General features: G+C 44.6%; 30 protein-coding genes. 20 read left to right on the top strand and 10 right to left on the bottom strand.

Annotation, left to right across the window (positions count from 1 at the left end):
• Window positions 1-167: 167 nt before the first annotated feature.
• On the bottom strand, window positions 168-1577 hold the full coding sequence (locus HUJ21_RS08925) for a sulfatase-like hydrolase/transferase (protein ID WP_291368915.1): 1410 nt from the start codon (window positions 1575-1577) through the stop codon (window positions 168-170).
• 624 nt (window positions 1578-2201) lie between these two features.
• On the opposite strand from HUJ21_RS08925, the gene HUJ21_RS08920 reads away from it, so the two are divergent.
• From HUJ21_RS08920 to HUJ21_RS08850, 15 genes are all read left to right on the top strand, one after another.
• Window positions 2202-5513, top strand: coding sequence for a SusC/RagA family TonB-linked outer membrane protein (locus tag HUJ21_RS08920; RefSeq protein WP_366483680.1), 3312 nt, complete (start codon window positions 2202-2204; stop codon window positions 5511-5513).
• Between the two features lie 30 nt (window positions 5514-5543).
• Window positions 5544-7124 (top strand): SusD/RagB family nutrient-binding outer membrane lipoprotein, encoded by a 1581-nt coding sequence (locus HUJ21_RS08915; protein ID WP_291368911.1) that lies wholly within the window; start codon window positions 5544-5546, stop codon window positions 7122-7124.
• 349 nt (window positions 7125-7473) lie between these two features.
• Window positions 7474-9030, top strand: a complete 1557-nt coding sequence (locus HUJ21_RS08910; protein WP_291368909.1) for an arylsulfatase — start codon at window positions 7474-7476, stop codon at window positions 9028-9030.
• Between the two features lie 22 nt (window positions 9031-9052).
• Window positions 9053-10447: a DUF1593 domain-containing protein gene (locus HUJ21_RS08905; protein ID WP_291368907.1), complete on the top strand. Its 1395-nt coding sequence runs from the start codon at window positions 9053-9055 to the stop codon at window positions 10445-10447.
• On the top strand, window positions 10444-11850 hold the full coding sequence (locus tag HUJ21_RS08900; RefSeq protein ID WP_291368905.1) for a hypothetical protein: 1407 nt from the start codon (window positions 10444-10446) through the stop codon (window positions 11848-11850). The genes HUJ21_RS08905 and HUJ21_RS08900 overlap by 4 nt, the downstream gene beginning before the upstream one ends.
• A 65-nt stretch (window positions 11851-11915) precedes the next feature.
• Entirely contained in the window at window positions 11916-13829 is a 1914-nt protein-coding gene (locus HUJ21_RS08895) for a sulfatase-like hydrolase/transferase (RefSeq protein ID WP_291368903.1), read from the top strand.
• 313 nt (window positions 13830-14142) lie between these two features.
• Window positions 14143-15240, top strand: coding sequence for a PAS domain-containing sensor histidine kinase (locus HUJ21_RS08890; RefSeq protein ID WP_291368901.1), 1098 nt, complete (start codon window positions 14143-14145; stop codon window positions 15238-15240).
• A 200-nt stretch (window positions 15241-15440) separates the two neighbouring features.
• Window positions 15441-18332, top strand: coding sequence for a glycosyl hydrolase (locus HUJ21_RS08885; protein WP_291368899.1), 2892 nt, complete (start codon window positions 15441-15443; stop codon window positions 18330-18332).
• A gap of 43 nt (window positions 18333-18375) precedes the next feature.
• The gene (locus HUJ21_RS08880) at window positions 18376-19824 is read left to right on the top strand and encodes a sulfatase-like hydrolase/transferase (RefSeq protein ID WP_291368898.1); all 1449 of its coding nucleotides are present in this window, start codon (window positions 18376-18378) and stop codon (window positions 19822-19824) included.
• Window positions 19825-19901: 77 nt separating this feature from the next.
• Window positions 19902-21506, top strand: coding sequence for a sulfatase (locus HUJ21_RS08875; RefSeq protein ID WP_291368896.1), 1605 nt, complete (start codon window positions 19902-19904; stop codon window positions 21504-21506).
• 10 nt (window positions 21507-21516) lie between these two features.
• Window positions 21517-22944: a sulfatase gene (locus HUJ21_RS08870; protein ID WP_291368894.1), complete on the top strand. Its 1428-nt coding sequence runs from the start codon at window positions 21517-21519 to the stop codon at window positions 22942-22944.
• A gap of 28 nt (window positions 22945-22972) precedes the next feature.
• Window positions 22973-24499 carry an arylsulfatase gene (locus tag HUJ21_RS08865; protein ID WP_291368892.1) on the top strand — a complete coding sequence of 509 codons (1527 nt, stop codon included), beginning with the start codon at window positions 22973-22975 and terminating at the stop codon, window positions 24497-24499.
• A 41-nt stretch (window positions 24500-24540) separates the two neighbouring features.
• A complete protein-coding gene (locus HUJ21_RS08860) occupies window positions 24541-26427 on the top strand; it encodes an arylsulfatase (protein WP_291368890.1) in 1887 nt (628 codons plus the stop codon).
• A gap of 77 nt (window positions 26428-26504) precedes the next feature.
• A complete protein-coding gene (locus HUJ21_RS08855) occupies window positions 26505-28349 on the top strand; it encodes a family 16 glycoside hydrolase (RefSeq protein WP_291368888.1) in 1845 nt (614 codons plus the stop codon).
• Window positions 28350-28497: 148 nt separating this feature from the next.
• Window positions 28498-30504: a plastocyanin/azurin family copper-binding protein gene (locus HUJ21_RS08850; protein ID WP_291368886.1), complete on the top strand. Its 2007-nt coding sequence runs from the start codon at window positions 28498-28500 to the stop codon at window positions 30502-30504.
• Window positions 30505-30662: 158 nt separating this feature from the next.
• Here HUJ21_RS08850 and HUJ21_RS08845 read toward each other — a convergent pair whose 3' ends face one another.
• The 9 genes from HUJ21_RS08845 to HUJ21_RS08805 form a co-directional block, all read right to left on the bottom strand.
• Window positions 30663-32540 carry a proton-conducting transporter membrane subunit gene (locus HUJ21_RS08845; protein WP_291368884.1) on the bottom strand — a complete coding sequence of 626 codons (1878 nt, stop codon included), beginning with the start codon at window positions 32538-32540 and terminating at the stop codon, window positions 30663-30665.
• Between the two features lie 4 nt (window positions 32541-32544).
• Window positions 32545-35034 (bottom strand): DUF2309 domain-containing protein, encoded by a 2490-nt coding sequence (locus tag HUJ21_RS08840; protein WP_291368882.1) that lies wholly within the window; start codon window positions 35032-35034, stop codon window positions 32545-32547.
• Between the two features lie 67 nt (window positions 35035-35101).
• On the bottom strand, window positions 35102-35512 hold the full coding sequence (locus HUJ21_RS08835; protein WP_291368880.1) for a hypothetical protein: 411 nt from the start codon (window positions 35510-35512) through the stop codon (window positions 35102-35104).
• Window positions 35513-35733: 221 nt separating this feature from the next.
• On the bottom strand, window positions 35734-36660 hold the full coding sequence (locus tag HUJ21_RS08830; protein WP_291368878.1) for a DUF5996 family protein: 927 nt from the start codon (window positions 36658-36660) through the stop codon (window positions 35734-35736).
• Between the two features lie 99 nt (window positions 36661-36759).
• Entirely contained in the window at window positions 36760-36972 is a 213-nt protein-coding gene (locus HUJ21_RS08825) for a (4Fe-4S)-binding protein (protein ID WP_291368876.1), read from the bottom strand.
• 67 nt (window positions 36973-37039) lie between these two features.
• Entirely contained in the window at window positions 37040-37585 is a 546-nt protein-coding gene (locus tag HUJ21_RS08820; protein ID WP_291368874.1) for a Crp/Fnr family transcriptional regulator, read from the bottom strand.
• A gap of 497 nt (window positions 37586-38082) precedes the next feature.
• Window positions 38083-38310: a hypothetical protein gene (locus tag HUJ21_RS08815; protein WP_166148324.1), complete on the bottom strand. Its 228-nt coding sequence runs from the start codon at window positions 38308-38310 to the stop codon at window positions 38083-38085.
• A gap of 378 nt (window positions 38311-38688) precedes the next feature.
• On the bottom strand, window positions 38689-39108 hold the full coding sequence (locus HUJ21_RS08810; protein ID WP_291368872.1) for a hypothetical protein: 420 nt from the start codon (window positions 39106-39108) through the stop codon (window positions 38689-38691).
• A gap of 173 nt (window positions 39109-39281) precedes the next feature.
• On the bottom strand, window positions 39282-39812 hold the full coding sequence (locus HUJ21_RS08805) for a hypothetical protein (RefSeq protein ID WP_291368870.1): 531 nt from the start codon (window positions 39810-39812) through the stop codon (window positions 39282-39284).
• Window positions 39813-40551: 739 nt separating this feature from the next.
• On the opposite strand from HUJ21_RS08805, the gene HUJ21_RS08800 reads away from it, so the two are divergent.
• The 5 genes from HUJ21_RS08800 (at window position 40552) to HUJ21_RS08780 (ending at window position 51586) form a co-directional block, all read left to right on the top strand.
• The gene (locus HUJ21_RS08800; protein WP_291368868.1) at window positions 40552-43740 is read left to right on the top strand and encodes a SusC/RagA family TonB-linked outer membrane protein; all 3189 of its coding nucleotides are present in this window, start codon (window positions 40552-40554) and stop codon (window positions 43738-43740) included.
• 50 nt (window positions 43741-43790) lie between these two features.
• Entirely contained in the window at window positions 43791-45269 is a 1479-nt protein-coding gene (locus tag HUJ21_RS08795; protein ID WP_291368866.1) for a SusD/RagB family nutrient-binding outer membrane lipoprotein, read from the top strand.
• Window positions 45270-45295: 26 nt separating this feature from the next.
• The gene (locus tag HUJ21_RS08790) at window positions 45296-47056 is read left to right on the top strand and encodes a hypothetical protein (protein WP_291368864.1); all 1761 of its coding nucleotides are present in this window, start codon (window positions 45296-45298) and stop codon (window positions 47054-47056) included.
• 183 nt (window positions 47057-47239) lie between these two features.
• Complete coding sequence (locus tag HUJ21_RS08785) at window positions 47240-48781, top strand: sulfatase-like hydrolase/transferase (RefSeq protein WP_291368862.1); 1542 nt, start codon at window positions 47240-47242, stop codon at window positions 48779-48781.
• A 69-nt stretch (window positions 48782-48850) separates the two neighbouring features.
• A complete protein-coding gene (locus HUJ21_RS08780; protein WP_291368860.1) occupies window positions 48851-51586 on the top strand; it encodes a DUF6797 domain-containing protein in 2736 nt (911 codons plus the stop codon).
• Window positions 51587-51686 lie beyond the last annotated feature (100 nt).

The raw sequence follows: 51686 nt of genomic DNA, 5'->3' as shown, positions 1-51686 counted from the left end.
GATTCATGTTTTAAAGATAAAATATCCCCACAAATTAGGAAAGCAACATAGAAGGTTTCAATCGTATACGTTCCTGTAGAGACCTTCGGGGTTGGGAAAACCCCAAAGGTCAGCAACCTTTGATACCTTGAAGATTAGCGATCTCCTCCGGAAAAATCATTTACCTGTCATTTATCCATTTCCTGCTCCCAGCGATCCCGGAAGAATTTTAGCTCTTGTACGATTTCAGGAAAATCGGCTTTCCGGTCCCGGCTTTCGGACAGGTCTTGTTCAAGGTTAAAAAGCGCAATAGAACCTTTTACCCGGTCCTCCAGCAATTTCCATGGACCTTTTCGGACCGCAATGGCTTCCGGGGTTCTCCAAAAAAGGGTCCTGTCGGGCATTTTTCCTTTGGCGGTTAGGACCGGCAGCAAGCTTTGCCCATCCAGTCGATCCTCTCCCAGAGGATCAGGCAAGGACTGCCCGGTCAACGCCAGAAAGGTAGGTAAAAGGTCAAAGGAGGTAAGCGTTTCGGAAGACCTGCTTCCAGCTTCTATCTTCCCGGGCCACCAGGCAATGGCCGGTACCCGGTGTCCTCCCTCAAAGAGATCGGACTTTTCTCCTCTCAGCATGCCATTGGAACCTACATTTGGCCAGGTGTCGCCCTGGTAATTCAGGTATTGCCCGTTATCCGAAGTAAAAAACAACAGGGTGTTTTTATCCAGGCCTTCTGCTTTGAGATAAGCGATCAATTTCCCTACGTTCCGGTCAAGAGATTCGATCATTGCTATGAGCGTGCCAGGTACCTCTTCTGGTGCATGTGGCCCCAGCTTGCTGGCAGGGCCGGGTAGGCTGGAGGTATAGTCGGTGCCTTCTTCCCGGATTTCCAAATGCCCGTCCCCAGGGGATTGCCAGGGAAAATGGACGCCCAGGTGCGCCAGGTAAAGGAAAAAAGGTTGTTCTTTGTTTTCTGCTATAAATTGAATGCCATTGTCGGTAATCACATCCGTGGTATAGCCTTCCTGAAAGGAAAGCCTTTCATTGTGCCACCAATCCGGAAAGCCATGGCGATCTAGTTTTGAAAAATAGTCGCCATCACCTGAGGTCAGACCCCGAAACGCATCAAATCCAAAATTCCTGGGATTGGCATCCGGATGATTGCCCAGGTGCCACTTACCAAAAAAAGCAGTGGCATAACCGGCCTTTTTCAGGTAATCGGCCATGCTGGGGGTTCTGGTATAACTTTCTCTGGCAATGCCCCTGATCGCTCCTAATCCCTTTTTCTGCCAATCTCCTGGCAATGGGTCTTCAATACCGAGCCTTTGTTGGTACCTTCCGGTCAACAATGCCGTCCGGGTAGGAGAACACATGGCCCCGTTACTGTGAAAGTCAGTAAAAAGCATGCCCTCGTTCGCCAACCGATTCAGGTGCGGGGTATTGGCCTTCCCTCCATAAAAACCTCCCAAGTCCCCGTAACCCAGATCATCTGCCAGGATGACGATAATATTGGGTGGTATGGAATCAATGGTATTTGTCTCAAAAAGAATGAAAACCAGGTTCCACAGGATAAAAAGCGAGATCATTAAACTGTGCATCATCCTATTTGTTAAGTTAACTTTAATACTTTAATGCCTTTCAATCGGACCATTATAAATGGGTAGTTTATTTTAATTGTTAAACCAGCATTAAAGCAATGATTTTTCAAAATTCCCTGTGTGGGTGATTAATAGGAATCAATCATTCGATTTTTTAAAAGTAGATACCCTGAAAATGCCTAAAATTGAAAGTTAATCATATATTAATCTTTTAATAGTGAGCCTATCCATAGCCGTATATTGCATGGACTGTATAATTGATTAAAACTTTCGATTATTAACCGTTTACAAACTTTCATTTTGAAATTTAAATTATTACCTTAATAAAATAAAATTTTTTGTTAACTTCTGGTTTTTAATAAAAAAAATTATAAAATTAGCAGTTATTTAATGCTTATCTAATGCATACAAATTAAAATAACAAATCCTGCCTATGTAAAAATTCAAGTTAGAAACAGCTATAAAAGCTGAATTAATCAAAAAATTATTCAAGTTTTATTCTAAATGTTTACTAAGGGTAAATCCCTTGCTAAACCTGACTCAATCAACAAAATGAAGAATGAAAAAAATCTACTAGTAAAAAATCCAGGAATAAAAAGGACGCTATTCTTTTTATTCCATGGTATTGTGCTAACATGTTTGTTAGCAAGCCATGCCCTGGCAAATAATAGTCCGGGCGCTGATTTTGCAGCCGAATCAAATGCCCTGGAGGCTCAGGTGACGGGAACTGTCACCGATGAAAACGGTGAGCCCATACCAGGGGTAACCATCACGGTTCAGGGGGAATCAATAGGAACTGTAACCGATATCAATGGCGAGTTCACCTTGGACGCTCCAGAAAATGCGATCCTTGTTTTCTCCTTTATTGGATTTGAGACCCAGAGCATTCCGGTTGGAAATAAAAGTAGCATAAATGTCACCATGCGCGAAGATGTGGCAGGTCTGGACGAAGTGGTGGTGACTGCTTTCGGTCAGGAAAGAGATCGAAGAGCCCTGGGTTATGCCACCTCTAACATTAAATCAGACGAATTGATCAAAGTGGGCACGCCGAATTTGGCTACGGCACTTTATGGAAAAGCACCGGGCGTGCGCATTCAGGCCGGAGCCGGAGGAGCAACTTCAGCAGTAAACATTACCATACGCGGTATCAATTCCATCACCGGAAGAAACCAACCCCTGATCATTTTGGATGGTATTCCTATCCGGAACGAAGAGGTAAACAATAACAATTTCTGGGGAGACCAGCGCCTGAGGGGCAATGGTCTGTTGGACATTAACCCGGAAGACATTGCCGATATTTCCATATTGAAAGGAGCCTCAGCTGCAGCTTTGTATGGTTCCGAGGCGGTAAATGGAGTCGTTTTGATTACGACTAAAAAAGGAACTACCAAGGGATTCAAGGTAGATTTCAATGCCAATTATGCCATGGATAGGATTGCATACCTACCTCGCTATCAAAATGTAAGAGGACCTGGCGCTCCTAGTCATGTTTTTGACTTCGGTCAGAATGAAGAGGGTTTTATTACCTATCCGGACGGTTCCACCGGACTGCCGGCTACCAATCTTAATTTCGGAGCCCCATTTGACGGCAGGCCTGTCATGGCCTGGGATGATCAGGTAAGACCATATGTGGCCCAGGAAGACAATTATTCTGCCTTATTCAATGACCCTATCAGTTCACAGGTAAACGTGGCCATTTCAAACTCCACCGATGTGGCTGATTTTCGTGTTTCTCTTACAAGGCAAGACAATGAGGCCCTGAGTTTGAATTCCAAAAACAGTAAAAACATTGCGAATCTGAATGCCACTTTCCGGATTTCAGAAAAGATAAAAACCGATGTGTTTATCAATTACATCAACCAGTACACGGCTAACCGACCTTATTCAGTGGATCGAATGATCAATAATTTCGGAGGTATGATGACCCGTTTTGATAATGGTGCCTGGTACCTGGACAAATACAAAACCAGCAGGGGATACCGTTATGTCACCGGTAATGGACAAAGCCTGACACCTGAAGAAAACATTACCCGAAATGGCTTTCAGGATGCCATTGGCGGTTATGTATGGAGTGTAAACGAACAAAGGGCTTCCGAACTAAGTAACCGGGTGATTGGTAGCATTACTAATACTTTTGCTTTTACGGATGAATTGAGCCTGAGAACCAGGATTTCTACTGATTTCACGTATAGGGAAAATGAAACTGAGAGTTCTACTACCCGACCTTTGGCTTTTGGTCCTTCGGGAGGCTTTAGCATGTCCAATGAGATCTTCAGTATCTTGTATGGTGATGTGTTTTTGTACTACGACAAAAAACTTACTGAAGATGTAACCTTGAGTGCTACTGCAGGCTATACAGCTGACAAGGAAAGCAACTCCTCTATATCCAGGGGAACAAACGGAGGTTTAAGTACAGAGAATTTATTTGACGTAGTCGCTTCGGTCAACCTGCCTAATAACGGTTCCAGCAGGAGCTCAAGGATCATCGATGCTGCTCTTGGTACCCTGAACCTGAATTACAAAGGCTTCTTGTATGTAGAAGGAACCATACGCAGGGACCGTACCTCTACCATGAATCCAGACAATAATACCTTTATCTATCCTTCAGCCAATACCAGTTTTATTTTATCAGATGCTGTTAATTTGCCTTCCTGGATCAGTTCTTCCAAGATTCGAGGGTCCTGGGGTATAGTGGGTAATTATCCGGATGTGTACCGGGCCAATATTGCTTACAACCAGAATACCCTTGGCGTTCAGCAGCCTGGTGGAGCACCTGTGCTGTTCACCAATATTTCCAGCAGTTTCGGAAATGATGGTATCCGGCCAGAGCAGAAGCACGAATTTGAATTTGGAACAGACAGTCAGTTCTTTAACGGCAGGTTTTCGCTTGAATTTTCTTACTACAATGCCCAGATCCGGGACCAGATTCTACCGCTTACATTGCCGGCTACCTCGGGCGCCACTTCCGTTCTGGCCAATATCGGTACCCTTAGAAATAAAGGGATTGAAATCGCTTTGAGCGGTACTGTTTATCAGGGAAATGATTTTAATTGGTTGTTAGGAGTTAATTTTGCCCGTAACATGAACGTGGTAGAGAAGTTGGCCAATAATGCTACAGAATTGCTTCATGCCGATTACGATGGCAATGCTGCACAACTTCGCTCGGTAGTAGGCCGCCCTATGGGTGATTTCTTTGCCCGGCCGGTAGAGACCAACGCCAATGGAGAGAAAATTGTCCAGCCCAACGGCTTGTACAAAATCAACCCCAATGAGTGGATCCTGGCAGGTAATGCCATGCCGGATGCAGTAGGGGGTATTTTCAATAACCTGAACTACAAGAATTTCTCGCTTCAAGTATTGGCGGATTTCCAGATAGGTGGTAGTGTGATGCCTACAGGTGTCAACTGGATGATCAGTAGGGGATTGACTGAAGAAAGTTTGAACTACATGGACGCTGAAAGTGGGGGATTGTCCTACTACGTTAATGCTGACGGACAGGGAGTACAAACCAGTAGTGCACAAGGACCTAATGGCGAACCGGTGTATAACGACGGTATGCTGATGGATGGAGTAACTTCTGATGGAAATCCCAATACGAATGTGATTTCACAGGCTTTGTACTACCAGCGAACTTATAACTGGGGCGGCCCACAATACAGCCAGGCCAGATACGAGTTGTACATAAAGGAAAATACCTACCTGAAGTTACGGGAATTGTCCCTGGGTTACCAGATACCACCAACCTTCGCAAGAAGATTGGGAGCAAACAGTATCAATGTTTCTGCTTTTGGAAGGAACCTGTTCTTTTTCTACAGAAATATCAAGGACCTGGATCCGGAAGTAATGACAGGTGGTTCCCGATGGGCGCAGACCCTTACCAATGCAGGTACCAATCCGGCTACCCGAACCGTAGGTTTAATGCTTAGGGCAAGTTTCTAAGCGGTGTTTCAAAAATTAAAATCAAACATCATGAAAAATAAATTAGTATTACTGACCCTGGTAATTCTTACCAGTCTGGCAGGCTGTCAGTATTCCGAATTTGAGGAGAATTATACCGATCCTTCCAAGGTTTCGGAAACCTCCGTTGAAAAGCAATTTACCGGCTTTATGATAGCCAACAGGGAATATGTGCTTCCCAGTTACTGGAATTATTTCGTGGTATTGAGGATTACCTTAAATCGCTATACCCAGGCCATTGGCTGGGTCAATGAGGAGAACCAGTATGTCCCGGGATCCGCAGCTATCAACGATCGCTGGAACAATTATTACCAGTTTTTGGCCCAGTACAGGGAATTGGAAAAAGTATATGCTGGCCTGAGTGATCAGAACAAGCAGGATTACCGGGTCTTTATGATTACGGCAGCTACGTATTTGTACGACCATACCCAAAAAGTCGTGGATCTTCACGGGGCCATTCCGTTTTCAGATGCTGGGATGCTCAGTACCAATGGTGGAGACTATTCGGAATCTTATCCTACCTATGACGAGCCTGAGGTCATTTACACCAAAATGCTGGATGATCTGGCTGGCTTTGCGGATGAGTTGAGAACAATGGATATCAATCCGGGTATATTGACAGGGTTTGAATCTCAGGATTTGGTCAACCGCGGTGACATTGACATGTGGTTGAAATACATCAATTCACTGCGCATCAGGATGCTTACCAGGGTGAGTGACGTGCCGGCATTTTCTGACCGTGCCGCCACTGAAATCAATGCGATTTTGTCCAATCCGGCCAATTATCCCATCGTGTCTTCTAATGATGACAATATCACCTTCCGTATCCATGAATTGGGTACGCTTATAGCTGCTAATAGCTTTCAAAGCGGTCTGGAAGACTGGGACGGGAATGTAGCTGGAAAAGCCCTATTGGAGCACATGATGAATAACGGGGACCCCAGGCTAACCTATGTGTTTGAGCCCGGAGAGGAAGCTGAAGGAGAATTTATTCCTCTGGATCCCCTGCTAAGTTCCACAGAACAAACGGAACTGATCGGATCAAACACCATGGCCATTTACAACAGGACCACCCTGAGCCGCAACCAGTATTTTCCCGGTATGTTGATTAACGCCAGTCAGGTTCATTTAATGGCCGCTGAGCATTACCTGGAAGCGGGACAGGATGCCCAGGCCAAGGAGCATTACGAAATGGCTATTAAGGAGTCTATCCATTATTATGAAATGCTTCGAAGCATGAGTAACAACTTAATTTCTCCCGAGCCAATTCCTGTTACTGAATCTGCTATCGAAGCTTATTTGGCCGATGAGGACATCAGTTGGGATGCTGCAGCCGGTGCTGCTGAGAAAATGAGGCTAATTGCCGAACAGAAATGGCTTCATTTCAATGTAGTGCAACCCAATGAAAACTGGGCCGAGTTGAGAAGAATCGAAATGCCGGATCTGGAGTTCTGGGTAGACCAGTCCAACCAGCAAAGCCTACCTCCTAACAGGTGGATTTACCCTGGTTCGGAACAAACCTATAACACGCAAAACTACCAGCAGGTACAGCCTAATGATAACCTTAGCAGAACATTGTTTTGGGACAATTAATTAGCATAGGCTATAACAAGTCAAGAGGGTGCCCATTGGGTACCCTCTTTTTTTGTCTGCACTAGGCTTAAATCCGTAACAGGCATTGGAATTTCTTTTGCGGTCCTAAAATACTTTAAAACTGCTTCTTCCCTTTTCGGATTTACGATAGGATCTAAGTCTCAAGCACCTAAGTAACTGGTTTTCGTGTATTCAAAGCTTTTTTTTTGTTGGGACTTGCTGTCGCGAATCCTGATAATCCGGGTTTAAATGTGTATTATGCTGAAAAGAAGAATAGGATCTGGAAGGATTACATAAAATTTTTATATCTTGTTTTTTCATTTTACTGAATTTCAACAATAACCCATCTATGGCTCGCTTTTACCCTGTATTCACGCTGTATCTTGCTTTCCTCCTATTTACTTCTTTTGGCTGCGGGACAGCAGAAAATAAAGAAACTACGGATATTCAAAAACCCAACATCGTCATTATCTACATGGATGATTTAGGCTATGGAGATGTAAGTGCTTATGATGCGGGCACACTGGAGACTCCCAACATGGATTTTTTGGCGAACGGGGGAATGAAATTCACCAATGGTTATGCTTCTTCCGCTACCTGCTCCCCAAGCCGGTATGCCTTGATGACCGGAACTTATCCCTGGAGAAACAAAGATGCCAAAATCTTGGCGGGAACTGCCCCATTATTGATAGGACCGGATGAACTGACCATTCCTAAAATGCTGAAGCGTCAGGGCTATGCCACTGCAGTGGTTGGTAAATGGCATATGGGATTGGGAGATGGACAGGTAGATTGGAATGAGCGGGTAAGTCCCGGACCAAATGAAGTAGGTTTTGATTATTCCTATATCATGGCAGCCACCCAGGACCGGGTGCCTACGGTCTATCTGGAAAATGGTCTGGTACAGGGCCTCGAGCCAGATGATCCCATAGCAGTTAGTTACCAGGAAAATTTTGAAGGTGAACCCACAGGGAAAGACAATCCGGAATTGCTGACTTTGAAATGGCATCATGGGCACAACAACAGTATTGTCAATGGGATTCCCCGTATCGGATTTATGAAAGGAGGGGAAAAGGCCAAATGGGTGGATGAGGATATGGCGGACCATTTTCTGGAAAAAGCGAAAGCCTTTGTGCGGGAAGAAAGGAATGAGCCATTTTTTCTTTACTATGCCATGCAACAGCCCCATGTACCCCGTACACCCCATCCACGTTTTGAAGGAAAATCCGGTATGGGACCGAGGGGAGATGTGATTCTGGAAGCCGATTGGTGCTTAGGGGAATTTATGAAGACCCTTGAGGAAGAGGGATTGCTGGAAAATACCCTGGTCATATTTTCCAGTGACAATGGACCGGTGCTTAACGATGGCTATTATGATGAGGCGGTAGAAAAACTCGGTGAGCATACGCCCTGGGGACCTCTGAGGGGAGGCAAATACAGTCTTTTCGAAGCAGGAACAAGGGTACCTTTCATCAGCTATTGGAAGGGTACCATTGAGCCTGGTCAATCTGATTCCATGATTAGTCAGATAGATCTTTTGAATTCCCTGGCTTCATTGACAGGTAGTGCGGAGAAAAGTTCAGACGGGCAGGATTTATCTGCTACATTGCTGGGAAAGGCTGATAAGGGCAGGGAATCCCTGGTACTGGAAGCTACTACACGGACAGCTTTTCGGAAGGGAAATTGGGTACTCATTCCTCCTTATAAGGGTCCTGCCGTCAATCAAAATGTGAATATTGAATTGGGAAATGATACGGGCTTTCAACTGTATGACCTGAGCCGGGACCTGGGGCAGCAGCAAAATCTGGCAGAAGAAAATCCGGAGAAATTAAAATCCATGCTGGCAGAATTTATTGCGATCAGGGGTGAAGAATTTGTTGAAACAGAAGCCCTGGAACTCAAATAATACTTCCAAATCTTAAACATTTATGTTTTTTAATCATTATGGGATTTACTTCAGAATAGTAGATTGTTTTCAGACGAAAACCTTGGTTCTTCTCCTTGCTTGCCTTCTGACCAATTGGCAGCTCTTTGGTGTTCCCGCCGCAAAACCCCAGGTAATACTGCTCACAGATATTGGTGGTGACACGGATGACGAGCAAAGCCTGGTGCGTTTCCTGTATTATGCAGATCACTTTGACATCAAGGCATTGTGTGCAACTAGCAGGTTGGGGCATGGACAGGATATAAAACCAGAACTTATCAGCGGGCACTTGTCGGCATACCGTGAAATTTACCCCAATTTGATCATTCATTCGCAGGAATTTCCCCATCCCGATAGGCTTTTGTCTCTGATCAGGAAGGGACTAGGAAATTCAGCTGATATAGGTGAGGGATTCGATTCCGAAGCCTCGGAAGCTATTATTCAGGTAGTGGATGCGACAACCGATATGGTACATATTCCTGTTTGGGGTGGTTTAAGGGAATTGGCACAAGCCCTGTGGAAGATCAGTCAAACAAGATCCACCCGGGATGTGGATGCTTTTTGCCGGAGGATTCAGGTGCATGCCATCGGGGACCAGGATGGGCATCGGGAATACCTACTCAGAGAGTTCAAGCAACTGAATTTTATCGCCAATGGTTTCGCCTGGCAAGGTTTTACCGGTGTAAGGGAATTGTCTGCCTTCAGGGGCATGTACATGACCGGTCAGCAGCACATGCAAAATGGTGACTGGATCAGAGCCAATATTCACGGCAACGGTCCTTTAAGCGACCGGTACCAACTCCACGGCCATGGTACCAATGGCATGAAAGAAGGTGACTCCCCTTCTTTTCTCGGTTTGATCAGGAATGGATTAAACGCTCCCGAACGACCCGATTGGGGTGGATGGGGCGGCAGGTACCGGCTGCTGAAAGGAAAGCTTTGGATAGATGCTCCTGACTACCTGGAGGGCACACTCAATGAGCGACATTCGGTGGCCCGCTGGAGGACAGCCTTCCAGTCGGACTTTATGGCACGGGTAAAGTGGGCTCATCTACCTTATGCGGAAGCAAACCACAACCCTGTGGCTGTAGTAAATGGTCATCAGGGCCCAGATCCCTTGTATATTTCAGCGAAACCGGGAGATCTGATACGTGTTGATGCCGGTGGCAGCACTGATCCCGATGGACAACAAATACATTTTTTTTGGTGGGTTTATGAAGAAATTTACCGACCTGCCAAACACTTGCATTTACATGGGGACGACCAGGGTGCCGCTGTATCTTTTGAAATGCCGGTATTGGCATCAGAGGAATCCATCCACCTGATCGTGGAAGTGAGGGACCAGGGGCTGCCGGCTCTGACGAGTTATAAACGCATTATTTTAAGCCCAAACCCATGAAAACTATTCAGTCCTTGAACTACATGGTATTATTGCTGTTGACAGCTGCCTGCCAGCAGGAGACTAACGACGCAAAGGAGACAAATATGGAGGGCAGTATCCGGCCCTGGTCAGAAAATCCGGCCTATTGGGAATATAAGGGAGAACCCGTTTTATTGTTGGGAGCCACGGATAATGACAACTTGTTTCAGCAACCCAACCTCAAATCTCATTTGGACAGCCTTCATGATATAGGAGGCAATTATATCCGCAATACCATGAGCGACCGGGATCCCGGAGACCTTAAGGCCTTTGCTACAAATGATGAAGAAAAGTTTGACCTGAACCTTTGGAATGAGGCCTACTGGCTAAAGTTTGATAGCTTGTTGCATTGGACCGCTCAAAGAGATATCATCGTTCAGATTGAAATTTGGGACCGTTTTGATCATTCCAGGCAGGAATGGCTTTCTGATCCTTATCATCCAGCCAATAACATCAATTATACCTATGAAGAGGTTCAGCTAGATAGCCTGTATCCCAACCATCCCGGAGCAAACGAACAACCCTTTTTCTATACGGTTCCAGCTCTGGATGACAACTCCCTCTTATTGGACTACCAGCAATCCTTTGTACGCAAACTACTGAGCCATGCCCTTGAATATGATCATGTGCTGTATTGCATCGACAATGAGACCAAGGGGGAAGATGAATGGGCAGTTTACTGGGCTGATTTTATTAAAAAAGAAGCAGGAGATAAAGAAATCATGCTAACTCAAATGTGGGATGACTGGGATATCAAATCCGACATGCACAAGCGAACACTGGATCATCCTGAACGCTATGATTACATAGACATGTCCCAAAACAGCCACAATACCGGGCAGCTCAACTGGGACAATGCCCGTTTTATTTTTGATTATATCCAATCCAATCCCAGGCCTGTTAACAGTACCAAGATTTATGGGAGTAAAACGAGCCCCTGGACCAATCGGGGAATCGATGACAAGCATGCTGTAGAAACGTTTTTTCGCAACATTATCGGTGGTTTTGCTTCCAGCAGGTTTCACCGGCCTCCCGCAGGTTTGGGTTTGAGCAATCCATCCATACATGCTTTGATGGCTGTAAGGAAATTGGAAGAAAAAATTAAGTTCTGGGAAATTGAACCACACATGGATTTGCTGTCCGGAAGGGAGGTAAACGAGGCCTATTGCGCAATAAAAAAAGGTGAAAAATACCTCGTTTACTTTCCTCAAGAAGGAGAAGTTACCTTGGATCTGAGTTCATTGGCGGGTAATGCTTCCCTTCAGTGGCTTTCCATAGTAGATGCAAAATGGCTGGAAACCTCAGAAATTGAAGGCGGAGGAACCATCCAGCTGAGCAGCCCTGTGAGCACAGGCAGTATAGCTGTATTGGTTAGGGAATAAAACCGCTCTGGTGACTGCCAGGGTTTAAGTCAAAACAACATACCCGGGAAATAAAATAATAAGGCATGAAGAAGAATGGTATTTTCGGTATAAGCAGGAACCATTATTTTGTACTGTTGCTGTTATTGATTGTTTTTAATGCCTGTGGAACTGCAGAAGAATCCCGGGACCATCCCAATATTTTATGGATATCCCATGAAGACCTGAGTCCAATATATGGCTGTTATGGAGACAGTCTGGCAAGAACCCCACATATAGACCGGTTGGCGAAGCGCAGTATCAAATTCAATCAGGCCTTTTCCAATGCACCCATTTGTGCACCAGCCAGATCCACCCTGATTACCGGTATGTATGCCATTTCCCTGGGATCACAACACCTGAGGTCTGAAACCCCGGTACCCGAATCCATGAAAATTTTGCCCGAGGTACTGCGGGAAGCAGGTTATTATACCAGCAATAATGTCAAAACGGATTATAATTTTAGTCACGAGGGCAGGTGGGACGAAAGCAGCAATACTGCCCACTGGCGCAACCGGCCAGAGGGAAAACCCTTTTTCAGTGTTTTTAACTTTATGATCACCCATGAAGGTCCTACCAATGCCCTGAGGGATTCAGACACCGAATCCTTGTCCGAATATACCGATCCTGAGCAGGTAAGACTCCCACCTTATTTGCCAGACAGCCCTAAAATGAGAAAGATATGGGCCCATATGTATGACTTACTTGCGGTTTTTGATCAGGAAGTGGCTGATTTGCTGCAACAGTTGGAAGCAGATGGCCTCTTGGAAGAAACCATCGTTTTTGTTTTTTCCGATCACGGGCATGGGCTTCCGGGTCACAAACGCTGGTTGAATAATGCGGGACTCCAGATTCCTTTCATATTACATGTTCCAGAAAAATACAAGCACCTGGTTAACCATATTCAGGGCACCGAAACGGAGATAAAGGTGGGATTTGTAGACTTTGCACCTACGGTTATCCACATAGCTGGAGCAGAAGTACCTGAATTGATGGAGGGAACCAGTTTCCTGGGGAATGATCCGGGAGAAAAAAAATATGTTTTTGGTTACCGGGACAGGGCGGATGATTGTTATGAAGTTTCCCGCTCCGTTTATGATGGCAGGTATTTATATGTGAGACACTTCATGCCGCAGTTGCCTTACTTTCAAAATGCATTGATATTCAATAAGGGAGGGAGTTATGAGGAGATCAACCGGATCAGGGATTTGGGATCGTTGCCTGAACAAACCAGAAAAATGTTTGAAGCAAAGGAAGTAGAACTGCTATACGACCTGAAAAATGATCCGTTGGAACAAACCAACCTGATTAATGAAGCAGAGTTCAGTGGATTGATCCAGCAGCTTTCTAATGCATTGGATGAGTGGATGGTCCGGCACAGGGATACCGGACTGATCACGGAAGGTATTATGATGCAGGAGGCCAAAAATACTAGCATTTATGAAGTCGCCCGCTCCTACAGCAGGGAAAAGTATCAGGGAATATTGGATGTGGCCAAAATGGCAGGCAAAGTGTCGGATTTAGAATCACTTCAGCCTTATTTTGAAGCCAGTGACCCTTCTCAAAGGTTCTGGGCATTAATAGCATTGGATGCCTATGAAGGGGATATAACAGCCCTGATGCCTGAATTGAAAGAATTGATGCTGGACGAAGTACCCGCTGTAGCGATCAAAGCCGCTGAAATCATGGCAAAGCGGGGAGATGATCCCTATGCCTTTACCGTTTTGGAAAACATGTTGAAGTTAACTGATGAAGTTCAGGTCTTGCAAGCGGCCATCAGCGTACGGCAGCTTGGAGAAAAGGCAGCACCATTACTGACAGTGATTCAAGATGAAATATTTCCCAAATATGCAGGTGATATTTGGGGCCGGTACAAAAGCTGGAGTTATCCCATGTTTATTGGAATGGCCCTGGACCAAACACAGATCAACTGTGGAATAGCCATTGATACCCATAAGTAAAGGCCTGGTTTATACCATAAACATTAGTTTTTACAGGCTGGGCAAGAAAAATATCCCAATAAGTTGATAAATAGAAAAAATCATTTTAAACTAAAAAAATTGAATTATACCACAAAAAATGGAGGCGGACTATTTTTTTATTTTAAAAAAGTTGATTTTTTATAATGCCCTTTTATTAAATTTAATTCGTAATTTGACAAATTGCTTAAATTATTTAATATTTTTATTGCCGTAAACAGCATGTATTTGAAACAAAATGCCTTTTAACAGTTATTTCGAAAGATATTTTTACCGGTTCAATTTTTAATCAACTATGGATTGTCAGTCAAAAAATGAGCATGCCTATGAATTGACTTCGTTTAAAATGGAGTTGTTTTTTGAATTGTCACTGGACTTGTTTAGTGTGGCCGGCTTTGATGGTTATTTTAAGCGGGTCAATCCCGCTTTGAAAAAGGTGCTGGGCTATCCGGATGAGATTTTATATGGAAGACCCATTAATTCTTTCATTCACAAGGAGGACCTTGAAGCCACGGTGGAGACACGGAACTATATCATATCAGATGGTATTCCCCTGCTTAATTTTGAAAACAGGTATATCACCCATTCCGGTGATATCATTTGGCTGTCATGGACCTCTGTACCTGCGAAGGAAGAGGGGCTTATCTATGCAGTTGCTAAAAATATTACCCATAAAAAGAAACTGGAGGCAGATAGAAATGCCCTGATCACCAAACTCACTCAATCCAATGAAAAACTAAAGGAGCTTACTTTTACTACCTCCCATGATTTACGCTCACCTGTGAATAATTTACTGTCCATATTCAGTATTTTGGAGGAATCAACCATGGATCCCGTTGAAATACTGGAATTTATTCAATTGATGAAGCATTCTACCGAAGGCCTGAAGCATACTTTGGACACCTATGTGGACAATTTGAGTGAAAAAGATGTTTTGACAGTCCTGGTAGAGCAGATTGATTTGCAGGAGGTTTTGGGTAAGGTGAAAAATTCGATCAAATCCCTGATCGAAACTTCAAATACCAGGATAATGGCGGATTTCTCTGTCTTTGATCAGGTGAAATTCAATAGGTCCTATTTGGAAAGTATTTTTTTAAACATGTTTACAAACTCCATTAAATATGCCAAGCCAGGCAGTAATGCTATAATATCGGTTTCAACCAGAATTAACCAGGGTTCTCCCCAGTTGATTTTTGAAGATAACGGCATGGGTTTCGACATGAAGCGAATAGGGGATAAAGTTTTCGGTTTCAGGGAGACATTCCATAATAATGCAGACAGCAAGGGTATAGGCCTTTATTTGGTACATAATCATGTCACCTCATTAGGAGGGAAAATTGATATTGAAAGCGAGCCAAACAAAGGCACTAAATTTACCATTACTTTAAAGTGATAATTTTTCAGCTGATTGTCGCTTTCAATCCCTGGCCCCGTGCCGGGTTTTGGTCGGCAAAAGGTGTTAATATAGCATGCTTTTTTGCTAAAATGGTGGAAGTATTATCAGATGAAGGGCCTTACATTTAATTTTCTTTAACTGAAATCCAAAAAAGTCCATTGTTTTCCAAAATCTCAAAGTGGCACAAACACGATATTATGCTTCGTAATTATGGAGTAGTTATGCCCATTCTGCTACTGTTTCTTACCTTTTCTTTCAGTTCATGTACCCCCAATCAAGATAAATCGGAATCCCCTATTTCTGAAAAGGCTTTTCTGAATCCACCGACAGAAAGCAGGCCTATGGCCCTGTGGACATGGATGAACGGGCATATCGATACAGTAAAACTGCTTTATGAATTGGAGGAAATGAAAGATAAGGGATTTAGGGGAGCCATTATCTGGGATATTGGTTCTCTGATGGATCCCGAGGATATGATCCCGGATGGTCCGGCCTTTCTTGGACCTGAATCGCTGAATTACTTGTCTTTGGCCCTGGACAAAAGTCATTCATTGGGCCTGGATCTGGGCATTAGCTCGGCCAGTAGCTGGAACTCCGGAGGTGAGTGGGTAGACATTGCTGATGGGAGTAAGGAGTTGTTAAGTATTGCTGAACAGGTAACAGGACCTGCTACGATCAAGCCGGCTACTGAAAACCCGGAATCAGCCAGGGGAAGGGCAGAAAATTGCAAAAAGCTTTTTGTAATGGCTATTCCCCAAAACCCGGATAAAATTTATACACCGGGAGAAGTCATTGTTTTCCCGGTTAATGAACAGGATGGTAAAATAGCGGAAATTCAGCTACCTGCCGGGTCTTGGGAACTGCTGTCCATTTTTAGTTGCAATACCATGCAGCCTTTGGTGGTCCCCAGTCCAAATTCAACAGGCTTGATCATTGACCATTTGAGCCAACAGGCCACTGAAAATCATTTTGAAGCATTGCTTTCCAGAATAGATCAGGCCAGCACCCGTGAAAAACAGTTTAAGTTCATTTTTATTGACAGCTATGAGGTATGGCAAATGATGGACTGGACACCAAATTTTATAGCGGAATTCGAAAACCGATATGCTTATGATCCCAGACCTTATATCCCGCTTATACAAGGGTTTCAGCATTCAGATTCTCTGATACAGGTAAGGTTTGAATCGGATTACAGGCGCCTGGTAAGTGATTTACTGATCGAAAACCATTATGCCCAAACAGTAGAAATTGCTGAGCAGAGGGGCATGCAAATGATCACTGAGGCCGGGCATGGAGGACATCCCAGGGTGGAACCTTTGAAAGCACTGGGGCATTCCCACATTCCCATGGGCGAGTTCTGGAACCGGCAGCGCCACTGGGTAACCAAAGAGGCAGCAAGTGCAGCCCACATATATGGGAAAAAAGTAGTGGCTGCCGAATCGCTAACCGGTTGGAATCACTGGCAACACGGCCCGACGGACTTTAAGCAGTTGATTGACATTGCTTTTTGTGAAGGACTGAACCAGGTGGTGTTCCATACCTTTTCTCACAATCCTGAAATTGCCGGCAAACCCGGCTTTGTTTACCACGCTGGTGAGCATATCAATGTCAATGCTACCTGGTGGGAAATGGCCCGCCCGTTTATGGATTATATTGCCAGAAGCTCCTACATGTTGCGGCAGGGGAATTATGTGGCAGACGTCCTGCTGTATTATGGTAATGATGCCCCTAACCTGGTGCCTCCAAAACGGTTGGATCCGAATTATACACCCGATATGCCTGGACTGTTTCCGGATTATTTTTACGATGAATCCAAGTGTCCCCATTGTGGAAGGCCCAAGCCTGTCAATCCTGGAAAATTGCCTGGCTATGAATACGATTATATCAACGAGGATGTGATCACCAACAGGTTGGAAACAGAAAACGGTGCATTGGTATTGCCAGAGGGTCAGGCCTACAAATTATTGGTGCTTCCGGATCGCTCGGACATATCTCTGGAAGTATTGCAGCGTCTTGAGCAACTGATTTTCAATGGAGCAATAGTCATTGGCAAAAAGCCGGAAAGGGCCTCTTCCCTGAAGGGGTATCCGGAATCTGACAAAGAAGTAAAAAAAATTGCGGATCAAATATGGGGCAAGAGTGATGAAGAAAAGGTGTTTTCAAATCAATATGGCAGGGGTACCATTTATTGGGGAAAATCGGTCAGGGAAGTGTTGGATGAGCTTTCTATTCCACCAGACATAGAGGTAATGGGCATTGATAACCATGACCTGCATATAGATTTTGTTCACCGGCAAACCAAAAGTGAAGACATCTACTTTATATCCAATAGCAGTGAGAGGGAGGAAAAAATCTCCATTAATTTCCGGGTAGATGAAAACAGGATACCGGAAATATGGGATCCGGCTTCGGGTTTGATTCAACGCAAGGTTAGTTTCTCAGAGGGGAAAGATGGTTTAATGCTGGAAATGATCATGGGTCCTCTGGCTTCCAGGTTTGTTGTTTTCAGGGAGAATACAAGTGGTGTAAATGATGCTTCTTTGCACACCGACTTACAATTTGGTTTTCAGGAAGACCCGGAGGCAAATGATTCGGTTGAGACAATGGATATTTCAACCAAATGGAAGATTGCTTTCAACCCGGAATGGGGTGGACCTGAGTCGGTTCAAATGGATTCACTTATCAGCTGGACGGAGTCAGAAAGGGAAGGGGTACAATTTTATTCCGGAACGGCATCCTATTCCAGGGAATTTACCCTTGATAAAGAAATGGTATCCCCCAAAAAAGAAGCTTTTATCACTGTCGAAGACATTCAGGAAATGGCCCGGGTTTTTGTCAATGGTAATGATTGTGGCATCGTCTGGCTTCCACCTTATACCACCAGAATTACCCCTTTTCTGAAAGCGGGAAAGAATACAATCACCATTAAGGTTGTCAATACCTGGAACAATCGGATTGTAGGGGATGTCAGGAACGCGGATAAACTATTCTATACACGTACCAATGCCAAAATAAAATTCAACGAAGGTTCCCCCTTATTGCCTTCCGGCTTGATGGGTAAATCACAGATCAAATTTATCAATAAATGACAGGCCTATGAAATGCTTAATGTACCGGAAAATGTGGTGTAGTATGCTTGTTTGCATTGCTTTTTGCGGTAATGCCCCCGCACAAGATAAAAAGCCCAATATCATATATATTATAGCAGATCAGCTGCGGGCATCGGCCCTGGGCTATGCTGGAGACCCCAATGCAAATACCCCAAACCTGGACCAGCTCGCCCAAAAAAGTTTTAACTTTAAAAATGCCGTTTCAGTGATGCCGGTTTGTACGCCCTACAGAGCTGCGCTAATGACTGGCAAATACCCCACCACTACCGGAATGTTTTTAAATGATCTTCACTTACCATTATCGGAATATGGGCTGGGCGATGTGCTGGCAGATCGTGGTTATACCACGGCGTATATTGGTAAATGGCATCTGGATGGGCATGGCAGGCATTCATTTATTCCTCCCGACAGACGCAGGGGATTTGAGTATTGGAAAGTGGCAGAATGCGATCACAATTACAATCACTCCCATTATTATGCGGGAAACTCCGATAAAAAGCTTTATTGGGAGGGCTATGATACCTATGCCCAAACCAGGGATGCACAACAATACATGGCAGAGCAGGTAGGAAAAGAGAAACCCTTTGCCTTGTTTTTGTCTTTTGGTACACCCCATTTTCCTCATCACACGGCCCCTGAAGAGTTGAAGCAGCATTTCCCCCTGGACGATATTGTCCTGCCTGAAAACGTACCTGAATCCATGGTTGAGGGCTTAAAAATCGAAGCGCAGGGTTATTATGCCCACTGCGAGGCTTTGGATATCAGTATTGGAAATTTACTAGCCAGTCTGGAGGAATTGGGGATCAGTGAAAATACGGTAATTGTATTTACTTCAGATCATGGGGAAATGATGGGGGCCCATGGGGTAAGGGCCAAGGCCAAGCAGGTGGCACTGGCGGAAGCAGCCAGGGTGCCCTTTTTGATACGGTATCCTGAGCTGAATGGGAAAGCAGGAAGGACCATAGAAACTCCTATCACCACCCCCGATATTTTTCCCACCCTGTTTGGCATGCTGGATCTGCCCATACCAGCTACTTATGAAGGGGACGATCTCTCTGAAGTACTTACTGGTAATAAGGAAATTGAAAACCATGCTGTGCTCTACATGAAACTTGCTCCCTGGGGAGTAGGCGGTAGTTATGACAGGGAATACAGGGCTATCAAAACGTCCAGCCATACCTATGTTCGCTCCCTTGACGGGCCATGGTTGTTGTTTGATGACATCAATGATCCCTTACAGATGAACAATCTTGCTGAGAATCCTTCACACCAAAAACTGGTAGGAAAAATGGACAAACAACTCTGGAAATTACTAAACAAGTTTGGGGATGATTTTAAACCTGCCCAATGGTACATCGACAGGTGGAACCTTAAGCCGGCATCACATGGAAGTATTCCCTACAGTAACGAGGACAATATCGAGAACAGGGAGCCCCCACAATCTCCAAGACTGACCAATGGTACTTCCTGAGGTACTTTTTGTATCAAAAAGTAGGCAGGGGAAAAATCCTTTGCTAAATTGATTGAATTGAAAAAAAAGATTAATCCATGAAAAAATTTCTTGTACCTGTACTTGTTTTAGGCTGGCTGTTTGTTTCCTGCCAGGAAGAGGAAGTTGCCCAAAAACCCAATATCCTTTTTATCATGACTGATGACCATACCCAACAGGCCATTCACGCCTATGAAAAGGGTTTGTTGGATAGTGTTTATTTCCCCAATATGGACCGCCTGGCCAAAGAAGGAGCTTTGTTTAAAAACAGTTTTGTTACCAATTCTATTTGCGCGCCAAGCCGGGCCGTCCTGCTTACGGGTAAATACAGCCACCTGAATGGGAAGGTGGATAATGTGGGGCCCTTTAACTGGGACCAGATGATATATCCCAAACTGTTGCAGGAAGGTGGATATGAAACAGCCTTGATCGGAAAAATCCATCTGGGAGGTAAACCCCAGGGTTACGATTATTCCCTCACTTTACCCGGTCAGGGAAGTTACTATAATCCGGAATTTATCAGAAATGGAGAGGAAGAAGTGAAGTTTCAGGGACATTGTGAGGCCTTGATCCCTCAGTTTGTGGTGGATTGGCTGGAAGAAGATTGGGATAAAAGTAAACCCTTTGCCATCAACTACCATACCAAGGCACCGCACCGAAACTGGATGCCGGAAGAAAAGTACCTGGACTACCTGGAAGACAAGGAATTTGAATTTCCTGAAAATTTCTTTGACGATTACGAAGGAAGAGGTACTGCTGCCAGGGAACAGGAAATGGAAATCGTAGATAATATGTATTGGGGCTGGGACATGAAGTTTGAGGAAAATCCCTTTACCGGAGAGCCCAGTCGGCTGGCGGCTCCTTTTGCCCGCATGACAGAGGAGCAGATGGCAGCCTGGAATGAAGTATATGGACCGGCAAATGAAAAATTCCTAAAAGAGTTTGCCCCAGGTGATGAACGCATTACTGAGCTTCCCGATAGTATGGCACTTGCCAAATTTATGTTTCACAGGTACCTCAGGGATTACCTGAAAGTGGTGAAATCTGTGGATGATGGTATAGGTAAGGTACTGGATTACCTGGAGAATCAGGGCCTTTTGGATAATACTGTAGTGGTTTATACCTCAGATCAGGGTTTTTATCTGGGAGAACATGGCTGGTATGACAAGCGCTTCATGTATGAACCATCCCTGAGCACCCCGTTGATGGTGAGGTACCCCAAGGAAATTGAACCCGGTTCAGTAGTTGAAGACTTGGTGATGAACCTGGATCATGCGCCTACTATCCTGGATTATGCAGGTATTGAAAAACCCGGGGACATGCAGGGAGACTCCTGGCGTGCCATTGCAGCAGGAGAGGATTCTCCCTGGAGGGACGCCATTTATTACCACTATTATGAATATCCGGGACCACACAGTGTCAAAAGGCATTATGGGGTACGGACAGACAGGTATAAACTGATACATTTCTACTATGACATTGACGAATGGGAAATGTATGACCTGGAAAATGATCCGGGTGAAATGAACAGTATCTATGGAGATCCCGAATATGCCGAAATACAGGAAATGCTTCATACCCGCCTGGAAGAACTGCGGGAGCAATATGGAGATTCTGATGCATTGAATCAGCAATATATTGACCGGAGTTTATCGAAAAATTAAGCCTTTGCTGATGCAACTTATCAAAAAAGGCAAATCAATAATTTCTGAAAGCAGCACCCTGGCAGCGGTTCTTTTAGGAATCGCATGCCTGAGCTGTCAATCTCCGGATAAAAATGCTGCTGCTGAAAGTGAAAAGCCGAATATCATCTTTATACTTACCGATGATCAGCGATGGGATGCGCTGGGTTTTGCCGGAAATGAGATCATCCATACACCCTACATGGATCAGTTGGCCAGTGAGGGTTTGTATTTTGAAAATGCTTTTGTCACCACGCCTATCTGTGCGGCCAGCCGTGCTTCCCTATTTACAGGATTGTATGAACGAACCCACAATTTTACTTTTGGCAAGCCCCCATTACAGGATGCATACATGGCCAAAAGTTACCCAAAGCTTCTGAAGGATTCCGGTTACCGGACTGGTTTCATTGGGAAGTTTGGGGTAAAGGTGACTGAGGGAATGGAGGATTCCATTTTCAACGAAACAAACAAGACATTTTGGCCTTATTTGAAAGAAGTGGAGGGAAAGGAAATTCACCTGGCGGATACCAATGGGGATTTGGCTATAGATTTTATCAGGAACTCAGCAGATCAGCCTTTTTGCCTCTCCCTTTCCTTTTGGTCCCCTCATGCTGATGATGGAGCAGAAGAGCAGTATTTTTGGGCGGACTATACGGATCATTTGTATCGTGATGTGGAAATACCGGTGCCTGCCACCGCTGATCCTTCTTTTTATGACAGTTTGCCTGATTTCTTGCAGAACACACTGAACCGGGAAAGATGGTATTGGCGCTATGATACACCTGAAAAGCACCAGCAAATGGTGAAAGGATATTACCGGATGATCAGTACTGTAGACAGCGTCCTTTCAAGAATCAGGGTCTCTTTGGTAGAGGAGGGTATTGCAGATAATACGGTCATCATCTTTATGGGGGATAACGGGTATTTTCTGGGAGAAAGGGGCTATGCAGGAAAATGGTTGCTGCACGAACATTCCATCCGGGTACCCCTGATGATTTTCGATCCCCGGCAGCCTGAAAAAAACCGGAAAAAGATCCATTCTCAGCTGGTAACCAACCTGGATGTACCCGCTACCATTTTATCCCTGGCAGGAGTGGAAATTCCCGGAAGTTACCATGGCAGGAGTCTGACTGAATTTTATAATGATGTACCCAAGGATTGGCGGTCAGGTGTGTTTCTGGAGCATCGGCTGGAAAATAATGAAAAGCTGCTAAAAACAGAGGGTTACCGGGATGATGAATTTAAGTTTATCCGGTATGATGACAGTGATTTGATAGAGTTATACCATCACAAAACTGATTTTAATGAAGTCAACAACCTGGCTTCAGAAGAAAAATATGCAAAGAAAGTAGCCTATTATTCAAGCAAGTGTGATTCCATAACCGATAAATTACTTCAACAACGGGTGGAGGGTCATTGATGCCAACTCTTAATCTATTGCAAATACCATGTTTAGACAAATCCTTTCTTTAACCTTTATGGTGCTGCTGCTTTATTCTTGTGTGGAAAAGCCAGTAACAGGTCCCCCAAATGTGGTAATCATCTATGCAGATGACATGGGTTATGGGGATCTTAATATCCAGAATCCGGATTCAAAAATACCTACACCTCAGCTTGATAAGCTGGCATCAGAAGGGATGCGATTTACCGATGCACACAGTTCCTCCGGGATTTGCTCCCCAAGTCGTTATGCTTTATTGACAGGCACCTACCACTGGAGAAGAAAGCATGGCATCGTAGGAGCGTTTGGTAAGCCATTTTTTGATGAGTCAGATATAACCCTTCCTCAGGTGATGCAGGAAAATGGCTATGCAACAGCCTGTATTGGCAAATGGCACTTAGGGTGGAATTGGGAATTTAAAAATCCGCCTTCCGGTGAGGTCATGCAATGGGGCAGGAAAACCAATTTTTATTTACCGGACGAAATCGATTGGACCAAACCTGTTTCCGGAGGTCCTCTTGATCGTGGATTTGATTATTACTACGGGGATGGGACCATCAATTTCCCGCCTTATGCCTGGGTGGAGAATGACCGATTGGTTGAAGCACCTACAGAGATCATGGATATCAATGATATTGGTTTTGAGGTAAAAGAGGGCAATTGGGAGTTTCGACCCGGGCCGAAAGTAAAAGGATGGAACCCCTACGAGGTATTGCCGACGATTACTGAAAAAGCAACCGAATGGATCGGTCAAAGGACCAATGAAAAACCCTTTTTTTTATATTTTTCCTTGCCTTCTCCTCATGCGCCCATAATTCCAAATGATGAATTTGATGGAAAGTCAAAAGCAGGAGCTTATGGAGATTTTGTTAACCAGACAGATTGGGTGATTGGCCAGGTTTTGAAGGCAATAGAGGAGAATGGTTTTGAGGAGAATACCATTGTGATTTTCACATCCGACAATGGTCCGGAGCGGTATGCCTTTGAAAGAGGTGAAAAGTACGGTCATTTCAGTATGGGACAGCTTAGAGGGTTGAAAAGAGATGTATGGGAAGGTGGACACCGGGTTCCTTTTATCATCAAATGGCCAGGTCATATTCCTCCGGGATCCCGATCCGAAAAGCTTGTGTCACAAATTGACATCATGTCTACCCTGGCGGATTTGACAGAGACAGCACTTACCGAGGGTACTGCCCCGGATAGTTACCACTTTTTACCTGAATTGAGTGGTACTCCGGAACGTTTTCCACAGAGAGAGTTTTTGATTCACAATACCATGGAAAACCGGTGGGCAGTACGACAAGGGGATTGGGTATATATCAATGACAGCACAGGCCAACATACAAATATGCCCGATTCCTTTTTTCAACTAAGGGGATATCATGATTTTGATTCGCCCGGATTGTTGTTTAATCTGAACGAAGATTCCGGGCAACGAATAAATCATTATGCATCATACCCTGAAAAAATTGAAAGTATGGAAAGATTGATTTCCGAAAGTAAAGCAAAAGGATATTTAGTTAAAAAGGACTGAATAGGACCAAAACGAAACATTAAATACCTGGCTTATAAACAATGAAAATTAGACATTTATATATACTCTCTACGGTTATCCTGCTTGTAGCTTTATCTTATGCATTATTCTCTAATATACCCAAAAAAAACACCGTTTCCGCGAATCAGCCAAATGTGATTCTGATAATGTTGGATGATTTGGGCTATGGTGATATACAGGCTCACGGTAATCCCTACCTGAAGACCCCTCACCTTGATCGCCTGCATGGAGAAAGTGTCCGGTTTACAAATTTCCATGTGGACCCCAGTTGCTCGCCCAGTCGCGCTGCGATCCTTACCGGGCAGTATTCATCGCGGTCCGGAGTCTGGCACACCATAGGAGGAAGGTCCCTTTTGCAAAAAGATAAAATTACCATGGCGGAAATATTCAGGGATTCGGGATATGAAACCGCGTATTTTGGTAAATGGCATTTGGGTGAAAATTATCCCTATCGTCCTATGGACAGGGGCTTTACGGAAACACTTGTTCATGGGGGAGGGGCATCAGCAGTTCATCCCGATTATTGGGGAAATGATTATTTTGATGACATATACAAGAATAATGGCGTTTTTAAAAAATACGAAGGATATAGCAATTCCGTATGGTTTGATGAAGCTTCAAAATTTATCAGAGAAAATCAGGATAAACCGTTTTTTGCCTACATTTCTTCCAACATTCCCCACGCTCCCTTATTGGTGGAAAAAAAATACGCTGAGCCATACACGGCTGACTTGTCAGAAAGGATCGCCAATTATTATGGCATGGTGGCGAAATTTGATGAGGATCTGGGAAAATTTCTCAAAGAACTTGACAGGGTAAATCTAACGGAAAACACCATTCTGATATTCATGTCAGATAATGGTCCTGGCCCCTGGTTTGGAGGCATTATACTTGATGATGATCTTTTTGTGAAGGAGGGCTATAATGCAGGCATGCGGGGAGGCAAAATAAGAGGATATGAAGGGGCGCACCGGGTACCGTTTTTTATCCGCTGGCCATCAGGTGGTATAGGTGGAGGCAAGGATGTTGATAAGCTTGCCGCACACTTTGACATCCTGCCAACATTAGTAGATCTCGCTGGCCTTGAAGCACCTGAAAATGTTGAATTTGATGGCATGAGCCTGCAACCATTAATTCATAACCCCAAAAGTGATTGGACTGATCGAACCCTCTTTGTCCATAATCAGCGTTTGCAATACCCTGAAAAATACAAGGACTTTCAGGTCCTGACTGAGCAATGGAGATTGGAAGGACGTGAAAAAAAGGAACTTTATGATATAAAAAAGGATCCGGGGCAAAACAATGATGTTGCCAATAAACACAAGGATGTGGTTGATTTGCTGACTAAAGAATATGAGAATTGGTGGCAGGATATTTCTGTTGATTTTAACCTTTACAATAACATTATCATAGGAAATGAAAGGGAAATCCCGTCCCTTATCTATGCCCATGATGCATTGAGGAGTGACGAAGGATTGGTCTGGGCTATAGATGTGGAAAAGGAGGGCTTGTACGAATTTGCCATTTATCGCTGGCCTTTGGAATCAGGAAGGAGGATTGTGGAAAATGAAGGGACTACTTTTCGCCACAACATGCCTCCAACTTCAACCATTGATACCAACAGGTTTCGCATTGATGACGGCGAAAGGAGGGAAGATGCCCAGATAAATAAAGCGCATCTGGCTATTGGGAATTTAGAGAAGGAGGTAGCAGTTACCGATGCGATGACTTCTTCCACATTTACCGTTCAATTGAAACCTGGAGAAACTGCCCTAAAAGCATGGTTTAGTGGAGACAAAGAGTATGGTGCAAACTACGTTAAAATCCATTATATTGGACCGGCAGTTTTTGATAATCCCTCTGCTTATCAGGCAGTACATCCCGACAAATGGTTAAGAGACAAATGAAACGTACTATTAGTCACCTTCTTTACCGGGTTATGGATCTATTACTAAACAATATTAAAACCGAAAAAATACGATCAATGATCAATAGAAAAAACGCTACTTTGTTATTACTTTTCAGCTGGATTTTTGCCCATGCACTGAGTGCCCAGGAAGTTAGCTCATTTGAAGACCTGAAAAAGTTTGGTAAACTTCCGAAAAACTGGAAGCTTGTAGGAGGGGTTGGAGCCGACTGGCAGCACGACACCTTTCTTTCCACATCTGAAGGAACCGGAATCCTGGTAAATGAACCCACAGCGAAAAACAGGGAACACCTGGTATCCGGTTTTGAACATGGAGATATGGAATTGGAACTGGAGTTTATGGTTCCTAAAGGTTCCAATTCCGGCATTTACCTTCAGGGACGTTATGAGATTCAAATTCTGGATAGCTGGGGTAAAAACCATCCCAGCTTTGGAGATGCCGGAGGGATATACCAGCGCTATGACGAAGAAAATCAACAGGGCTTTGAAGGCAAGGCTCCCCGGACCAATGCAAGTAAGGCCCCGGGTTTGTGGCAGCATTTAAAGATCAATTTTGAAGCCCCCGTATTTGATGCTGCGGGCAATAAAGTAAAAAATGCAAAATTCAATCAGGTCTATTTGAATGGGGTTTTGGTCCATGAAAACGTGGAGGTGACAGGCCCCACCCGATCTGCCATCTTTGAAGATGAAAAGCCCAGAGGGCCCATTATGATTCAGGGAGACCACGGTCCTGTGGCGATCAGAAATATCAGCTATAAGCTATTTGATAATCCGGTACCTCCAATCACCGATCTTGAGTATGCCTATTTCAAGGGGAAGTTCCAATCCCCTGAAGAATTCCAGGATAGGAGCCCGGATCAGAAAGGCAGCCTGAACCAAATTACCTGGGATCTGGGCCATGGAATCCTTGATTTTGCGTATGTGTTTTCGGGGAAGCTGGAAATTCCCCAGTCCGGAACCTATACCTTTTCCCTGAATGCATTTGGCAAAACCAGTCTTTATGTCAATGGAGAAAACATCCTGAGCGATGAAGTACAATTCCCCGGAAATGTTCCCAGAAGTAATGCGGTAGCTCTGTCCCAGGGATCTGTCCCATTTAAGTTGATATTTTATAAAAACAATTATCCTGGTAGAAGGCCACAACTCGGTTTTTTTATTGCAGGGCCGGGAATCAAACAAAGCTCCCTACACGATCCTAACTCTTATATTGAACATGTGGTACAAAAACCTTTCTATTTAGAACCCTTCAATGAACCCATAGTGTTTAGAGGATTTTTGGAGCATGGAAACGAAGTTAAAACCCACACCGTCAGTGTAGGGGAGCCAGAGGGTCCAAATTTTGCCTATGATTTGCAGCAAGGTTCTTTGCTGAGTTTTTGGAGGGGGGGATTTCTGGATACTTCCCCCATGTGGAGGCAAAGAGGGCAATCCCAATTGATGGTTCCAAATGGAGCCTTGATTGAACTTCCCGGAGGGCCTGCCATTGCCAGGCTTGACCAAAATAGCAGTCCCTGGCCGGACTCCCTCAGCAGTGAGTTGTTTCAGATACAGGGTTATGCCTTAAATCGGGACAGGCGCCCCACTTTCAGCTATGAATTTGGCCAAATCAAAGTGAGGGATTTCTTTGAACCTGAGATGGATGGAAAAGCTTTGACCCGCACCATCAGCTTTAGTAATCCTCAAAAAACCGCTGATATATGGGCCAGAATGCTTGCTGCCGAAAAAATTGAGCCGTTCGGTGATGGTATATACAGGGTCAATCAGGGTCAATTTTATGTGAAACTACCTGAGACCATTTTTCTAAATACATTGATAAGGGATACTGATGCAGGGCAGGAACTCATAGTCCCATTATCCGAAATGGGAGAGGAAGGTCAAATTAAATACAGCCTTATCTGGTAGTGATAACAATAGCGAGAAGTAATTTAAATAACCAATATTATTGGAAGATTAGCGTATGAAAATTGATAATAATAGCCTATTTACCCGGACTTGTACTTTGGTTTTTAACCGAAAAAAATTTACAAAAGGTAAATTTTTTAGCTTGTCAATGGTTGCCCTTTTACTGCAGCTGTCACTCGACTTACAAGCTCAGGAGCCTGCCCAATCGGATGCTGGTGCACCGAAGGAGCAGGATTATTATTCCATTGTAACTGTTCCCATTCCTGATGGGATAGAACTGGAAGTGGGTGGTTTGGCTGTAACTCCGGATGGAAGTTTGGGTGTGGCTACCCGAAGGGGAGAAGTCTGGCTGGTAGAGAATCCTTATATGACTGGAACGCGTATTCCCCGTTTTACCCGATTTGCTGAAGGGTTGCACGAACCTCTGGGACTGGCCTACCATGAGGGTAGTTTATTTGCCAGTCAAAGGTCTGAACTTACCAAATTGACAGATAGAAACGGAGATGGGAGAGCGGATACATATGAGACCATTGTTTCCTGGCCCCTTTCAGGGAATTACCACGAATACTCCTATGGTCCCTTATTCACCCCTGAAGGAGACATGCTCGTTAACCTGAATTTGGGTTGGATAGGACACGGCGCCAGCCTGGCCAAATGGCGGGGCTGGATGATGAAGGTTTCTCCCGAGGGAGACATGAAACCGGTAGCTACCGGTATGAGATCACCTGCAGGTATGGGATATAATGCAGAAGGAGATGTGTTCTATGCTGAAAACCAAGGGGATTGGGTTGGTTCAGGCAGGATTACCCATGTGGAAACCGGCGACTTCGTGGGGAATCCCGAAGGCCTGGTCTGGACTCATTTGGAAGAATCTCCTGTTAAGTTAAAACCAGAGGACATACCAGATACAGGGGAGCCCATGTCAAAAGTTGCTGCGGATATTCCCGGATTCAAGACCCCTGCGGTTTGGTTGCCACATGGGCTGATGGGTATTTCTACTTCAGATATACTATTGGACAATTCCGGTGGAGCTTTTGGGCCTTTTACGGATCAACTTTTCGTAGGTGATCAGGGACACAGCAAGATTGTACGCGTCTACCTGGAAAAAGTAAACGGTGTCTATCAAGGTGTAGCTTTCCCTTTCAGAGAGGGTTTTTCTTCCGGAATATTGCGGATGGCGTGGGGAAAAGATGCATCGGTCTTTGTGGGCATGACCAGCAGGGGCTGGAGTTCTACAGGCAAGGAGCCCTTTGGCTTGCAAAGATTGGTTTGGACAGGCAAAGTACCCTTCGAAATAAAAACGGCAAAAGCCCGACCAGACGGGTTTGAATTGGAATTTACCAAGCCGGTAGATGCATCCGCAGCCCAAAATATGGATGCTTATCAATTATCCAGTTTCAATTACAAGTACCACCACAATTACGGCAGCCCGGTAATCGAACTGGAAGACCTGCTGCTAAAAGCAGCCCTGGTCTCTGAGGATGGGCTAAAAGTAAGATTGGTAGTAGATGGACTGAAGGAGGGCTATATCCATGAAATTAATGCTGAAGGAATCAGGTCAAAGGAGGGCATGGGTTTATTGCATGCTGTAGGTTATTATACCCTGAATCAAATTCCGACCGGGGAAAAAGTGGATCTTTCTGAAATCAGGCAAACCGCTGCCAAACCCCATGCAGCGCACCAAAACGTAGCCGTTGCGGCCTCCAATGAACCAGCCCCAGATAACGCTAACTCAAATCGAAGTAAACGCATGACGGAAATGCCTGAGTCCTGGACCAATGGACCCGACGAGCGCGTAACAATGGGCACAAGGCCGGGATTGAAATATGATAAAGATTTTTTCGAAGTAAAAGCTGGAAGCAAAGTACAAATCACGTTCAATAACAACGATGACATGCTTCACAACCTGGTGATCGTGATGCCAAACACGGCCATCGAGGTGGGAGAGGAGGCTTTAGAGATGGGCTTGGAAGGTTCTCAGAAAAACTATATACCCAATTCTGAGGATGTGCTTTTTCATACCAATATCCTTTCACCTGAAAGTTCAGAAACCATCTATTTTGAGGCTCCCATGGTTCCCGGTGATTATACCTATGTGTGTACCTTTCCGGGACATGCGTACGTGATGCAGGGGATTATGAAGGTAACCGAATAAGAAATGAGCATGGTCGTTCCTTTGAAATGTGTCTAAAAAAAATGAAACGCAAAATAGCCCCAATTTTTTGGGGCTATTTTGCGTTTCATTTTTTGTCATCTGCAATCCCATGTAGTTAATCTATAGCCTCCGTCAAGCCCGGTTTCATGGTACCTGAATCAAGAAGATTTTAAAGCGGTGGTATGGTAGTTCTTAATGTGAGGACCAAGGAACAACCTTGCGTAGATTCGGATAAGGGCAATTCCCCCGAAAATGAAACTGATGGCATTGAATGCTGCCAGTATGTACTGGTCTTCATGGATATGGCTGAATAGCAAATCCACCCCTATGAAGGTAGGACTGATGGGAAAGCCCATTAGTGCCAATGCTGCCAGCAAAAATACCAGGGCGAGCCTGGGATGCTCATACACATGCCCATAATATTGATTGAGGTCAAAGTAATCTTTTTCTTTATTCCTTAACCGTTCCAGTACCCAATATCCTATGACTCCCGACACCACCACCCCACTGAGGTATATCAGCGTTTGGTTATAATCGAACGTTTCATTAAAGGCCACTGCCAGGGCTATGCAGAAATGGTTGGCCATCACCAACATCAAAGCCAGTCTGGGGTGTTTTCTTTCCGAAAAGGCTTTAAATACCATCATCAAACCCAAAAAACCAAAAAGACCGGGTAAGTAGTTTCGGCTTATTTCAGAAGCAAAATCCTGATTGAAATACAACAATGAACCGATTAGAAAGAGGGGTAAAAAATACCGAAACAGGTTTTTGGGTGTTAGGAAATCAAGTTTTCTTCCCAACTTTTTGATCGGCTTGAAAATCACCAGGTTCAACAACGTATCCAAATGCCATTCTTTCAGAGATAGGATATAAAGACTGTAAGCCAATCTTTTAGAGAAAGAATTCTCCAGGGGAATTGCTTTGGGCATGAAATGGTAAAACTGATCCCTGATCATATAGGCAACTACCGAAGGAGAGACCAATAGCTGGTAAGTTCTGAGGAAGGCATTACCAGCAAAATGAATCAATACCAGCGTTTGCAGACCTAAGGCTATTTCGATAAACATGATCCCGATCTGTGCAATGGATGCGTAGGCAATCTGGGTTTTAATAGTCGTCTGCACCCTTGCAATGGGATAGGCAAGCAATGCTGTCAGCAAGCCTAAGCCCCCTATTAGTATCCTTGCCGTCGGTTGATGCTCCCAAAAGGGGAAGGTTCGAAGCAGGAGAAAAACCCCAAAATGCACGGACAGGGAGCCATAAAATATGGCAGAAGAGGGAGTCGGTCCTTCCATGGCCCGAGGTAACCAGGAGGAAAAGGGGAATTGCGCGGATTTGGCAGCGGCAGCAATCCACAAGCAAATCGCGATAAATAGCCCAATTCCCCCGTGCATGCTCATTTGTTCGGAAACAAGATCTTTATCCATTAATTTGATAAAGCTGATGTTTTCATGCCATAGATGGTGGCTGGCCCACATAGCGAGAATGATACCAATATCTCCAATCCGGTATATGGAGAAAACCTTTACGGCATTCCTTACCGGCAAATAGCGATCCCGGTAAAAAGCGATCAACAAGAAGGAAGCGATTCCCAGCATTTCCCATCCCAAAAATAAGGTTTCGAAATTACCAGCTACCACGGTAACATTGTAGGCCAGATAGAAAAAGAGCAGCGTATTAAAGAACCGCTTGTATCCCTCCTCCAGATGCAGGTAAAACCGGCTGTATCGGGTTATCAGAAAAGTAATAAATGCACCCACCCAGAGAAAAACCGCCGTAAGGGTATCAAAATAGAAATCCAGTAAAAACCGGTAGTCTCCGTTGTTGTAAAGTACCCAGTCTCGGATATTGATGGGATGCATTCCCATACCTGCCCAATAGCAAATGTATCCCGTGATTCCCACTAGTTGCAAGCTCACTGAAACAAAAGCCAACCTGGAAAAGCTATTTTCACGACCTTTTGGAATAAGTAGTGAAATTAAAAATGCTACCAGTGGCAATAAGACGAATAAACTGATCATCAGATGATTTACCATGGCCTTAGGAAATTAAGAATACGGGCAAGTTTTCGGAGGTAGAAGCCAGGAGTTCGTCAAGGTTTTGAACGGTGTCTATTCCCTTTGTAGCTGTTTGGTATTCCATAAATGTGCCTTCTTTGAAAACATAGGCCTGTTTACTTTCCGGATGGATGCAAACCAGCTTCACCCAATCGTTGGCAAACCATTCATAGGTTTGCTTTTGGATTTGGATGATTTTCAAAACGATGTCGGGGAAATGCTCGACCGTAATTAAAATCCGGAGTGGGTCATGAATATTGACCATTTGCAGAGGCAATCCGGTACGTAAATCCCCGTCCATCCCATTGGCCACACCTATCAGGCCCATTACATTGTGGGGTAGCTTACTTCCAGCTCCTAACCGGTCGTTATCTACTTTAGAAAAATAGTATTCTAAATTGATTCCACCGCATACCGGTGCTACCGCCTTGAGTATGCCCAACAGGTAGGTTCCTTCCGGATCAATTCGGTGGTCATATGAGTTTAGGAAGGCACGTTTATCCAAAAATAAGTGGCGGTTATTCTCCCGTTTTCCAATGACACAGAGTGCATTCGTTGCGTGGTTCCATTCCGGTCTGGTTACAAAAAGTGACATGGCTCTTTTTTTTACCTTTTCATGGACCTTCCTGGCCTCCTGACTGGAGTTGACGGTATTAAACCTTCTGGATCTTTCCTTTGCATTGTAATCCAAAGCAGTGTCGAAGGTTTGTTTGTTTCTTTCGTGCAGGAGTCTGTTGGCACTGATCAGAATCTCCTCATCGTAAAATTCCATTTCGTCTCTTGTGGTGTCATGCAGCCCGCCGACAAACTGTGTAGTTTCCGGAATAAGAATGCCTCTTTTGGTCAGAATTTCTCTTACTTCCGGCATGTTGCCAATAGCAGCAGCTACCCGGGCATTGACCGATCCGGACCGTCCGCTACAGGCTCCACAATCGTATCCAGCATAATGCGTATTGTTTACCGAACTCGCCCCATGGCCGATGACATAGACCAGCGGTGCAAAATTCTTCACCAGCCCTATGCTTTTCAACAATCCTTCTACTGCATTTGCCTTTTCTTCTAAAGTGAAACCTACCTGCAGACCCTGATGCAGGTGTTTGTGGTTTTGAGCGCTGATACTAAGTTTTCCTTTGGGATCCATATGCTTGAATGACGATACCATGGCAGGTGTTTCTGATGGGAAAAAGATGCTTTTGGCCAATTTCAATGCAGACCAAAACCCAACCGTTTGACTTATTGCCCATCCTCCAAAAATTCCCTTGGTATGCCTGCTGAAATGTACATCCTTTTCGTGTCTGATTTTGGATTCGGTTTCTTTAATCAGATGTGTTGGAGTGATTGGCGCAGGACATACTTTAGTCATGAACTTTCCATGTTCGGGCTGAAAGTAGAAAGGGAGGTTAAAGAAGCCCGCAGTGCCAAAGGTTTGCGCCTCCGGTTCAAACCGTTCCACGTAGCGTCGGATGGAACAACACCTGTCATCTATGCAAAACATCGCCTGAAAAGTCGCCTCTTCTTTAAAATCTGCCTCGTGGCTTAGCTGGAGTCCCTTAATGACCTGGTCATAATAGGTCCATTCCAAGGCTTCTTGCCATAATTTATGAATTTCAAAAAATTCCGAATAACTTAATTTATCGAATATCAGGGGTAGATCAGATGGAATCCATGCTGCCAAAGCGGCCCAACTCTCCCCCCTTCTTCTGTCCAGTGCATCAATTTCCAGCAGACACTCCAGAAAAATCAAGTCTTTGAGGCTGATTTTCCTTTTGTCCAGCAGACTGCTATCATTTTGCTCCAATACTGCTACCATACCCGACCAACCCGGGTGGGCAAATTGCTGATCGAAAAGATACTGCCCATGGTATCTCTCATTTCCTATCAGTAACTGCAGCAAATCCTCTAATTGAGTATGGGGGTCCAGGAGAAGTTTTCTTGCCCGCTTACTTTTGATAAAGGTGCTGAAACTGTTTTTTTCCAATTCCCTTATTGCAGCTAAAAATCCTTTGGTTTTTGCCGGGAACCTCCAGAGGGCAATACCCTGATCCAAATAGGAACTTACCAATCTAAATAATACCTGATGGACCTCCTTGTCGAGATTGAGATGGTATGCTTTTCTCCAGAATTTTCGGATTTGCCCCACCTTCGGCTCGGGATATGCCTTTACCGGCTGGTGAAGCAACAAGTTTTTCCAATGTGTCAGTTCATCCGCTCCTTTGTGGTTGAGAATTACCCGTTCCAGAATTTCCGCATTGATTTTCTTTTCGTGATAGCGTTTTCTGAAGTTTTCAATATTCCAATAAACCTTGTAACCGAAATTTTCTGCAGCTTCTTGCAGGGCCTGGTGGAAAGGTAAGTACTGGAAAGCATGCAATGTATTGTGATGCACAAAATCCTTTAGCGGGGACTGTGCAGGCAGGTAATGCGCTAATTCCCTGATAACTTTATCCAGGCCAGATGACACGCCATGCGTCATAATTCAGATTATTTAAGGTGGACTAATAAATTGTATTGACTGAAAAAACTTAGTTTTCTCTCTGCTCTTAATCCAGGTCTAAACGAAGGCTTTTAAAGAGTAGGTACAAAGATACTCTGTGATAAAAGATGAATGAAGGATTAAATAACAGGAAGGATTTCAGGATGGGTTGCTGCCCACGGAATCCACCGGAAATACCCGCCGTAGTTAGGCTTTGGCTGGATGATTTTTCTTCCTTATTCTCCTCCTCTTTTTCTTTTATTTCCTCCCGAAAGTAACCAGCCGTTTTTTCCGGGACCTGTTGCGGATCAGTTTGGGAGACCTGTGGTGGATAGATGGAAGCATCCCCGATATCGAATAAAGTACCTGGTAGCTGGAGACTAAGGAATGAAAAGAAAACTAAAAAAAGCATCCCCATTAATATACCTGAAACAGGACATTTCCGCTGATTCTTTTCTTCTTGAAGTTTGCTGGACATCGCTTACGTTTAAAATCCAAAAGTAAAGTAAATGGTATATAAACGAATAATTTTTTACTTTTTTAGAAAAGCAAAAGTAGCGTTATACCTTTTGCCCGGTGGTGACATCCATCACAAATGGGTGGTATTTAAAATGCATTTTCTCAGTCCATTTTTTAATCAGGAATAGAAGAAAAAAGCAGGTTTTGAGGAAAATAAGAGGTTTTTTCTTTTGTTTCTCATTAATGGATGTCTCGTTCCAAATCGCTTCTGTTCCATTTTGAAGTGATAGCAGCTGCTTTGTAGGTGCTCTGTAAAAAATCCCAGAGTATGCCTTCGGGGTCCTTTGATTCTTGTACGTTTTCGTATTTTAAGATAAATTCCCCCATTTCAACGCTGTAAAACGCTTCTTTGGGAAGGACTTTTTGTTCTCCAAAAAGCGGGTCAGCGGGATAGGCGTAAGCATAAAAGATGGGTGAGGGAAAGTCTTTAGATCCCGGCCAAAAACCTGCACTGCTAACTTCTTTGGAGTAAGCTTCCTGCATCACTTCCAGGGGCATGTTGGGAGCTCCACCAGCGTGAAGGGGTGCAGATCTTCCGGAAAAACGGGTGACAGCAAGGTCAAAAGCTCCCCAAAACAAATGTACCGGGCTGCATTTACCAATAAACTCACTTCTGAACCGGCTAAAAACAGCCTGTACCTTAGCCATGGCTTGCCAAAGGGTATGAGCGGCATTGGGATCATAGGATTTGTTAATCGTATTTTCTTTGAAAGGGATCGCAGTTTCCAGTTCATTTGGACTTCCATGGATGTTCACTATGATTCCCAGTTTCGAAAGTTTTTCGAATAGCTCCCTATAAAAATCTGCCACTGTCATGGGCCGGAGATCCATACGCTGGCTTGCCCCGTGGGCACAGGAGATGATCAGTTGATGCTGCATAAAATCAAAATCAATCTGGAAAAATCCGCCCTGATGAGGTATACCCTGGGTAGTAAATCCATGGGGACTCAGGTAAAGTGTGGTATGCCAGGAATGATTTTGCCAGGGCATGGTTCTCAGGCGGATTTTACCAACAATCTGTAACCATTGATGAAGGGTTTCAATTGTATCTTGTAATTCCCCGAAATTCAATACGGGCCAGGGTAGCGATGTGTCTTTTGATTCCATTTTTTTCCTTTTTTATTTCCTATAGTACTTGTTTTTCCGCCTGATGTGGACAAGCGCCTAAGGAAATAATTACCGATTGATCCGTTTTTATTTCATTTTTTAATGTTTCTCATTAAGAGAAAAGCTCAATGCTCCTGATGGGCAGGAATTTACTTGGGCTTTCAGTGCTGCTGTAGGAGCATTTTCTATGGCAATCCAGGGAGTAGCCTTCGGGTTATATACCTTAGGCAATGTTTTCACACAAATACCGGCATGCTGGCACAACTTGGGCTGCCAGTGGATAGTGATTTCACCGTTTGAATAGTTTTTCATGTTTTTTAAAGTTTAGTATCAAATTTCTACAATTATTTTTCGCCATGCATTCATCCAGATGAATAAATCAAGATAATTTGGATTGAGCCATTTTCGTTCTCAGGGTGCTGAGGGCCTGAGGGGTAATCCCCAAATAAGTAGCGATCATTCGTTGTGGAATACGTTCAGGCAACTCAGGGTATGTTTCCAGAAAATAGTTGTACCGGTCTATTGCAGGCACACTCATCATCATCAACACCCGCCGCTGCAAGGCCCCCATTCTCCGGTATAGGCGATCTGTATATCGCATAACCATTTCTTTGGAGACGTTCTTTTGGGATAAGATATCCTTGGCAAACACTATTAGTTCCGAATCTTCCAGGCAGTCGATAAACAAGGTACTTGGCTTCTGATACTCCAAAGATTCTATATCGGCAATGATCCAGTCTTCCGGAGCAAACATAAAAATATGCTCTTTTCCTTTACTGTCTATGATATAGCTCCTGACCAAACCCTTTTTTACATAATATTTACGGGCTTTTACATCTCCAGGATACTGAAGTATGTGCCCTTTTGGAAATTGCCTGTAGGTAGCACTCGGGTCAACTAGTAACAAGTCAATTAAATTTTCCATATGCATCAACTCCATACAAGGGTACCAAAGGCAGTATGGAATACTGAATATAGGATAAAAAAAGTAGGGATCAAAGAGGGGAGAGTTACCGGGCTGGTGTAAAAATGCGCTGGCCATATATCTTGTCATCAGCCTGGTAGAGGTCGAAGGCTGTCAGATCCAGACCTATTCTTTTTTCATTTTAAGCTCCCTAAAAAGCCGGCTCCCGGAAAAGGTAGCCCATCAATAAAACAGGATAGACTCAGGAGAATACTAAGAACTGTACTCGAAGATTGTGGGTAAAAGTAAAGTATGTTTTAAGGGAAATATATACTCAGAAAAAGTAAATAGAATCCATCTTTCTTGGAATAAAATGATATTTGATAATTTTCACCAATATGTATTAATCCAGAATAAAGCTGTTTATAAAATAAATTATATTATATATAGATCAAATCTAAATACATATTCAAAAATAAACTCTATAGTCAGATAGATAACCATAGAGTTTTCTTTAATTAGGCGCTGGCGAATTGATTACATCCAAATCCGGCACCGGTAATAAATTCTATTGATTTGGTATCCTGACTTACAGGTTTACCGTCATTTAATACCGGGATGATGTAATCAGGATCCATCTTTGATTCCAGATGACTCAATTTGTTGCATTCACCATAATTTTCTTTATTGGCAACAACAGGCGCCTTAGGTTCCCAGTAATTGCAATTTGAACATACATTTTTCATGATATTTTCTTTTTGGTTATACTGTATATACTACAACGATAAGGAATTGTTTCCTGTAAACCATATATGTGTGTAGTTTATAATTAAACCAAATTAACCTGATCTTATATATAAGACTTTAAGGGATGTATTTTTTGGAGAAGCAGCGTATAATAGCCAGCTCTTGATGGGTGAAACTGCAGTGTTTTATCTGAGGTTGCGCTTTGAATTTTAAACCAGGGCAATCTTTAACTTAACTGCCAGAGGATCATCATCAGCAGCTTTTAAGGGCAGGTGGGTGCCATTGAAATAGGAACCATACACTTTGAGAGTTAGCCGGGTGGCCCCATTTAAGGAAAAAAATAGCTGGTTTTCCTATGCAAAAGGGTGGATCCCTCTTTATTTTTGGCTTTTCAACAAGTATCCTAATGCCCCTGTAGACCAAAGGGCCCATAGGATTAAAACAGGTTGAAAGAAAAGACGGATCAGTCTTTTTTGATCCGTATCCAGGCCAAACGCACTGATACCATTGGTATATTGTGAGATATTTCCCGGAAATATCAAAATGTAAAATGCCGCCAGAGTAATGCCAACCTTAATTTGCTGCTTCCAGAGAAAAATCATGGACAGACCAAGACAGATCTCCACTATCCCTGAGGATAGGACCACAAAATCCATAAAGGCAGGATCATCTGGGAGCCACCTGGGCACCTGGGCCTGAAATTCCTGTCTTTGAAAGGTCAAATGGCCAATGCCCGCAAGGGTCATCAAACTGCCCAATAGTATCCGTAAAAATTTTTGAAGTAGATTCGTTTTCATCTATTGATAAATGTACCTGCTTTGTAGGGCAATACAAGGTTTATCATTGAAAAAATGGTATTTCATTACCAGGAGTGGAAAAAATATTCGCCAGGTTTTTTTTGCAATTTGGAATTGTGTCAGAAATCTTGGCCTTGAAGGCTTCATCATATACCATTTTTCGGAAATGATGTCTAAAAAGTAATCGTACCTGTTATCCTTTGAATCCGTATGCGGTGAACCCTTTGTAATAAAATTGGATAGAAGTTCCCGATAATATTGACGACCGAAATCATGAGAAAAATTAGGGTATGCCCTTTTTCCAATAAGAGAAAAGAGACAAATGAAATGAGAATAAAGGCTCCCAAATGCCCGAATTCGGATTGCCTGCCATCGAAGTATTTTTTCCGGTACTTTTCCTTACCCCAATAAGCAAAAAGCAACATTCTTTTAAAAACATCTACTCCCAATAGCCCATAAATCCTTTTCAGTAATTTTGGGTTTCGGATCCGGAAGTAAGCATCCGGGAGAAGCCTACTGGCAGCGAAGACAAAACCCGGAAAGGCAAATACCCCCGTAAGAAAAACGAACAAAAGAAAAGCCAGGATAGCCGACTCAAAAACCGTCAAACCAGTGCTGCTGTCAATCAATAATCCTTTGACCATTTCATAAGACCGAAAGGCCAGAAATAAGGAGAGGAGAGGGAAACCTATTTTTTTACCCATACTAAAAACGAACTGAAGCGAAATGAACAACTTTTTTTGTAAAAATCAATACAAGAGCACAGCTCTTTTTGGATTTTGTGTAATTCCCTGGGATTACTTTTGGATTTTATGTGGATTCGAAGCATCCTTTTTCTGACTATATTGTCCGGATAGCTTTGGGCAATTTATTTCCCAGAAATAAAGGTATTCCTTTTGGCAAATTGCATAAGTAATTTAAGTTGAATAACGATGGTCCTGATGCCTTGAATAAATTATAGGGGGTGCTCAAGTGGTTTATGGCCCTCAGTAAACCATGCAATTATTGTTTATTTTTACTTTTAATGTTTATTTATATTGGATAAAAACTCAATGAAAACCCCTGAACTGTAAGCCTAAAATGCTGAAAATCAAGCTGAATTACTCCGATGACTTAGGGTAGCACTCAAGTCCTTTGAAATAGAATGACCCGCCATTCCGTAAATTCGTTTTTTTACCTGTTGAGCATAAGACTTTTATCCATTAATTAAAACCTCCAATCTTGCCTACAGGCAATTTCCACTGCCATAAACCCATTTCGGATAAGATACCATATTTTTTGGTTAAGATGTAGGATACAAAAAAGCAGACTACAATCTATCTTAGCCTATCCTTTAACTCTTAACCAACGCATATGAAATCGAGCATGAAGTAATCGACAAAAAAGAGGATGATTTACGTTGCGAGATTCCATGTGACCGCTAAAAAAACAAATTATAACCATATGAAAAACTTTACCCTACATGCCCTGGCCCGCAAGGCTTCTTTGTGCCTTGGGCTCTTATTGTTGTTCACCGGTGCCTACGCACAGAACCGGGTGAGCGGCACAGTGCAAAATGAAGCCGGCGATGCCTTGCCCGGTGTAAGTGTATTGGTGGTGGGTACCACTACCGGCACGGTTTCGGATGTCGAAGGAAAGTACGACCTCAATGTCCCCGAAGGTTCACAGCGCCTGGCCTTCTCCTTTATCGGTTTTGAATCCCAAAACCTGGACATCAATGGCCGCAGTACCCTTGATGTGGTGTTGCGGGAAGATTCCCAGGCCCTGGGCGAGGTGGTGGTTACCGCTTTCGGTGTTCAGCGTGAAAGAAAGGAATTGGGCTATACCGTCCAGGCATTGAAACCGGAAGACCTGACTTCAGCGAATGATTTTAACCTGGTGAACTCCCTGAGTGGAAAAATCGCCGGGGTACAGGTGACCAACAGCGGCTCCCAGGTAGGAGCATCTTCCAGAATAGTCATCAGGGGAAATGCTTCTTTTTCGGGTAATCAGCCTCTTTTTGTGGTAGATGGGATTCCCATCGACAACAGCAGCAGCAACCTGGGAGGTGCAGGTGGGTTGGATTATGGCAATACAGCGGCCGATATCGATCCGGAAAACATTGCTTCCCTTACTGTGTTGAAGGGAGCCAATGCAGCCGCACTTTATGGCAACAGGGCCACACATGGTGTCATTTTAATTGAAACCAAAAAAGGGAAGCAAGGAAAAATGGGCCTGGGAGTGGAACTGAACTCTTCTATGGTTTTCGACGTCCCCAGCTTTTTTATGAATTTCCAAAACGAATACGGACCCGGACAAAGGGGCGGAGAGTACGATTGGCAGCAATATTTGGAAAACAATCCCGGCTCCAACCTGAGTTACAACGAATATGCCAAGCAAAACAGTTACAACTATGTAGACGGTATAGGCGGTGGAATTAATGAGAACGCCACTTCATGGGGTCCTCGCTATGATGCCGGATTGCTGCTGGACCAATGGGTTAAAGGCCCTAACAGCCCCTGGGAATCCATGCCTAATAATATCCATGATCACTACTTTCAGACTGGAAGAAACTTTGTCAATCAGGTGGCGGTAACTGCAAAGGGCCAGCAAGCCTATGGTCGGGTTGCCTTCTCCAACCGGCAGATGAATGGTACCTTTTTCAATACTGACCAAACCGTTAACACGTTTAATGCAAGTCTTACTTTGCTGCCAACCGACAAACTGAAGGTAAGTACAGACTTCAATTATGTCAACCGCTTCAGTGATAATATCCCGGTGGTTTCTTATGGTTCCATGACCAAGCTGGCCTGGGGCGCTTTCCGGAATATTCCCCTGGACGAGGTTAAAAAAGTTTATGAGGAGCATGGCAATGAAATGGGCAGTGGATACAATCTGAACGCCAATAATTTCTATTATGAGCTGGAAAACACCAACAGCATGAACCGGCAGCGGTTTTTTGGAAATGTCAATATAGACTACCAGCTTAATGATTGGCTTTCGGCCAATTGGGTTACGGGCATGGATTATTACAATGAAGAGCGGGAATCCATTACCCTCTCCAGAACCAGAGCCAACATCAACAATAATAGAGGAGGACAGTTCTCGCTTTCAGATCAAAGCAGACAGGAATTTAACAGCGATATCAGGCTGAACATCAATAAGCAATTTGCCAATGATTTCTCACTGGTAGCTTTGGTAGGGGGTAATTTCAGGCAGAACAAATTCAACTCCCTTTCCCTAAGTGCTCCCGACCTGGCAGTTCCGGACCTATTCAATATTTCCAATGTAAGGGGTACACCTGGTACAGGTATGTTTGAAAGCCTTCGGGAAACCTACAGTATCTATTCCTCTGCAACACTGGGCTATAAAGGCTATTTGTTCCTGGGTGCCACTGGAAGAAACGACTGGAGTTCTACCTTGCCTGTAGAAAACCGTTCTTATTTCTATCCTTCGGTAAACATGGCCCTTACGCTTTCGGATGCCCTGGATTTTAATTCGTCTATCTTCAGCCATGCCCAGGTGCGTGCCAGTTTGGCTCAGGTAGGATCTGATACAGACCCTTACCAGCTTATGGGTACCTATGGAACGACTTCTTTTAACAATATTTCCTTATTCACCCCCACGGCGGTAAAACCACCAACCAACCTTTTACCCGAAATGACTACTTCCTTTGAGTTGGGAGCTGATTTACGGTTTTTTGATGACAAGCTATCTCTGGATGCCACCTATTACCGGCAGGTAACGGAGAACATGATTCTCCAGGTGCCAACAGCCAGATCCACCGGCTATGCATCTCAATTGATCAATGCGGCTGAGATCGAAAACAAGGGTATAGAATTGATCTTACGGGCCAGGATGATGCAAAGAGGAGACTTTTCCTGGGATGCCACGGTAAACTGGGCAAAAAATACCAGCACGGTGGTGTCATTGTATCAGGGCTTGGAAAATATCACTATCAGCTCCGGTTTTGGCGGAGTGCGCCTGGTGGGCACTCCAGGACAGCCCTGGGGCGACCTGAGCGGCCTTCCCTATGTACGGGATGATAATGGCAATATCATGATCAGTCCCAACGGTACCCCCATGACCACCAATCAACAGGTGATTTTGGGAAATGTTACCCCGGACTGGATTGGCGGCATTCAAAACAGCTTCAGGTACCGCAATTTCACCTTTGGCGGTTTGTTTGACTTCCGAATGGGCGGCGATTTCTTTAGTACAACAATGTGGCATTCCTACCCTACCGGGGCTTTTGAGAACACCGTTCAAAATAATGTCAGGGAAGAAGGAATTATTGTAGATGGCGTAAAAGGAGATGGCTCCCCAAATGATATCCGCATTTCAGCTCAGGATTATTACAACGGTTCCTGGGTATGGAACAACCATGAATACTCTATTGTGGATGGTTCCTTTATCAAGCTTCGGGAATTGACCTTTGGCTATCGTTTCAATATCTGGAAATTACAAAATGTAAACGTCTCTGTTTTTGGCCGAAATCTGGCCATTCTGCACCGAAGTGCAAGAGCCAGGGAGCTTGGACTTGATCCGGAATCCGCATCTCAGATGGGCGGTGGAGAAGCAGGTACCGGGTTTGAAAACTTTATGCCTCCAACAAACCGCTCCTATGGATTTAACTTGCGGATTTCCCTTTGAGGGTTGCCTGCAAAAAGGGAAAAATTGATAATTTGCTAAATGTCCTTAAAATGAAACATATAATAACATCTAAATTAACCGGTTTGGTTTTACTTGCTGTGCTGCTATGCACGGCATGTACGGAAGATTGGAATGAAATGAACATCAACCCCAACCAGCCATCAGAGGTGCCCGCCAGTAATGTACTTGGTGCAGGCATGACAGTAGTGGCCGGTCAGTTGTTTGGCGAGCGGATAGGAATCTATTATGCGGGAACCTGGTCTGGTCAGCTGGCTGCCATTGGCGCAGGAGATTACGAGTTTCGGGTAGATATCAATAACGGACAATGGGATAACCTGTATAGGGCCATGGCGTATTTTGTGGATGCAGGTAACATCGCCAGGGAAGAGGGAAATCAAAATCTGGAGGCCGTATCCCTGATCATGAAGGCCTATACGGCCCATCAGGTAACGGATATGTGGGGAGATATCCCTTATACGCAAGCCTTTCAATTGGATGCAGAGGGGATATTGAGCCCTGAATTTGATTCTCAGGAGGTGGTGTACAATAAAATTCTTTCTGAATTGGCAGCAGCCAATACCATGCTCGATCCCAATGGCATGGCACTGGGAGTAGGGGATTTTATTTATGGAGGAGACATCATGAAATGGAAAAAGTTTGCCAATTCCATTAGGCTGAGAGTAGCCATGCGCATGTCTTCTGTCGCTCCTCAGGATGCAGCAGCGGTGATAGGTGAAATTTTAGGGAATCCCGCTACCTATCCGGTATTCGAGGAACACACGGACAATGCTTATTTAAACTGGCCGGGAGTAAGCTCCAACATAGAGCCCTGGAGGCAAAGATTGGGAACTCCCACCAATAAAAATGACCAGTACAGGACCAATTTTGATTTGATAAACCTACTGGAAAACCTGGACGATCCCCGCCTTCCGGTTTATGCGGACAGGAATCAGAATGGCGTTTTCAACGGTTACAAAATGGGCATAGGGCAGACCAGCGACCCGATGAACTCCAATGCAAATGTGTCCCATATTGGGGATCGCTTTGGTTACGATGATATGGGTTTTTCCCCCTTTATGAATGCATCTCAGGTATGGTTTATCAAGGCGGAGGCTTATGAAAGGGGGCTGGTTTCCGGAGGCAGTAGCCAGGAAGCCTATGAGAAAGGCATTGAAGTATCCCTGGAAGAAAATGGTGTCGAACCGGAAATGATCAATGCCTACCTGCAAAATTCAGGTGTGGCCTGGGATTCCGGCTCCTCAACTAATCTTGAAAAAATCCGGTTACAGAATTGGATTGCCCTTTACAAGCAAAGTGTGGAAGCATGGGCCGAGGTGAGAAGAACAGATGTACCTTTGCTGGACAAAGTTTCCAATGATTATGCCAGCAGCCATAACCGGCCACCTTTCCGCATGTCTTATCCAGCAAATGAAATTGCCCATAACCAAAGCTTTCCTTCTGATATTGAAGAAGAGGATATCTTTTATGGCATACAGCTCTGGTGGGATACCCGGACAGGTGTGGAATAGGAATGCAATAAATCTTATAAAACAATATGTATCTACGAATTTTAATAAGTGCATTGTTATTGGGAATCAGTGGAATGATCGTTCATTTATCCGGGCCCATAAACAAAAAATCAACAAGTGTCAGGTATGAGATTTCGCAAAGAGCAAATGGACTTCACGGGTACATTGGCTACAGTTCGCCGAGGCGGCCGGATGGCTTTGGAGCTGGGATTGGCTTTTATACTGCCGTCTGGCCTTTGGTGGAAAAACCACTGGCGGGCTTCCAGATAGGTTTGCCGGGAAACTGGATTATTCCGGACAATCCGGATAACAAGGATATTCCCTGCTGCCCTGAGGGTACCATAGCCCGAACCTGGGAGCCCAGAGGCCCCACATGGGCCAGTGTTTTCCAAACCCAGGAGGGCGGTTTGGGTTATTGGCGCGGAAATCGTTACCATTATGGGCCACCCAAATTCAGCATGAACGGTGTACCCAATTGCTACAATTCGGAAATTGCCTCTCCTGGCTGGCCTTTCTTCTACCGGGCGGAAGCCCTACCGGAGGATGAACTGGGTATTGCCCAATTGAGCAACCGGATAGTGGTGCCTCCAGATGGGATTACCTTTGTGGAGGATCTGGACGGTAAGTTTTTGGGTTACACGCACATGATGCTCCCGCTTACGGAGAAGAGGGACGGCCCGCCACCTACAGGAGACCAAAGCTGGACTTTGTTTCTCAATGCAGCGAATTTCAAAGGCCCTGTGGCCTATTACATCCCAGAAATGTGGAGCAGGTTATCCGAAGATTATCCTGCCATAGAAGGTATGGGACTAGATGCAAGGGAAGGGACCATGGGTGGTGGCGGAGCCATGGAAATCAATACCGTTCCCTCCTTCGAAATGAAGACAGAAGAGGGTGACTTGTTTATCAAAATTCCCCAGTTGCAGTTTCCGGTGGATGAAAATGGCCGATCAGTCCTTGTCCAGGATGTCACTTATTACTCCAAAGATGCCTTGTTCAATCCGGTAAAGAAATGGAAAAAGGGTGGAGAAGCCGTATCAGGAGCATTTAGTGAAGCCCATTCCTGGAAACCTGATATCAGCCCCAGGAAAATTTCGCTGGACCAGGGAGCCCAGTTAAATGCCGGTGGTACGCACTTGGGGAAATTGGAAAATGTGGTAGAAACCATCGTTAATGAGACCAATGCATTTGGTTTGCAATGGCAGGAAAATCCTTTTGGTGCCAAAGGCCTTTTCCCACAATATTTCAAACAGGAAGGAGATCTGCGCATACCCATTCCGGACGAGGACGTTCCGGCCGAACTAAAAGCCAGTACTTTTGCTTCTGCCGAAACCGAGGAACAATACATCAATTGGAGGGATGGTAATGAAATCGTTCCGGGAAATTTCAGGATTGACAAAGACCTCGCCTACACCTCCCCCGAAACCGGTGCCTGGGCCAATCCAGGTCCGGCTTCAGCGGCATTTTCGGTTGATTTAAAAGATGGCTCTACAGTAACCTACAAATGGTACCGCTTTATAGATCAGCCTTCTTTTCAGCAGTTTGACTGGAGCAGGGAGGAAAAAGAAGCCTTACAGGCCATTGTAGAAAAGATCCATAAAAGCTGGACCATTGACAAAACTTATATGGCTCCACCTACAACGGGAGAACTGGTAGCCATTGATCCTGTACTTATACTGACACCCCCGGCAGGCATGGAAGTGGGCTATGTGCCCATTGTGGTGCGCCAGGAAAGGAAGATGACTGCTTCCAATGGGTCAAAATTGCCTCGATTGGCTGATTTATAGGATAAATATTAGAAAAACATACTACCGGCTGACTAAAAGTTGCTTAATCACCCCTCTTTTTAGTCACTATAATCACCAACAAATACCCAAAAGATGCCGGTAGCTTTTGGGTTTTGTTTAACCTGCTGTCCTGGCAATATATTGTGGTTTACCTTGACACATAGACCCGACAAGATGCGGATTATGATAGGGAATAAAAAATGGATATGGATGTTTTTGGTTCTTTTGAATTTTACTGTCATTTCCGCCCGTTCCCAAAATGAAGCTCCGCCCCGTCCAAACATTATCATTTTTCTCACCGATGACCTGGGTTATGGTGATCTGGGTAGTTACGGCCATCCATTTATCAAAACACCTCATTTGGACCAATTTGCCAAAGAGGGGGTAAGGATGACAGATATGCATTCGGCTGCATCGGTTTGCTCCCCTTCCCGTGCTGCTATCCTCACCGGAAGAAACGGGTATCGCAGCGGATTCTACAATATTGCTGGTTTTTTTGGTACCACACTGGACAGAAATGAAATCACCCTGCCTGAATTGCTGCAGGAAGAGGGTTATGAAACCGCATTTTTCGGCAAATGGCATTTGTCCAAATTGGAATCTCCGGAGGAAGTTTCGGTAAACGAAATGGGTTTTGACTATTCCCTGGCCACTTCGGTCAATGCTTTTGGGACAGGACCCAGGAATCCGGAAAAATTCATAAGGAATGGTGTTCCCGAAGGGCCTATGGAAGGCTGGTATGTAGACATCGTGTCCCGGGAAGCCGCAGATTGGATCTCCGGGAAAAGAAATAAAGACAAACCCTTTTTTATCATCATTTCTACCAACGAGCCGCACACCCCAATAGATCCTCCCAAAGATTTTGCCAGCATGTATGATACGGTAGCGTTGAGAAGCTTGACCCAACAGATTTCCTATGGGGGTGTGAAGCGGCCGGAAAAGGATATCTTTCAATATGCAAAGGAATACTATGGTACTGTATCTCAGGTAGATGATAGCTTTGGTGCCTTGATGCAGTTTATTGATAAGCAGGGCCTGAGGGATTCTACGCTGGTTGTTTTTACCAGTGACAACGGTCCTGAATACCCAGTTACCCTGGAGGAATCTCACGGAGAATGGGAGGACCCCATCCGGGACAAATGCTTTGGCACCCCTGGAGTTTTGCGGGGAATGAAGCGTTTTCCCTATGAAGGAGGGCATCGGGTACCGGGATTGATACGATGGCCGGGACACATTCCTGCCGGAACAGTAAGCAATCAATTATTTAATGGTACCGATTTTTTACCTACCATTTGTAAACTGACAGGTGCCGCTGTTCCTAAAGACAGAACCATTGACGGGACGGATGCATTTAATGCGTTTCTGGGAAAGGACTACGAAAGAGAGGTTTTGCCGATTTGGTTTTTTCTATTGAATTCATCCCACATGCCGGGTATGGCGCAGATGGCCATGCGCTACGAAGATTATGTTCTCGTGGGCAAGCTTGCCCCCAGACGGGAAATTTTTGACCTTATCCCGAAGGAAGGAAATTTTCCTGCTGTGGATTGGCTAAAAACAGCCGTTCCGGATACTTTTGAATTGTACCACATTAAAAATGATCCTGGCCAAACCACTGATATTGCCCAACAGGAATACGCCACCTATTTGGAATTGATTCCTAAAATGCAGCAGCTGTGGCTGGATATCAGGGACGAAGGTCCCTGGTGGGGCAGAATCCCCAATTAATCGAATAAAAAATGTTTTTTATTAGTCGGATTTGAATTATATTTTGAAAATAGAATACTTCTTAATCTTATGAATGTAAAATTTACTGCCTGGTACATCCCAATAATTGTATTGCTATTCCTGGCCTGCCAAAAGAGCTCAGATAAGGTGTCGGTATCGGACGTTGCTGGTGCTGGTTTTATTCTTCAGGAATCCGATTTACCGGACTACGAAAAAAACATCGACCACAAGGGCCTGCTTCAAGCATTGGGAGACCGGCATGGAGAGTCCATGCGTACCGGAGAGCATATCTATACCAACACCTGCATTACCTGTCACGGAAATCCGGAACAGGAAGGCTCCCTTCCTACCGCATTTAAATTTTGGGCCGACACCTTTAAAGTGGGCGAGGATCCTTATGCCATCTACCAAACCCTCACTCGCGGGCATGGTGCTATGCCTCCTCAGGTCAATCTGACACCTGTGGAAAAATATGATGTCATTCATTACATTAGAGAAACTTTTGTTTCAAAGGAAAATCCCGCGCAGTATTTTAACATCAATGAGGAATACCTGGCCAGTTTGCCGGAAGGTACAAGTAGAGGGCCCGAGCCCAGGGAATATAAACCCTGGGAAGAGATGGATTACGGGAATTTTTTAATCAACACCTATGAACTGGTAGATGAGGGTGCTCCTCCCCGGGAACGCTCCACCGGCCCGGTACAACCCCTTCCCGATGAAGACTTTGGGGATGCGAATTTTGCCTATAAAGGAATAGCTGTAAGGCTGGACAATGGCCCCGGTGGGGTAGCTGCAGGTAAAGCCTGGATGATGTTTGACCATGACCTGATGCGTGTAGCAGGAGCCTGGACAGGAGATGGATTTATCGACTGGGAAGCTATATTGTTCAACGAAAAGCACAATATTTCACCGAGGACCATCGGCAAGCTGCATGTGGAAAATGAGACAGGTCCGGGCTGGGCACATCCTGAGACGGGTACTTTTGCCGATCCCCGATTTTTGGCAAGAGATGGAAGGAGATTTGGACCCCTTCCCAAAGAATGGACACATTTTGAAGGGCTTTATCCTTACGAAAACCGCCTTATCATGACGTATACGGTTGGTGAAGCCCGGGTTTTGGAAACTTTTGGACTGGATTCACTGGAGCATCAACCGGTTTTTATCCGTACATTGAATATCGAGCCAGCGGAAGGCCTCTTGAAAATGCGGGTAGCTCCTCTGGGCGCTGCAGTGGCATTGACTGGAAAGGGAGCAGTATTGGCTGAAGAAAATGGTTTCCAGGTTGTAAATATAACTGCTTCCGAACCCGTAAAGATTAAAATATTCATGGCCGCTTCAAGCGTTTCCGGCCTGGAAGAATGGGCCAAATCCTCGGATCTTCCAGCTTCCCTGGAGCAATACACCAAGGGAGGTCCGGCTCGTTTTCCGCAACTATTGGAAACCAATATTCTGCAGGGAGAGCAGAAGGGTGCCTTTCAGGTGGATATCCTCAACCCGCCTTTCAATAGTCCCTGGAAAAACCAACTACGTCTGAGTGGACTGGACTTTTTCCGGGATCGAAATAAAGCAGTGGTATGCGCAACGGACGGGGATGTATGGCTGGTGGAAGGCTTTACTGAGAACAAGCATACCCTGACCTGGCAAAGAATTGCTTCCGGTTTGTTCCAGCCATTGGGAATCAAGGTGATTGATGAAGAGATTTTCGTTACCTGCCGGGATCAAATCGTTCGTTTGCATGATTACAATGGGGATGGCGAAGCAGATTTTTACGAAAGTTTCAACAACGACCATCAGGTAACCGACCATTTTCATGAATTTGCCATGGGACTCCAGGCCGATGCGGAGGGCAACCTCTATTATGCCAAAAGTGCCCGGCATGCCAGGGAAGCATTGGTTCCGCAGCATGGCACCCTGATCAAAGTTAGCCCGGACGGTGAGCATACGGAAATTATCGCTACCGGATTCAGGGCAGCAAACGGTGTATGTCTTAATCCCGATGGATCCTTTATCGTTACGGATCAGGAAGGACACTGGAATCCCATGAACAGGATCAACTGGGTAGAAGAAGGGGGATTTTACGGAAACATGTTTGGCTTTGACCCACCTGCAGACAGTACCGATTCCGGGATGGAGCAGCCGCTGGTATGGGTGGAAAGGGAAAGAGACCGTTCTCCTTCAGAACTGCTATGGGTGGACAGCGAAAAATGGGGGCCTCTGAACGGTAAATTATTGAGTTTTTCCTATGGCTATGGCAAGGTGTATCTGGTGCCTTTTGAAAAAGTGGACGGACAGGTTCAGGGGGGTATTGTCGAGTTACCTTTGCCCCGATTTGCTACGGGTGTAATGCGCGGGCGCTTCAATCAGGATGACGGGCACCTGTACCTCTGCGGCTTGTCCGCCTGGGGATCTACCCAGCCCCAGTTGGGGGGACTTTACCGCATCCGGATGACCGATAAGCCTGTGCATATACCGGTAGGCATTCAGGCGCAGCAGGATGGGATATTGTTGACTTTTTCGGAAAAAATGGATGAGAGCAGTGTGCAGGACTTGGCCAACTATTCAGTGGCCACCTGGGATTTGTTGCGGTCCAGAAAATACGGCTCCAAGCATTACAACGAAAAGAATTTGACCATTACTGCTGCCGAGCTGGGAGCAGATGGTAAATCTGTGAAGTTAAAAATGCCTGATATCGAACCCACCTGGGTGATGGAAATCAATTACCAGCTAAAAAGTGAAAAAGGAGATGAAGTGGAAGGCCTGGTCCAGAATACCATTCACCAGTTGGGGGAGGCTGCTGCTATTTAAGCGGTCAATTTCAGTTAAAAAACATTAAGGCATATTAGCTTAAATGAGGCTGTCCGAAAAGGGCAGCCTTTTTTATGCGGCTATTTTTCTGGAATATTCG

The sequence above is a fragment of the Cyclobacterium sp. genome (assembly GCF_014762705.1).
In the GTDB taxonomy this organism is placed as follows: domain Bacteria; phylum Bacteroidota; class Bacteroidia; order Cytophagales; family Cyclobacteriaceae; genus Cyclobacterium.
This window is presented reverse-complemented; position numbering and strand designations above follow the sequence as displayed.

Bases quoted from the DNA above. Each gene is read 5' to 3' on its own strand.
- HUJ21_RS08925 (WP_291368915.1), bottom strand. From the start codon at position 1,577: ATGATGCACAGTTTAATGATCTCGCTTTTTATCCTGTGGAACCTGGTT.
- HUJ21_RS08915 (WP_291368911.1), top strand. From the start codon at position 5,544: ATGAAAAATAAATTAGTATTACTGACCCTGGTAATTCTTACCAGTCTG.
- HUJ21_RS08910 (WP_291368909.1), top strand. From the start codon at position 7,474: ATGGCTCGCTTTTACCCTGTATTCACGCTGTATCTTGCTTTCCTCCTA.
- HUJ21_RS08905 (WP_291368907.1), top strand. From the start codon at position 9,053: ATGTTTTTTAATCATTATGGGATTTACTTCAGAATAGTAGATTGTTTT.
- HUJ21_RS08900 (WP_291368905.1), top strand. From the start codon at position 10,444: ATGAAAACTATTCAGTCCTTGAACTACATGGTATTATTGCTGTTGACA.
- HUJ21_RS08895 (WP_291368903.1), top strand. From the start codon at position 11,916: ATGAAGAAGAATGGTATTTTCGGTATAAGCAGGAACCATTATTTTGTA.
- HUJ21_RS08890 (WP_291368901.1), top strand. From the start codon at position 14,143: ATGGATTGTCAGTCAAAAAATGAGCATGCCTATGAATTGACTTCGTTT.
- HUJ21_RS08885 (WP_291368899.1), top strand. From the start codon at position 15,441: ATGCTTCGTAATTATGGAGTAGTTATGCCCATTCTGCTACTGTTTCTT.
- HUJ21_RS08880 (WP_291368898.1), top strand. From the start codon at position 18,376: ATGCTTGTTTGCATTGCTTTTTGCGGTAATGCCCCCGCACAAGATAAA.
- HUJ21_RS08875 (WP_291368896.1), top strand. From the start codon at position 19,902: ATGAAAAAATTTCTTGTACCTGTACTTGTTTTAGGCTGGCTGTTTGTT.
- HUJ21_RS08870 (WP_291368894.1), top strand. From the start codon at position 21,517: ATGCAACTTATCAAAAAAGGCAAATCAATAATTTCTGAAAGCAGCACC.
- HUJ21_RS08865 (WP_291368892.1), top strand. From the start codon at position 22,973: ATGTTTAGACAAATCCTTTCTTTAACCTTTATGGTGCTGCTGCTTTAT.
- HUJ21_RS08860 (WP_291368890.1), top strand. From the start codon at position 24,541: ATGAAAATTAGACATTTATATATACTCTCTACGGTTATCCTGCTTGTA.
- HUJ21_RS08855 (WP_291368888.1), top strand. From the start codon at position 26,505: ATGATCAATAGAAAAAACGCTACTTTGTTATTACTTTTCAGCTGGATT.
- HUJ21_RS08850 (WP_291368886.1), top strand. From the start codon at position 28,498: ATGGTTGCCCTTTTACTGCAGCTGTCACTCGACTTACAAGCTCAGGAG.
- HUJ21_RS08845 (WP_291368884.1), bottom strand. From the start codon at position 32,540: ATGGTAAATCATCTGATGATCAGTTTATTCGTCTTATTGCCACTGGTA.
- HUJ21_RS08840 (WP_291368882.1), bottom strand. From the start codon at position 35,034: ATGACGCATGGCGTGTCATCTGGCCTGGATAAAGTTATCAGGGAATTA.
- HUJ21_RS08835 (WP_291368880.1), bottom strand. From the start codon at position 35,512: ATGTCCAGCAAACTTCAAGAAGAAAAGAATCAGCGGAAATGTCCTGTT.
- HUJ21_RS08830 (WP_291368878.1), bottom strand. From the start codon at position 36,660: ATGGAATCAAAAGACACATCGCTACCCTGGCCCGTATTGAATTTCGGG.
- HUJ21_RS08825 (WP_291368876.1), bottom strand. From the start codon at position 36,972: ATGAAAAACTATTCAAACGGTGAAATCACTATCCACTGGCAGCCCAAG.
- HUJ21_RS08820 (WP_291368874.1), bottom strand. From the start codon at position 37,585: ATGGAAAATTTAATTGACTTGTTACTAGTTGACCCGAGTGCTACCTAC.
- HUJ21_RS08815 (WP_166148324.1), bottom strand. From the start codon at position 38,310: ATGAAAAATGTATGTTCAAATTGCAATTACTGGGAACCTAAGGCGCCT.
- HUJ21_RS08810 (WP_291368872.1), bottom strand. From the start codon at position 39,108: ATGAAAACGAATCTACTTCAAAAATTTTTACGGATACTATTGGGCAGT.
- HUJ21_RS08805 (WP_291368870.1), bottom strand. From the start codon at position 39,812: ATGGGTAAAAAAATAGGTTTCCCTCTCCTCTCCTTATTTCTGGCCTTT.
- HUJ21_RS08800 (WP_291368868.1), top strand. From the start codon at position 40,552: ATGAAAAACTTTACCCTACATGCCCTGGCCCGCAAGGCTTCTTTGTGC.
- HUJ21_RS08795 (WP_291368866.1), top strand. From the start codon at position 43,791: ATGAAACATATAATAACATCTAAATTAACCGGTTTGGTTTTACTTGCT.
- HUJ21_RS08790 (WP_291368864.1), top strand. From the start codon at position 45,296: ATGTATCTACGAATTTTAATAAGTGCATTGTTATTGGGAATCAGTGGA.
- HUJ21_RS08785 (WP_291368862.1), top strand. From the start codon at position 47,240: ATGATAGGGAATAAAAAATGGATATGGATGTTTTTGGTTCTTTTGAAT.
- HUJ21_RS08780 (WP_291368860.1), top strand. From the start codon at position 48,851: ATGAATGTAAAATTTACTGCCTGGTACATCCCAATAATTGTATTGCTA.